Annotated in this window: 53 protein-coding genes (1 of these 53 cut by a window edge); 35 read left to right on the top strand and 18 right to left on the bottom strand. The window is 72.7% G+C overall.

Annotation, left to right across the window (positions count from 1 at the left end; translation table 11 throughout):
• Positions 1-181 precede the first annotated feature (181 nt).
• The gene (locus ACFVU9_RS02205) at positions 182-2,080 is read right to left on the bottom strand and encodes an ABC transporter ATP-binding protein (protein WP_380444826.1); all 1,899 of its coding nucleotides are present in this window, start codon (positions 2,078-2,080) and stop codon (positions 182-184) included.
• A gap of 134 nt (positions 2,081-2,214) precedes the next feature.
• A complete protein-coding gene (locus tag ACFVU9_RS02210) occupies positions 2,215-3,948 on the bottom strand; it encodes an ABC transporter ATP-binding protein (RefSeq protein ID WP_380444785.1) in 1,734 nt (577 codons plus the stop codon).
• A 346-nt stretch (positions 3,949-4,294) separates the two neighbouring features.
• Here ACFVU9_RS02210 and ACFVU9_RS02215 point away from each other — a divergent pair, with 346 nt between their 5' ends.
• From ACFVU9_RS02215 to ACFVU9_RS02225, 3 genes are read left to right on the top strand one after another with little or no spacing between them, the layout of a single operon-like run.
• Positions 4,295-6,217 (top strand): AMP-dependent synthetase/ligase, encoded by a 1,923-nt coding sequence (locus tag ACFVU9_RS02215; RefSeq protein ID WP_380500189.1) that lies wholly within the window; start codon positions 4,295-4,297, stop codon positions 6,215-6,217.
• A gap of 58 nt (positions 6,218-6,275) precedes the next feature.
• Entirely contained in the window at positions 6,276-7,505 is a 1,230-nt protein-coding gene (hemW, locus tag ACFVU9_RS02220; RefSeq protein WP_387589026.1) for a radical SAM family heme chaperone HemW, read from the top strand.
• Positions 7,506-7,526: 21 nt separating this feature from the next.
• On the top strand, positions 7,527-8,060 hold the full coding sequence (locus ACFVU9_RS02225) for a Uma2 family endonuclease (protein WP_387589029.1): 534 nt from the start codon (positions 7,527-7,529) through the stop codon (positions 8,058-8,060).
• Here ACFVU9_RS02225 and ACFVU9_RS02230 read toward each other — a convergent pair.
• The 3 genes from ACFVU9_RS02230 to htpX all read right to left on the bottom strand — a co-directional run bounded on the left by ACFVU9_RS02230 (position 8,051) and on the right by htpX (position 10,475).
• Positions 8,051-8,884: a DUF3097 domain-containing protein gene (locus ACFVU9_RS02230; RefSeq protein WP_380498169.1), complete on the bottom strand. Its 834-nt coding sequence runs from the start codon at positions 8,882-8,884 to the stop codon at positions 8,051-8,053. The two genes, ACFVU9_RS02225 and ACFVU9_RS02230, sit on opposite strands and share 10 nt — an antisense overlap.
• 24 nt (positions 8,885-8,908) lie before the next feature.
• The gene (locus ACFVU9_RS02235; RefSeq protein WP_380444792.1) at positions 8,909-9,493 is read right to left on the bottom strand and encodes a hypothetical protein; all 585 of its coding nucleotides are present in this window, start codon (positions 9,491-9,493) and stop codon (positions 8,909-8,911) included.
• 61 nt (positions 9,494-9,554) lie between these two features.
• The gene (gene htpX, locus ACFVU9_RS02240; protein ID WP_380444793.1) at positions 9,555-10,475 is read right to left on the bottom strand and encodes a zinc metalloprotease HtpX; all 921 of its coding nucleotides are present in this window, start codon (positions 10,473-10,475) and stop codon (positions 9,555-9,557) included.
• A 249-nt stretch (positions 10,476-10,724) separates the two neighbouring features.
• Between htpX and hrcA the strand changes: the two genes are divergently transcribed.
• From hrcA to era, 15 genes are all read left to right on the top strand, one after another.
• Positions 10,725-11,759 carry a heat-inducible transcriptional repressor HrcA gene (hrcA, locus tag ACFVU9_RS02245; protein WP_380444794.1) on the top strand — a complete coding sequence of 345 codons (1,035 nt, stop codon included), beginning with the start codon at positions 10,725-10,727 and terminating at the stop codon, positions 11,757-11,759.
• 77 nt (positions 11,760-11,836) lie between these two features.
• Complete coding sequence (gene dnaJ, locus ACFVU9_RS02250; protein ID WP_380498167.1) at positions 11,837-12,979, top strand: molecular chaperone DnaJ; 1,143 nt, start codon at positions 11,837-11,839, stop codon at positions 12,977-12,979.
• A 126-nt stretch (positions 12,980-13,105) separates the two neighbouring features.
• The gene (locus ACFVU9_RS02255) at positions 13,106-13,855 is read left to right on the top strand and encodes a 16S rRNA (uracil(1498)-N(3))-methyltransferase (protein WP_380498166.1); all 750 of its coding nucleotides are present in this window, start codon (positions 13,106-13,108) and stop codon (positions 13,853-13,855) included.
• 147 nt (positions 13,856-14,002) lie between these two features.
• Positions 14,003-17,251 (top strand): S41 family peptidase, encoded by a 3,249-nt coding sequence (locus ACFVU9_RS02260; RefSeq protein ID WP_387589035.1) that lies wholly within the window; start codon positions 14,003-14,005, stop codon positions 17,249-17,251.
• A gap of 100 nt (positions 17,252-17,351) precedes the next feature.
• Positions 17,352-18,107: an RDD family protein gene (locus tag ACFVU9_RS02265; protein ID WP_387589038.1), complete on the top strand. Its 756-nt coding sequence runs from the start codon at positions 17,352-17,354 to the stop codon at positions 18,105-18,107.
• Positions 18,108-18,172: 65 nt separating this feature from the next.
• Positions 18,173-18,526, top strand: coding sequence for a histidine triad nucleotide-binding protein (locus ACFVU9_RS02270; RefSeq protein WP_387589040.1), 354 nt, complete (start codon positions 18,173-18,175; stop codon positions 18,524-18,526).
• A gap of 5 nt (positions 18,527-18,531) precedes the next feature.
• On the top strand, positions 18,532-19,455 hold the full coding sequence (locus ACFVU9_RS02275; protein WP_380444803.1) for a ribonuclease Z: 924 nt from the start codon (positions 18,532-18,534) through the stop codon (positions 19,453-19,455).
• Positions 19,456-19,661: 206 nt separating this feature from the next.
• On the top strand, positions 19,662-20,798 hold the full coding sequence (locus tag ACFVU9_RS02280; protein ID WP_380444804.1) for a PhoH family protein: 1,137 nt from the start codon (positions 19,662-19,664) through the stop codon (positions 20,796-20,798).
• A gap of 14 nt (positions 20,799-20,812) precedes the next feature.
• Positions 20,813-21,307 (top strand): rRNA maturation RNase YbeY, encoded by a 495-nt coding sequence (gene ybeY, locus ACFVU9_RS02285; RefSeq protein WP_063347517.1) that lies wholly within the window; start codon positions 20,813-20,815, stop codon positions 21,305-21,307.
• A 19-nt stretch (positions 21,308-21,326) separates the two neighbouring features.
• Complete coding sequence (locus ACFVU9_RS02290; RefSeq protein ID WP_380444806.1) at positions 21,327-22,652, top strand: hemolysin family protein; 1,326 nt, start codon at positions 21,327-21,329, stop codon at positions 22,650-22,652.
• 43 nt (positions 22,653-22,695) lie between these two features.
• Positions 22,696-22,932 carry a hypothetical protein gene (locus tag ACFVU9_RS02295; RefSeq protein ID WP_380444808.1) on the top strand — a complete coding sequence of 79 codons (237 nt, stop codon included), beginning with the start codon at positions 22,696-22,698 and terminating at the stop codon, positions 22,930-22,932.
• Between the two features lie 38 nt (positions 22,933-22,970).
• Entirely contained in the window at positions 22,971-23,516 is a 546-nt protein-coding gene (locus ACFVU9_RS02300) for a DUF4383 domain-containing protein (RefSeq protein ID WP_380498162.1), read from the top strand.
• A gap of 46 nt (positions 23,517-23,562) precedes the next feature.
• Complete coding sequence (locus ACFVU9_RS02305) at positions 23,563-23,916, top strand: cytidine deaminase (RefSeq protein ID WP_380444811.1); 354 nt, start codon at positions 23,563-23,565, stop codon at positions 23,914-23,916.
• Positions 23,917-24,018: 102 nt separating this feature from the next.
• Complete coding sequence (locus ACFVU9_RS02310) at positions 24,019-24,180, top strand: hypothetical protein (RefSeq protein ID WP_380444812.1); 162 nt, start codon at positions 24,019-24,021, stop codon at positions 24,178-24,180.
• A 49-nt stretch (positions 24,181-24,229) separates the two neighbouring features.
• The gene (gene era / locus ACFVU9_RS02315; protein WP_359969813.1) at positions 24,230-25,159 is read left to right on the top strand and encodes a GTPase Era; all 930 of its coding nucleotides are present in this window, start codon (positions 24,230-24,232) and stop codon (positions 25,157-25,159) included.
• Positions 25,160-25,204: 45 nt separating this feature from the next.
• Here the strand turns inward: era and ACFVU9_RS02320 are convergent, their stop codons facing one another.
• Both ACFVU9_RS02320 and ACFVU9_RS02325 read right to left on the bottom strand, forming a co-directional pair.
• Complete coding sequence (locus ACFVU9_RS02320; RefSeq protein WP_329931097.1) at positions 25,205-25,471, bottom strand: protealysin inhibitor emfourin; 267 nt, start codon at positions 25,469-25,471, stop codon at positions 25,205-25,207.
• Between the two features lie 143 nt (positions 25,472-25,614).
• A complete protein-coding gene (locus ACFVU9_RS02325) occupies positions 25,615-26,673 on the bottom strand; it encodes a M4 family metallopeptidase (protein WP_387589049.1) in 1,059 nt (352 codons plus the stop codon).
• 349 nt (positions 26,674-27,022) lie between these two features.
• Between ACFVU9_RS02325 and leuA the strand changes: the two genes are divergently transcribed.
• The 4 genes from leuA (at position 27,023) to ACFVU9_RS02345 (ending at position 31,571) form a co-directional block, all read left to right on the top strand.
• Positions 27,023-28,819, top strand: coding sequence for a 2-isopropylmalate synthase (leuA, locus tag ACFVU9_RS02330; protein WP_387589050.1), 1,797 nt, complete (start codon positions 27,023-27,025; stop codon positions 28,817-28,819).
• A 240-nt stretch (positions 28,820-29,059) separates the two neighbouring features.
• Complete coding sequence (locus ACFVU9_RS02335) at positions 29,060-29,752, top strand: TerB family tellurite resistance protein (protein ID WP_380444816.1); 693 nt, start codon at positions 29,060-29,062, stop codon at positions 29,750-29,752.
• 231 nt (positions 29,753-29,983) lie between these two features.
• The gene (gene recO / locus ACFVU9_RS02340; RefSeq protein WP_359969802.1) at positions 29,984-30,730 is read left to right on the top strand and encodes a DNA repair protein RecO; all 747 of its coding nucleotides are present in this window, start codon (positions 29,984-29,986) and stop codon (positions 30,728-30,730) included.
• A gap of 4 nt (positions 30,731-30,734) precedes the next feature.
• Positions 30,735-31,571: an isoprenyl transferase gene (locus ACFVU9_RS02345; protein ID WP_380444817.1), complete on the top strand. Its 837-nt coding sequence runs from the start codon at positions 30,735-30,737 to the stop codon at positions 31,569-31,571.
• 72 nt (positions 31,572-31,643) lie between these two features.
• On the opposite strand, the gene ACFVU9_RS02350 is transcribed toward ACFVU9_RS02345, so the two are convergent.
• Genes ACFVU9_RS02350 through ACFVU9_RS02365 form a run of 4 tightly spaced genes read right to left on the bottom strand, consistent with a single transcriptional unit; the run spans position 31,644 to position 34,820 of the window.
• Positions 31,644-32,054 carry a Fur family transcriptional regulator gene (locus tag ACFVU9_RS02350; protein WP_329931091.1) on the bottom strand — a complete coding sequence of 137 codons (411 nt, stop codon included), beginning with the start codon at positions 32,052-32,054 and terminating at the stop codon, positions 31,644-31,646.
• A 35-nt stretch (positions 32,055-32,089) separates the two neighbouring features.
• Entirely contained in the window at positions 32,090-33,019 is a 930-nt protein-coding gene (locus ACFVU9_RS02355; RefSeq protein WP_380444818.1) for a metal ABC transporter permease, read from the bottom strand.
• Positions 33,016-33,780 carry a metal ABC transporter ATP-binding protein gene (locus ACFVU9_RS02360; RefSeq protein ID WP_380444819.1) on the bottom strand — a complete coding sequence of 255 codons (765 nt, stop codon included), beginning with the start codon at positions 33,778-33,780 and terminating at the stop codon, positions 33,016-33,018. The genes ACFVU9_RS02355 and ACFVU9_RS02360 overlap by 4 nt, the downstream gene beginning before the upstream one ends.
• An 11-nt stretch (positions 33,781-33,791) precedes the next feature.
• Entirely contained in the window at positions 33,792-34,820 is a 1,029-nt protein-coding gene (locus ACFVU9_RS02365) for a metal ABC transporter substrate-binding protein (RefSeq protein WP_387589056.1), read from the bottom strand.
• Between the two features lie 212 nt (positions 34,821-35,032).
• Between ACFVU9_RS02365 and ACFVU9_RS02370 the strand changes: the two genes are divergently transcribed.
• A complete protein-coding gene (locus ACFVU9_RS02370; protein WP_380444821.1) occupies positions 35,033-36,415 on the top strand; it encodes a glycine--tRNA ligase in 1,383 nt (460 codons plus the stop codon).
• A gap of 76 nt (positions 36,416-36,491) precedes the next feature.
• Here the strand turns inward: ACFVU9_RS02370 and ACFVU9_RS02375 are convergent, their stop codons facing one another.
• Positions 36,492-37,547 carry a hypothetical protein gene (locus ACFVU9_RS02375; protein ID WP_380444822.1) on the bottom strand — a complete coding sequence of 352 codons (1,056 nt, stop codon included), beginning with the start codon at positions 37,545-37,547 and terminating at the stop codon, positions 36,492-36,494.
• A 196-nt stretch (positions 37,548-37,743) separates the two neighbouring features.
• The gene (locus ACFVU9_RS02380; protein WP_387589060.1) at positions 37,744-38,322 is read right to left on the bottom strand and encodes an NADAR family protein; all 579 of its coding nucleotides are present in this window, start codon (positions 38,320-38,322) and stop codon (positions 37,744-37,746) included.
• 142 nt (positions 38,323-38,464) lie between these two features.
• Between ACFVU9_RS02380 and ACFVU9_RS02385 the strand changes: the two genes are divergently transcribed.
• Positions 38,465-38,974, top strand: coding sequence for a hypothetical protein (locus ACFVU9_RS02385; protein WP_380444824.1), 510 nt, complete (start codon positions 38,465-38,467; stop codon positions 38,972-38,974).
• Positions 38,975-39,111: 137 nt separating this feature from the next.
• Here ACFVU9_RS02385 and ACFVU9_RS02390 read toward each other — a convergent pair whose 3' ends face one another.
• A complete protein-coding gene (locus ACFVU9_RS02390; protein WP_387589064.1) occupies positions 39,112-40,572 on the bottom strand; it encodes an MFS transporter in 1,461 nt (486 codons plus the stop codon).
• Positions 40,573-40,674: 102 nt separating this feature from the next.
• Here ACFVU9_RS02390 and ACFVU9_RS02395 point away from each other — a divergent pair, with 102 nt between their 5' ends.
• Positions 40,675-41,595: a helix-turn-helix transcriptional regulator gene (locus ACFVU9_RS02395; protein ID WP_380445319.1), complete on the top strand. Its 921-nt coding sequence runs from the start codon at positions 40,675-40,677 to the stop codon at positions 41,593-41,595.
• Here the strand turns inward: ACFVU9_RS02395 and ACFVU9_RS02400 are convergent.
• Both ACFVU9_RS02400 and ACFVU9_RS02405 read right to left on the bottom strand, forming a co-directional pair.
• On the bottom strand, positions 41,592-42,023 hold the full coding sequence (locus ACFVU9_RS02400) for a hypothetical protein (protein WP_387589067.1): 432 nt from the start codon (positions 42,021-42,023) through the stop codon (positions 41,592-41,594). The two genes, ACFVU9_RS02395 and ACFVU9_RS02400, sit on opposite strands and share 4 nt — an antisense overlap.
• Positions 42,020-42,568, bottom strand: a complete 549-nt coding sequence (locus ACFVU9_RS02405) for a hypothetical protein (RefSeq protein ID WP_387589070.1) — start codon at positions 42,566-42,568, stop codon at positions 42,020-42,022. The genes ACFVU9_RS02400 and ACFVU9_RS02405 overlap by 4 nt, the downstream gene beginning before the upstream one ends.
• 135 nt (positions 42,569-42,703) lie before the next feature.
• Between ACFVU9_RS02405 and ACFVU9_RS02410 the strand changes: the two genes are divergently transcribed.
• The 8 genes from ACFVU9_RS02410 (at position 42,704) to ACFVU9_RS02445 (ending at position 51,521) form a co-directional block, all read left to right on the top strand.
• Complete coding sequence (locus ACFVU9_RS02410; protein ID WP_387589073.1) at positions 42,704-43,930, top strand: histidine kinase; 1,227 nt, start codon at positions 42,704-42,706, stop codon at positions 43,928-43,930.
• On the top strand, positions 43,918-44,562 hold the full coding sequence (locus ACFVU9_RS02415; protein WP_380445323.1) for a response regulator: 645 nt from the start codon (positions 43,918-43,920) through the stop codon (positions 44,560-44,562). Before ACFVU9_RS02410 ends, ACFVU9_RS02415 begins: the two co-directional genes overlap by 13 nt.
• A 2-nt stretch (positions 44,563-44,564) precedes the next feature.
• Positions 44,565-45,398, top strand: a complete 834-nt coding sequence (locus ACFVU9_RS02420) for a DUF4097 family beta strand repeat-containing protein (RefSeq protein ID WP_380445324.1) — start codon at positions 44,565-44,567, stop codon at positions 45,396-45,398.
• A gap of 54 nt (positions 45,399-45,452) precedes the next feature.
• Positions 45,453-46,622: a tRNA dihydrouridine synthase DusB gene (gene dusB, locus ACFVU9_RS02425; protein WP_380445325.1), complete on the top strand. Its 1,170-nt coding sequence runs from the start codon at positions 45,453-45,455 to the stop codon at positions 46,620-46,622.
• A 563-nt stretch (positions 46,623-47,185) separates the two neighbouring features.
• Complete coding sequence (gene ppdK, locus ACFVU9_RS02430) at positions 47,186-49,894, top strand: pyruvate, phosphate dikinase (protein WP_387589078.1); 2,709 nt, start codon at positions 47,186-47,188, stop codon at positions 49,892-49,894.
• Between the two features lie 212 nt (positions 49,895-50,106).
• Entirely contained in the window at positions 50,107-50,631 is a 525-nt protein-coding gene (locus ACFVU9_RS02435) for a ribonuclease (RefSeq protein ID WP_380445327.1), read from the top strand.
• 66 nt (positions 50,632-50,697) lie between these two features.
• Complete coding sequence (locus tag ACFVU9_RS02440; RefSeq protein ID WP_387589081.1) at positions 50,698-51,189, top strand: hypothetical protein; 492 nt, start codon at positions 50,698-50,700, stop codon at positions 51,187-51,189.
• Positions 51,189-51,521, top strand: coding sequence for a winged helix-turn-helix domain-containing protein (locus ACFVU9_RS02445; protein WP_387589084.1), 333 nt, complete (start codon positions 51,189-51,191; stop codon positions 51,519-51,521). The genes ACFVU9_RS02440 and ACFVU9_RS02445 overlap by 1 nt, the downstream gene beginning before the upstream one ends.
• Positions 51,522-51,526: 5 nt before the next feature.
• Here ACFVU9_RS02445 and ACFVU9_RS02450 read toward each other — a convergent pair whose 3' ends face one another.
• Positions 51,527-52,531: a hypothetical protein gene (locus ACFVU9_RS02450; RefSeq protein ID WP_380445330.1), complete on the bottom strand. Its 1,005-nt coding sequence runs from the start codon at positions 52,529-52,531 to the stop codon at positions 51,527-51,529.
• Between the two features lie 109 nt (positions 52,532-52,640).
• On the opposite strand from ACFVU9_RS02450, the gene ACFVU9_RS02455 reads away from it, so the two are divergent.
• Positions 52,641-53,858 carry an ADP-ribosylglycohydrolase family protein gene (locus tag ACFVU9_RS02455; RefSeq protein WP_387589087.1) on the top strand — a complete coding sequence of 406 codons (1,218 nt, stop codon included), beginning with the start codon at positions 52,641-52,643 and terminating at the stop codon, positions 53,856-53,858.
• Here ACFVU9_RS02455 and ACFVU9_RS02460 read toward each other — a convergent pair.
• Positions 53,848-54,594 carry a GNAT family protein gene (locus tag ACFVU9_RS02460; RefSeq protein WP_359969740.1) on the bottom strand — a complete coding sequence of 249 codons (747 nt, stop codon included), beginning with the start codon at positions 54,592-54,594 and terminating at the stop codon, positions 53,848-53,850. The two genes, ACFVU9_RS02455 and ACFVU9_RS02460, sit on opposite strands and share 11 nt — an antisense overlap.
• Before the next feature lie 667 nt (positions 54,595-55,261).
• On the opposite strand from ACFVU9_RS02460, the gene ACFVU9_RS02465 reads away from it, so the two are divergent.
• Positions 55,262-55,960, top strand: partial view of a PAC2 family protein gene (locus ACFVU9_RS02465; protein ID WP_380445332.1) — the 5' portion only. It continues 246 nt past the right edge of the window; the window shows 699 of its 945 coding nt (coding positions 1-699); the start codon lies at positions 55,262-55,264; its stop codon lies beyond the right edge, outside the window.

Here is a 55,960-nt window from a genome sequence, read left to right on the forward strand (position 1 = left end):
TTGTGGTTGACGATCTGCTTGTCGCTGCTGTTTTGGTTGTTGCGTGGGTCGTTGTTATTGTTCGTTGGGTAGGTCGGTGTGACCGCGGCGGGCCGTCCGAAGGGCCGGCGAACGCGAAGGGCCCGGGAACGCGGAGGGCCGGAGCGGGAGAGTCCCGCCCCGGCCCGAACGCGACCTCCGGTCAGTCCACCTCGGCCACGGCCTCCGCGAACTGCGCCTGGTACAGCCGCGCGTACGCGCCGCCGGCGGAGATCAGTTCGTCGTGCGAGCCCTGCTCGACGATCGAGCCGTTCTCCATCACGAGGATCACGTCGGCGTCCCGGATGGTGGAGAGCCGGTGCGCGATGACGAAGCTGGTGCGCCCGGTGCGCAGCCGGGCCATGGCCCGCTGGATGAGCACCTCGGTGCGGGTGTCGACGGAGCTGGTCGCCTCGTCGAGGACGAGGATGGAGGGCTGCGCGAGGAAGGCCCGGGCGATGGTGATGAGCTGCTTCTCGCCCGCGCTGACGCCGGCGCCGTCGTCGTCGATGACGGTGTCGTAGCCGTCCGGCAGGGTGCGCACGAAGCGGTCGACGTGGGCGGCCTTGGCGGCCTCGACGACCTGCTCGCGGGTGGCGCCCTGGGCGCCGTAGGCGATGTTGTCGGCGATGCTGCCGCCGAACAGCCAGGTGTCCTGGAGCACCATGCCGATGCCGGAGCGCAGGTCCTCGCGGGACATCGCGGAGACGTCGACCCCGTCGAGGGTGATCCGCCCGCCGCTGACCTCGTAGAAGCGCATCAGCAGGTTGACGAGGGTGGTCTTGCCGGCGCCGGTGGGGCCGACGATGGCGACGGTCTGGCCGGGTTCGACCTTGAGCGAGAGGTCCTCGATGAGGGGCTTGTCGGGCTCGTAGCGGAAGGAGACGTCCTGGAAGGCGACCCGGCCGTGGATCACGTCGGGCTTCTCGGGCATGGCCGGTTCGGGGGTCTGCTCGGGCGCGTCGAGGAGTTCGAAGACGCGCTCGGCGGAGGCGACGCCGGACTGCACCAGGTTGGCCATGCTGGCGACCTGGGTGAGCGGCTGGCTGAACTGCCGCGAGTACTGGATGAACGCCTGCACGTCGCCGATGGACAGCGCGCCGCTGGCGACCCGCAGTCCGCCGACGACGGCGACGAGCACGTACTGCAGGTTGCCGATGAGCATCATCGCGGGCTGGATGATGCCGGAGATGAACTGGGCGCGGAAGCTGGAGGCGAACAGTGCCTCGTTGTGCTCGCGGAAGGTCTCGGCGGACTCGCGCTGCCGGCCGAAGACCTTGACCAGGGCGTGCCCGGTGTACATCTCCTCGATGTGGGCGTTCAGCCTGCCGGTGGAGGCCCACTGCTGGACGAACTGCGGCTGCGCCCGCTTGCCGACCTTGGCGGCGACGACCACCGACAGCGGTACGGACACCAGGGCGATCGTCGCGAGCAGCGGGGAGATCCAGAACATCATCGCGAGCACGCCGACGACGGTGAGCAGCGAGTTGACGACCTGTCCGAGCGTCTGCTGCATCGACTGGCTGATGTTGTCGATGTCGTTGGTGACCCGGCTGAGGACCTCGCCGCGCGGCTGCTTGTCGAAGTAGCTCAGCGGCAGGCGGGCGAGTTTGGCCTCGACGTCCTGGCGCAGCCGGTAGCCGGCCCGCTGGATGGCCTTGGTGGCGAGGCGGCCCTGGACGATGCCGAACAGGGCGGAGGCGACGTAGATCGCGAGCACCCAGAGCAGGACGGTGCCGATGGCGCCGAAGTCCATGCCCTGGCCGGGGGTGAAGTCGACGGAGGAGAGCAGGTCGGCGATGCCGCCCTGGCCGTGGGCGCGCAGCCCCTCGACGGCCTGCGCCTTGGAGGTGCCGGGCTCGAAGCGGGCACCGACGACGCCGGCGAAGATCAGGTCGGTGGCGTTGCCGAGGACCTTGGGGCCGGTGACGGCGCAGCCGATGCTGAGCACGCCGAGGCCGAGGACGGCGGCGAGCAGGGGGCGTTCGGGGCGCAGCAGGCCGAGCAGGCGCTTGCCGGAGCCCTTGAAGTCCATGGACTTCTCGGTGCCCTGGCCGCCCATGAAGCGGCCGGGGCCGGCCGGTCCGCGGCGGGCGGCGGCGGCCTGGGAATCGCTGGGGAGCTCGTCGGCCGTCGCCCGGTCCGACGGCTGATGCCCGGCGGGCTGCTGGGGGGCGCTGGGCTTGCGGGGGGTGGTCACGCCGCCTCCTGCTCGGTGAGCTGGGAGAGGACGATCTCCCGGTAGGTCGGGTTGCCGGCCATGAGCTCGTGGTGGGTGCCGCTGCCGACGACGGCGCCTTCGTCGAGGACGATGATGCGGTCGGCGTCGCGGATGGTGGAGACGCGCTGGGCGACGATCAGGACGGTGGCGTCGGAGGTCTCGTGGGAGAGGGCCTTGCGCAGCCGGGCGTCGGTGGCGTAGTCGAGCGCGGAGAAGGAGTCGTCGAAGAGGTAGACGTCGGGCTTGCGCACGAGGGCGCGGGCGATGGCGAGGCGTTGGCGCTGGCCGCCGGAGACGTTGCTGCCGCCCTGGGCGATGGGGGCGTCGAGGCCTTCGGGGAGCTTCTCGACGAAGTCCTTGGCCTGGGCGACGTCGAGGGCGTGCCAGAGTTCCTCGTCGGTGGCGTCGGGCCGGCCGTAGCGGAGGTTGCTGGCGACGGTGCCGGTGAACAGGTAGGGCTTCTGGGGGACGAGGCCGACGCTCTCGGCGATCGCCTCGGGGGCGAGTTCGCGGACGTCGACGCCGTCGAGCAGGACCTGTCCGGTGGTGGCGTCGAAGAGCCGGGGGACGAGGCCGAGGAGGGTGGACTTGCCGCTGCCGGTGGAGCCGATGACGGCGGTGGTCTCGCCGGGGCGGGCGGTGATGGCGATGCCGCGCAGCACGGGGGCCTCGGCGCCGGGGTAGCGGAAGTCGACGTCGCGCAGTTCGAGGTTGCCGCGGCGCAGGACCTCGGTGACGGGCGCGGCGGGCGGCACGACGCTGGAGGAGGTGCCGAGGACCTCCTGGACGCGTTCGGCGCAGACCTCGGCGCGCGGCACCATCATGAACATGAAGGTGGCCATCATGACGCTCATGAGGATCTGCATGAGGTAGGAGAGGAACGCGGTCAGGGCGCCGATCTCCATGCCGCCGCTGTCGATGCGGTGGGCGCCGAACCACAGGACGGCGACGCTGGAGACGTTCACGACGAGCATGACGGCCGGGAACATGAACGACATCAGCCGGCCGACCTGGAGCGCGACGTCGGTGAGGTCGCCGTTGGCCTCGCCGAAGCGGGCCTGCTCGTGGTCGTCCTTGACGAAGGCGCGGATGACGCGGATGCCGGTGATCTGCTCGCGCAGGACGCGGTTCACCGTGTCGATCTTCTCCTGCATGCTGCGGAACTTGGGGCGCAGCGCGCGGACGAGCAGGAGGACGACGGTGCCGAGGAGGGGGATGACGGCGAGCAGCAGGCCGGACAGCGGGACGTCCTGGTTGAGGGCCATGATGATGCCGCCGACGCACATGATCGGTGCGGCGACCATGAGGGTGAAGCTCATCAGGGCCAGCATCTGGACCTGCTGGACGTCGTTGGTGGTGCGGGTGATCAGGGAGGGGGCGCCGAACTGGCCGACCTCGCGGGCGGAGAAGCTCTGGACGCGGTCGAAGACGGCCGCGCGGACGTCGCGTCCGAAGGCCATGGCGGTGTGCGCGCCGTAGTAGACGGCGCCGATCGAGCACAGGGCCTGGACGAGGGTGACGCCGATCATGACGGCGCCGACCCTGAGGATGTAGCCGGTGTCGCCCTTGACGACGCCGCTGTCGATGATGTCGGCGTTGAGAGTGGGCAGGTAGAGCGCGGCGAGGGTCGATACGAGCTGGAGGACGACCAGCAGGGCGATCGGTCGGGAGTACGGGCGCAGGTACGCCCTGAGCAGTCTGATCAGCACTTGCACACTCTTGTCGTCGACGGGTGGATTCGCATCCCAATTCTCGTTCCTTCGTGCACTCGTACAGACGATTCCCCCGGCCGGGACATGAGGTTTGTCCAGTCCTTTGCCGAACCGCCGGGCGGGCCGGGTTGCGGGGTTCACGCGGGTGCCGTCCGCGGGGCACCGGGGTGGTGGCGGGGTGCCTGGCGGGTAGACCCCCTTACGGAATGACCGGTTTCCCCCTAGGCTGCTGATTGCCCCCTTGTTACTCGCCGGTACCGCACGCGTAACGGGGGACCGGCGACCGCCCCCACGGGAGCCGCGACAAATCCCTCAGACGGCCACCCGCCCCCGGAGGTCCTCGTTGAGTTCCGCGCAGTCCCTGATCGACTCCGGCAGCGCCGACATCGTCGCCGGGCGTCCCGCCTCCGTCGCCCACCTGTTCCTGGAGCGGGTCGCCGCGACCCCCAACGCCGAGGCCTACCGCTACCCCGCCCCGGTCGACGAGCAGGCCGCGGACAGCGCCCCCGGCGCCGAGCAGTGGCGTTCGCTCACCTGGGCGCAGACCGCGGCCCGGGTCAAGGCGGTGGCCGCCGGCCTGATGGCGCTCGGCATCCAGCCCGAGGACCGGGTCGCCCTGGCCTCCTCCACCCGCCTGGAGTGGATCGTCGCCGACCTCGGCAACATGTGCGCGGGCGCGGCCACCACGACCGTCTACCCGAGCACCAACGCCGACGAGACGGCCTTCATCCTCTCCGACTCCGGCTGCCGGGCGATGTTCGCGGAGAACGCCGCGCAGCTCGCCAAGGCCGTCGAGCAGATCGGGGAACTGCCCGAACTGCGCACCGTCATCCTGTTCGACGCCCCCGCCGGGGCGCCCGAGACGGCCGGGCTCGACCTCATCACCCTGGCCGAGCTGGAGGAGCGCGGCGCCGCGTACCTCGAGGAGCACCCGGACGCCGTCGAGAAGGCCGTCGCCGCGCTCGACAAGGAGCAGCTGGCCACCCTGATCTACACCTCGGGCACCACCGGTCGCCCCAAGGGCGTGCGCCTGGTGCACGACTGCTGGGCGTACGAGGCGCGCGCCCAGGAGGCGAGCGGGCTGCTCGGCCCGGACGACGTCCAGTTCATGTGGCTGCCGCTGTCGCATGTGTTCGGCAAGACGCTGATCTCGGGCCAGATCGCCACCGGCCATGTGATGGCGGTGGACGGCCGGGTCGACCGGATCATCCACAACCTGCCGGCCATCCGGCCGACCGTCATGGCGTCCGCGCCGCGCATCTTCGAGAAGGTCTACAACGGCATCGCCGGGCGGGCCCGGGCCGAGGGCGGCGCGAAGTACAAGATCTTCCGCTGGGCCGCCGGGGTGGCCCGCGAGTACGCCCGGGTCGTCCAGGAGAACCGGATCGCCACCGGGGTGGACGGCGCGCCGTTCGCCCTGCGGGCGCAGCACGCGGTCGCCGACAAGCTGGTGTACGCGAAGATCCGCGCCGCGTTCGGCGGGCGCCTGCGCGGCGCGGTCTCCGGCAGCGCGGCGCTGGCCCCCGAGATCGGCTACTTCTTCCTCGGCGCCGGCGTGCCGATCCTGGAGGGCTACGGCCTGAGCGAGACCAGCGCCGGCTCCTGCGTCAACCGCAAGGAGGACGTGCGGATCGGCACGGTCGGCCGCGCCCTGCCGGGCACCGAGGTGCGGATCGCCGAGGACGGCGAGATCCTGCTGCGCGGCCCGGGCGTCATGCGCGGCTACCACAACCTGCCGGAGAAGACCGCCGAGGTGCTGGAGCCGGACGGCTGGTTCCACACCGAGGACATCGGCGAGCTCACCGCCGACGGCTTCCTACGGATCACCGACCGCAAGAAGGACCTGTTCAAGACCTCCGGCGGCAAGTACGTCGCGCCGAGCGAGGTCGAGGGCAAGTTCAAGGCGGTGTGCCCGTTCGTCAGCAACATCCTGGTGATCGGCAACGGCCGCAACTTCTGCACCGCGCTGATCGGCCTGGACGAGGCCGTGATCATGCCGTGGGCCGCCGAGCACGGCCTGGCCGGCAAGTCCTACGCCGAGGTGACCGCCGACCCGCAGGTCCACGAGCTGATCGAGGGCTTCGTGAAGAAGCTCAACGGCGACCTCCAGCGCTGGCAGACGATCAAGAAGTTCCACCTGCTGCCGCGCGACCTCGACATCGAGCACGGCGAGCTCACCCCGAGCCTGAAGATCAAGCGCCCGGTGGTCGAGCGGACCTACGCGGACGCCGTGACCGCGATGTACGCGGGGGCCAACGAGGCCTGAGCCGCCCCCGTCCCGTACGGCCCGCGGGTTCGCCCCGGCCGTACGGGACAATGGGGTCATGCCCTCCGCACTCCCCGACGGCGATCCGGTGCCGTCCGACGGTTCCCTGCCCGCGCACGCCCTCGACGGGCTCGGCACCCGGCCGTTCGGCTTCTACCTGCACGTGCCGTACTGCGCCAGCCGCTGCGGCTACTGCGACTTCAACACGTACACCGCCACCGAGCTCCGCTCCTCGGGCGCGGTCGCCTCGCAGGAGACGTACGCCGACAACGTGATCGCGGAGATCCGGCTCGCCCGTCGCGTCCTGGGCGACACGGACCTCCCGGTGGAGACGGTCTTCCTCGGCGGCGGCACCCCGACGCTGCTGCCCGCCCGCGACCTGGTGCGGATGCTCGCCGCGATCCGCGACGAGTTCGGGCTCGCCGACGGCGCCGAGGTGACCACCGAGGCCAACCCGGAGTCCGTCGGCCCGGCCTACCTCGCCGAGCTGCGCGAGGGCGGCTACAACCGGATCTCCTTCGGCATGCAGAGCGCCCGCCCGCACGTGCTGCAGCTGCTCGACCGCCACCACACCCCGGGCCGCCCCGAGGCCTGCGTGGCCGAGGCCCGCGCGGCCGGCTTCGAGCACGTCAACCTCGACCTCATCTACGGCACCCCCGGCGAGTCCGACGACGACTGGCGGGCCTCCCTGGACGCCGCCATCGGCGCCGGGCCCGACCACGTGTCCGCCTACTCGCTGATCGTCGAGGAGGGCACCCGCCTCGCCGCCCGCGTCAAGCGCGGCGAGCTCCCGATGATCGACGACGACGTCCACGCCGACCGCTACCTGATCGCCGAGCGGGCGCTCGCCGCCGCCGGCTACCACTGGTACGAGGTCTCCAACTGGGCCACCACCCCCGAGGGCCGCTGCCGCCACAACGAGCTGTACTGGACCGGCGCCGACTGGTGGGGCGCCGGCCCCGGCGCCCACAGCCACGTCGGCGGCGTCCGCTGGTGGAACGCCAAGCACCCCGCCGCCTACGCCCGGGCGCTGGCCGAAGGCCGCACCCCCGCCCTGGCCCGCGAGGTGCTGACGGACGAGGACCGCCGCGTCGAGCGCATCCTCCTCGAACTGCGCCTCGCCGAGGGCATCCCGCTCACGCTCCTCACCGACACGGCCCGCGAGGCGGCCGCCGAGGCGCTCGCGAGCGGCCTCCTCGCCCCCGACACCTACGCCGGGGGCCGCGCCACCCTCACCCTCCAGGGCCGTCTCCTGGCGGACGCGGTCGTGCGTGACCTGGTGGACTGAGCCGACCTCTAGGGTGTTCGCGTGACTACTCCAAGTGCGCGAGTGTGGGGGGTTCTGGAGAGCCTTGAGATCCCGGAAGGTGTTCGCGCCGAGCTCATCTTCGGGGAGATCTTGCTGTCCTTGAGCTCCGACCTGACGACCAATCTCATCGTCGAGTCCCTGATCCATCAGATCCCCGCCGAGAGGTGGCATCGCTGGACCAGGCAGGATGTCTCCTGTGGTGGTGGCAGTCGATTGCAGCCGGATCTCGTGGTGTTCGAGAGAGGGGCTGCCGAAGCGACTGTGCCGGTGGCGACGGTGGAGGTGGTCTCGAAGACCAGTGCGCTCCGCGATTACCGGACCAAGCGCGAGCTCTACGCCGAGGGCACGATCCCCGTCTACCTGATCGTCGACCCGATCAAGGCCGTCTGTGTGCTGCTCACCGAACCCACCCGGGCGAGCGCCTCGGGTCTGCCGGATTACGTCTCCGAGCGGACCACCAAGTTCGGCGAGCCCATTCCGGTGCATCTGCTGGGCGTCACGCTCGACACCTCGGAGTTCCAGACCTACGCCTGACCCGGGAGGGTCGCGAAGTCGATCAACTCTTCCACCCTGCCCAGGAGTTCGGGCTCCAGGTCCTTGTAGGAGTTCACCTTCGACAGGATGTGCTTCCACGCCGCCGGGGTGTCGACGGGCCAGCCCAGGCGGCGGCAGACGCCTTCCTTCCACACCTCGCCGCGGGGGACCGTCGGCCAGGCCGGGATGCCGACCGAAGACGGCTTCACCGCCTGCCAGATGTCGATGTAGGGGTGGCCGACGACCAGCACGTCCTCGCCGGTGACCCGGGCGGCGATGCGGTGCTCCTTGGTGCCCGGCAGCAGGTGGTCGACCAGGACGCCGAGGCGGCGGCCGGGGCCCGGGGCGAAGTCGGCGACGATCGCGGGCAGGTCGTCCACGCCCTCCAGGTACTCGACCACGACGCCCTCGATCCGCAGGTCGTCGCCCCAGACCCGCTCGACCAGTTCGGCGTCGTGCCGGCCCTCGACGTAGATGCGGGACTCGCGCGCCACCCGGGCGCGGGCGCCGGGGACGGCGACCGAACCGGAGGCGGTGCGGGCCGGGGCGCGGACGGGGGCCGGGCCGGACGGCCGGACCAGGGTGACGACCCTGCCCTCCAGCAGGAAGCCGCGCGGCACCATCGGGAACACCCGGTGCTTGCCGAAACGGTCCTCCAGGGTGACGGTGAACCCCTCCGCCGTCTTCTCGCAGCGCACCACCGCCCCGCAGAAGCCGGTCGCCGCCTCCTCGACCACGAGGTCCCGCTCGGCGGGCACCTCCGGGGCGGGTGCCTGCTTCTTCCACGGCGGGGTCAGGTCGGGTCCGTACTGGCGGCTGCGCATGCCGGCGAGTCTACGGACGGCCCGTCAGAGCCCGGGCGCGCCCCACACCGGGAACCAGCGGCCGAGGTCCTTCTCCAGCCGCAGGTCGTTCGCCAGCATCGCGTTGATCTGCAGCTCCAGCGGGCTGTTGCGCCGCTCCCCGCCGCCGGGCATCGGCGCGAACGGGTAGAACGTGCCGCGCTTGTACAGGTAGACCAGCGCCAGCGACTGCCCCTCCCCGTTCCGGAAGCCCACCAGCGAGCAGAGCAGCTGCGGCCCGAAGCCGTTCGCCTCCAGCTCGCTGTTGACCGCGTGCAGGTCGTTCACCAGCTCCGGCAGTTCCTCCGCGGTGTGCCGGGCGAGCAGCCACGAGTAGCCGTAGCCGTCCTTGGAGGCCTCCACCGGGACGCCGCCGCGCTCGGTGTCGGCGTCGAGCAGCGCCCGCACCTGCTGCTCGACCTGGACGAACGCGGCGCCCTCGACGGCCGCGAAGCACACCGAGCCGAGCCCGGTGGGCAGGAACCCGGCGCCGGCCTCCAGGGTGAGCGCGGCCGAGGGGACGCCGAACAGCTGGTCGAGGTCGGGCTTGACGGGCTTGGTGCGGCCGAACAGGGCGTCCAGGATTCCCACGGCGGTCCCTTCAGGCGGGTCGGCGGGTCGGCGGGTCGGCGGGTCGGCGGGTCGGCGGGGCTCAGCGGCCCAGCTGGGCGGAGATCTTCGCCAGCTGCTCCAGCCGCTTCTCCAGCGTCGGGTGGGTGGAGAGCAGCTGGGAGGCCGTCTCCTTGGCGCTCAGCGCCGGGGCGAAGTAGAAGGCGTTGTAGGGCTGGGCCTGGCGCAGGTCCTTGGACGGGATCGCGGCGATCTGCCCGGTGACCTTGGTGAGCGCCGACGCGAGCGCGCTGGGCCGGCCGGTGAGCTGGGCGGCGGCGCGGTCGGCGGCGAGCTCGCGGTAGCGCGACAGCAGCCGCGTGAGCAGGAAGCTGATCGCGTAGACGACGATGGACACCAGCGGGATGATCAGCGCCGCGATCGCCGCGTTCTGGTCGTTGTTGTTGCGCCCGCCGCCGATGAACCCGCCGTACATGGCGATCCTGGTCATCGCCCCGGCGAGGACGCCGAGGAACCCGGCGATCGTCATCACGGCGACGTCCCGGTGGGCGACGTGCGAGAGCTCGTGCGCGAGGACGCCCTCCAGCTCCTCGGGCTCCAGCCGGCGCAGCAGGCCGGTGGTGACGCACACGACGGCGTTCTGCGGGTTGCGGCCGGTGGCGAAGGCGTTCGGCATGTCGCTGTCGGCGACCGCCACCCTGGGCTTGGGCATGTCGGCGAGCGCGCAGAGCCGGTCGACGGTGCCGTGCAACTGCGGGTACTGCTCGGGGGACACCGGGCGGGCGCCCATGGCCCGTTCGGTGATCTTGTCGCTGAACCAGAACTGGGCCACGAACAGCCCGCCGGAGATCAGCACGATCAGGGGCCAGGCGCCGCGCAGCAGCACGATCAGCAGGCCGGTGAATCCGACGTACAACAGCCCGATCACGAACATGGTCCCGACCATCCGGCCGGTCAGGCCGCGGTCGGGCGCGAATCGGGTGTGCTGGGCCGAGCTCGACATCGCTTGCTCCTCCGTTCGCCGTCCGCTATCGATGCTGCCACCCGGACGGCCGCGGGGCACCACCCCCGCGCCGGGAACTGCGGGCAGGATCACCCCCGCTGCGCCGTTCCTGCCGTCGGACCCGGGCCGTACACTGGCAGGTAGGGTTCTGGCACTCGTGCGCTCAGAGTGCCAAACCCGGGCCTTCCAGGCCCGCATCAGCTCGATACGTCACAACGGACAACGTGCGAAGACGGAGGTGCGTGCCCCATGGCCGGTGAGGTCCGCCAGCTCGACGACCGCAAGCTCGCCGTGCTGCGCGCGATCGTCCAGGACTACGTGGGCACCGAGGAGCCGGTCGGCTCGAAGGCCCTGGTGGAGCGGCACAACCTCGGGGTCTCCCCGGCCACCGTCCGCAACGACATGGCGGCGCTGGAGGAGGAGGGGTACATCCACCAGCCGCACACCAGCGCCGGGCGCATCCCCACCGACAAGGGGTACCGGCTGTTCGTCGACCGGCTCGCCGAGGTCAAGCCGATGAGCGCGCCCGAGCGGCGCGCGATCCGGCACTTCCTGGAGGGCGCGGTCGACCTGGACGACACCGTCGCACGCACCGTGCGGCTGCTCGCCCAGCTCACCCGGCAGGTCGCCGTCGTGCAGTACCCCTCGCTGAGCCGCTCCACCGTGCGGCACATCGAACTCGTCGCGCTCGCCCCGGCCAAGGTGATGCTGGTCCTGATCACCAACACCGGCCGGGTCGAGCAGCGGATGGTGGACTGCCCGGGCACCGTCGGCGAGACGGCCTTGTCGGACCTGCGGGCCCGGATCAACGCGCGGGCCGTCGGCCAGCGCCTGCCGGACGTCCCGGCGGCGCTGGAGGAGCTGCCCGCGATGTTCGAACAGGTCGACCGGCCGACCGTCACCACGGTCCTGGCGACGCTGTTCGAGGCGCTCGCCGAGCAGAACGAGGAGCGGATCATGCTGGCCGGCACGGCCAACCTGACCCGCTTCGGCCACGACTTCCCGCTCACCATCCAGCCGGTCCTGGAGGCCCTGGAGGAGCAGGTCGTCCTGCTCCGCCTCCTGGGTGAGACCACGGACGCGGCGATGACGGTCCGGATCGGCCGGGAGAACGCCTACGAGGGGCTGAATTCCACCTCGGTGGTGTCCGTCGGCTACGGTTCGGGCGACGAGAGCGTGGCCAAACTGGGTGTGATCGGTCCGACCCGGATGGACTATCCGGGCACAATGGGGGCGGTGCGAGCGGTGGCGCGGTACGTGGGTCAGATCCTGGCCGAGTCGTAGCAATCAGCCACCGCTGGACAGACCAGCGGTGGTGCCCTGTCGCAGCACTACTACAGGCGGAACAAGCGGAGCATTAGGTGGCCACGGACTACTACGCGGTACTCGGCGTCCGACGGGATGCGGGGCAGGACGAGATCAAGAAGGCGTTCCGGCGCCTGGCACGCGAACTGCACCCGGACGTCAACCCGGACCCGAAGACGCAGGAGCGGTTCAAGGAGATCAACGCCGCCTACGAGGTGCTCTCCGACCCGCAGAAGCGGCAGGTCTACGACCTCGGCGGCGACCCGCTCTCGCCGGGCGGCGGCGGTGGCGCGGGCGGCTTCGGCGCCGGCGCGGCCGGTTTCGGCTTCTCCGACATCATGGACGCCTTCTTCGGCGCCGCGGCCGGCCAGCGGGGCCCGCGCTCGCGCACCCGCCGCGGGCAGGACGCCATGATCCGGCTGGAGATCACCCTGGAGGAGGCCGCGTTCGGCACCACCAAGGAGCTCCAGGTCGACACGGCCGTCACCTGCACCACGTGCAGCGGGGAGGGCGCCGCGCCCGGCACCTCCGCGCAGACCTGTGACATGTGTCGCGGCAAGGGCGAGGTCTCCCAGGTCACCCGGTCCTTCCTGGGCCAGGTCATGACCTCCCGCCCCTGCCCGCAGTGCCAGGGCTTCGGCACCGTCGTGCCGACCCCGTGCCCGGAGTGCGCCGGCGACGGCCGGGTCCGCGCCCGCCGCACCCTGACCGTCAAGATCCCGGCCGGTGTCGACAACGGCACCCGGATCCAGCTGGCCGGCGAGGGCGAGGTCGGCCCCGGCGGCGGCCCGGCCGGCGACCTGTACGTCGAGATCGCCGAGACCACGCACACCGTCTTCCAGCGGCGCGGGGACGACCTGCACTGCACCGTCACCATCCCGATGACGGCCGCCTCGCTCGGCACCCAGGTGCCGCTGCAGACCCTGGACGGGCTGGAGGAGGTCGACATCCGGCCCGGCACCCAGTCCGGCCAGTCGATCCCGCTGCACGGCCGCGGCATCACCCACCTGCGCGGGGGCGGCCGGGGCGACCTGATAGTGCACGTCGAGGTGCAGACGCCCACCAAGCTCGACGCCGAGCAGGAGGAGCTGCTGCGCCGTCTCGCGGTGCTGCGCGGCGAGGAGCGCCCGTCCGGCCAGTTCGCGCCGGGCCAGCAGGGCCTGTTCTCGCGTCTGAAGGACGCGTTCAACGGCCGCTAGCCGTCCGCGGAGGGGTGCCGGGGCCTCGCCCCGGCACCCCTTTCGCGTTCCGTCCCCCCTGGTCGCGGGCCCTGGCCGTGGTTGCCGGCCCGGGCCGCAGGTCCCACCCCGGAAAGGTTCCCCCTCATGACCGCCCCCGTGTTCGTCGTAGAGACCGAGCGGATCGCCGCCGCCGCGCCCGGGGCCGTGGTGCGGCTGGACGGGCCGGAGGGGCGCCACGCGGCCGCGGTGAAGCGGCTGACGGCGGGCGAGGCGGTCACCCTGGCCGACGGGCTGGGGCTCGGCGTGGACGGGACGGTCGCCGAGGTGCTCGGCAAGGACGCGATCGACGTCACGGTGGCCGCCGTGCGCCGCGAGCCGGAGCCGGCGCCGCGGATCGTCGTCGTCCAGGCGCTGCCCAAGGGCGACCGCGGCGAGCTGGCCGTGGAGACCATGACCGAGGTCGGCGTGGACGTCGTGATCCCGTGGGCCGCCTCGCGCTGCATCACCCAGTGGAAGGGCGAGCGCGGCGCCAAGGCGCTCGCCAAGTGGCGCGCCACCGCCCGGGAGGCGGGCAAGCAGTCCCGCCGGCTGCGCTTCCCCGAGGTGCGGGACCTGATGACGACCCGCCAGCTGACCCCCGTCCTGGCCGGCGCCGCGTTCGCCGCGGTGCTGCACGAGGAGGGCTCCGAGCCGCTGGCCGCCGCCGCGCTGCCGGCCGCCGGGGACGTCGTCCTGGTGGTCGGCCCCGAGGGCGGCGTCTCCCCGGAGGAGCTGGCCGCCTTCGCCGAGGCGGGCGCGAAGCCGCACCGGCTCGGCCCGTCGGTGCTGCGCACCTCGACGGCCGGCGTGGCCGCCGGGGCGCTGCTGCTCGGGCGCACGGGGCGCTGGGCCTGACGGCCCCTGCGTTCGGGGGCCGCCCGGATCCCGCCCGGTTTTCGCCCGGTTCCCACTCGGATTCCGTCCGGATCCCGCCCGGTCTCACCCGGGTGGAGTCGGGTAAAAGCGGCCCGCCCCGTCCGCGTACGTGCCTACGCTGGCGGCGTGACGGAACCCCTCAGCAACCCTGTCGGCGCATACCTGCGCCACCCGCATCTGCACGGTGACCTGGTCACCTTCGTCGCCGAGAACGACGTCTGGCTCGCCCCTCTGGACGGTGGCCGGGCCTGGCGGCTGACGGCCGATCACCTGCCCGTCCACCACCCGCGGTTCTCCCCGGACGGGCGGCACATCGCCTACACCTCCGCCCGGGACGGCGCGCCCGAGGTGCACGTCGTGCCGGTGGACGGCGGCCCGTCGCGGCGTCTGACCCACTGGGGCAGCGGCCAGACCCAGCTACAGGGGTGGACCGCCGACGGCCGTCCGATCGCCACCACCACCGCCGGGCAGGCCACCCTGCGCCGCACCTGGGCGCACGCGGTGCCGCTGGACGGCGGCGAGCCGGTGCGGCTGCCGTACGGGCCGGTCGGCGGGCTGGCCTTCGAGCCGGACGGCGACCGGGTGCTGCTGGGCACCGTCAACAACCGCGAACCGGCCTGGTGGAAGCGCTACCGGGGCGGCCGGGCGGGCAAGCTGTGGATCGGCCGGGACGAGTTCGTCCGGATCCACGAGGACCTCGACGGGCAGCTCTCCTCGCCGCTGTGGGTGGCCGGCGCGGACGGCTCGCGGATCGCGTTCCTGTCCGACCACGAGGGCGTCGGCGAGCTCTACTCCAGCCTTCCGGACGGCACCGGCCTGCGCCGCCACACCACCTCCCCGGACGGCTTCTACGCCCGCAACGCCGCGACCGACGGCACCCGGGTGGTCTGGCACCGGGCCGGCGACCTGTGGCTCCTGGAGGACCTGGCCGAGGGCGCCGAGCCGCGCCGCCTGGACGTCCGGCTGGCCGGGCCGCGCACCGGCCGCCGCCCGCGCCCGGTGCACGCCGCGCACTGGCTGGAGACCGTCGCCCCGGACCGCACCGGCCGGGCCAGCGCCGTCGTGGTGCGCGGGAGCGTGCACTGGCTGACCCACCGCGAGGGCCCGGCCCGGGTGCTGGACGAGACGCCGGGCGTGCGCGGCCGGCTGGCCCGCGTGGTGCCGGGCGAGGACGGCGCGCAGGGCGTGCTGTGGGTGTCGGACGCCGGGGGCGAGGACGGGCTGGAGTTCGCCCCCGCCGTCCACGGCGCCGAGCGCCGCCGGCTGGCCGCCGGACAGCTCGGCCGGGTCAACTCGCTGATGGTCTCCCCGGACGGCAAGCAGGCGGCGCTCGGCGTGCACGACGGCCGGGTGCTGCTGGTGACGCTCGCCGACGGCGCCGTGCACGAGCTGGCCCGCAGCACCGACGGCGAGGTCAGCGGCCTGGTGTTCAGCCCGGACTCCGCGTGGCTGGCCTGGTCGCGCCCGGTGCCGGGCAGCGGGGCGTGGTCGCTGCGCCAGATCGTGCTGGCGAACCTGGCCACCCGGACGGTCGGCGAGGTCACCCAGCAGCGCTTCGTCGACACCGCGCCGGCCTTCACCGCGGACGGCCGCTACCTGGCCTTCCTGTCGGTGCGCAACTTCGACCCGGTCTACGACTCGCACGTCTTCGACCTGTCCTTCCCCAACGGCTGCCGCCCGTACCTGATCACGCTGGCCGCCGACACGCCGTCCCCGTTCGGCCCGCAGCGGGCCGGGCGCCCGCTCGGCGGGGAGGACGAGGAGCCGCGCGGCAAGAAGGGCGACGGCGAGGAGGGCGGCGCCGACGCCGCGCCGGTGACCAGGGTCGACCTGGACGGCATCGCCGACCGGATCGTCCCCTTCCCGGTGGAGGGCGGCCGCTTCGGCGCGCTCAAGGCGGGCAAGGACGGCGTGCTGTGGACGCGCCTGCCGCTGCTCGGCGAACTCGGCGACGAGGCGGCCTCGCTGGAGGACGAACGGCCCCGGGCCACGCTGGAGCGCTTCGACCTCAAGAAGCGCCGGGCCGAGCCGCTCGTGCACGGCCTGGACTGGTTCGCGGTCAGCGGGGACGGCAGCCGGCTGGCGGTCGTGGACGAGGGCGAGCTGCGGATCCTCCCGGCCGACCACAAGGCGGGCGACGAGGACGAGACGGCCGTCGACCTCGCCCGGCTGCGGGTGACGGTCGACCCGGCCGCCGAGTGGCGCCAGATGTACGCCGAGAACGGCCGGCTGATGCGCGACAATTTCTGGCGCCCGGACCTCTCCGGCGTCGACTGGGACGGCGTCCTGGAGCGCTACCGCCCGCTGGTCGAACGGGTCGGCTCGCACGACGACCTGGTCGACCTGCTCTGGGAGGTGCACGGCGAACTCGCCACCTCGCACGCCTACGTCATGCCCTACGGCCTGCACACCGAGCCCGCGCGGCGCCAGGGCCTGCTCGGCGCCGACCTGGTCAAGGACGGGGACCTCTGGCGGATCGCCCGGATCCTGCCCGGCGAGTCCTCCGACCCCCGGGCCCGCTCGCCGCTCGCCGCGCCCGGCGCCGCGATCCGCCCCGGGGACGCCGTCCTCGCCGTCAACGGCCGCCCGGTGGACCCGGTCACCGGCCCGGCGCCGCTGCTGGCCGGGACCGCCGGGCAGCCCGTCGAGCTCACCGTGGCCGGCAAGGACGGCACCGACCAGCGCCACCCGGTGGTCGTCCCGCTCGCCGACGAGGAGGCGCTGCGCTACCACGACTGGGTGGCCGGGCGCCGGGCCGAGACCCGCGAGCTGTCCGGCGGGCGGCTCGGCTACCTGCACATCCCGGACATGCAGAGCGCCGGCTGGGCCCAGCTCCACCGCGACCTGCGCTCCGAGATGGCCAAGGAGGGCGTGATCGTCGACATCCGGGAGAACCGGGGTGGCCACACCTCCCAGCTGGTGATCGAGAAGCTGGCCCGCCGGATCGTCGGCTGGAACGTCGCCCGGGACATCACCAGCTCGCAGCCCTACCCCGGGGACGCCCCGCGCGGACCGGTCGTCGCGCTCGCCGACGAGTACTCCGGTTCGGACGGCGACATCGTCAACGCCGCGATCCAGGCGCTGGGGCTCGGCCCGGTGGTCGGCACCCGGACGTGGGGCGGGGTGATCGGCATCGACAGCCGCTACCACCTGGTCGACGGCACCCTGGTCACCCAGCCCAAGTACTCGTTCTGGCTGGAGAACTACGGCTGGGGCGTGGAGAACCACGGCGTCGACCCGGACGTCGAGGTGCCGATCGCGCCGCACGAGTGGGCCGCGGGCGAGGACCCGCAGCTGGCCGCCGGCGTGCGCATCGCGCTGGCCGCGCTCGCCGAGGCGCCGGCCCGGACGGCGCCGCCGCTGCCCTGGCAGTAGGGGCGGGTCCGGAGCGGGAAGTCGGGTGGGCCGACTTCCCGCTCCGGGCGGTGAGTAGGATGCGGGGCTGATCTTGCTCGACAGCTCTACGGGGGAGCACATGGCACAGGGCTATCCATCACCGCAGCAGTACGGCCAGAACCCTTACGCACAGCCGCAGCCGCCGCAGCAGGCGTACCCGGCGCAGGGGTACCCGCCGAATCCGTACGGGCAGCAGCAGCCGCCGCCGCAGCAGTACCAGCAGCCGCAGCAGTACCAGCAGCCCCAGCCGCAGTACGGTCAGAATCCGTACCCGCCGCACGGGCAGAACCCGTACCCGGCGCACGGCCAGCCGTACCAGCCGCAGCCGGCCCAACAGCCGCAGCCCGCGCAGCCGTACGCGGCCCACGGGCAGGGGTTCGACGCCGCCACCGCGGCGCCCACGCCGCCGGAGACCAGCAACTACCGGCGCTTTCCGGCCATCCTGATCGACTTCCTGGTCGCCGTCGGCCCGGCCTTCGCCGTCGCGAACAAGGCCGGCCACGCGGGCAAGCACGGCGCGGTCGCCGGCGTGCCGTGGATCGTCGGCCTGCTGGCCACCGGCCTCGTCCTGTCGTTCGTCAACCAGGTGCTGCTCGCCCGCCTCACCGGCTTCAGCGTCGGCAAGGGCGTCATGGCGCTGCGGGTGATCCGCCGCAAGCGCGTCATGCACCCCAACACCTGGCGGCTCACCCGGCGTTGGCTGATCGGCTTCGTCGTCCTGCTGGTCAGCTGGCTCAGCGAGGAGTTCGAGGGCGAGGGCGACATCGTCGGCGTGCGGATCGTGCGCTGGAAGCACCTGCGGGAGTACGAGCAGGCCACCGGGCGGCTCGGCTAGGCTGCGGCCGTACGGCCCCAGCGCAGACGAAGCACGACCCCGAACGCGATCCCGAGGAGAATCCGATGGCCGGCGAGCCGCAGCCCGACTGCCTGTTCTGCAAGATCGTGGCGGGCGAAATCCCGGCCACGGTGGTGCGCAAGACCGAGCGCGTCCTCGCCTTCCGCGACATCGCCCCGAAGGCGCCGGTGCACGTCCTCGTCATCCCGCACGTCCACTACCCGAACGCCGCCGCGCTGGCCGCCGCCGAGCCGGAGATCGCCGGCGAACTCCTCGCCGAGGCGGGCCTGGTGGCCAGGGACGAGGGCGTCGAGGACTACCGGCTGATCTTCAACACCGGCGCCGGCGCGGGGCAGACCGTCTTCCACGCGCACGTGCACGTGCTCGGCGGCAAGCCGATGACCGAGAGCATGGTCTGACCTACGTGTCGCAGCGCGAACTCGTCGTCCTCGGCACCGCCAGCCAGGTGCCCACCCGGCACCGCAACCACAACGGCTACCTCCTGCGCTGGGACGGCGAGGGACTGCTGTTCGACCCCGGCGAGGGCACCCAGCGGCAGATGCTGCACGCCGGGGTCTCGGCCACCCAGATCACCCGGATCGCCGTGACCCACTTCCACGGCGACCACTGCCTGGGCCTCGCCGGGGTGATCCAGCGGATCAACCTGGACCGCGTCCCGCACCCGGTCGACGTCTACTTCCCCGCCTCCGGCGAGGTCTACTTCGAGCGGCTGCGGCACGCCACCGCCTACCACGAGACGGCGGTGCTGCGCCCGCGCCCGATCGACGAGCCGGGACCGCTGCCCGCGCCCGGCGCGCGCTTCGCGCTGGACGCGGTGCGCCTCTCGCACCCGGTGGAGTCCTTCGGCTACCGGCTGTCCGAGCCGGACGGCCGCCGCCTGGTGCCCGAACGGCTCGCCGCCCTCGGCATCCGGGGCCCGGCGGTCGGCCGGCTGCAGCACGATGGCGCGATCGAGGCGGACGGCCGGACGGTCACCCTGGACGAGGTCAGCGAGCCCAGGCTCGGCCAGAAGTTCGCGTTCGTGATGGACACCCGGCTCTGCGAGGGCGTCCACGAACTGGCCGAGGGTGCCGACCTGCTGGTCGTCGAGTCCACCTTCACCGACGCCGACGCCCACCTCGCCGAGGACCACGGCCACCTCACCGCCGGGCAGGCCGCCAAGGCCGCCGCCGAGGCCGGTGTGCGCACCCTCGTGCTGACCCACTTCTCCCAGCGCTACCCCGACCTCGGCCAGCACCTGGCCGACGCCCGCAAGCACTTCGACGGCGAACTGGTGCTCGCCGGCGACCTCGCCCGGGTGCCCGTCCCGCCGCGGCGGCTGCCCTGAGCGTCCGCCTTCGCGCTCGCGGAACCCGTGGTGAGGCCGGGAGCGCCGAAAAGGGCTCGCGCCGTCCCCCGATCTGCCGCAGCATCGTCGGGTGCGGCCCCGCCGCCCGCCGCGGCGATCACGCTCGCGGCGTACCCTGGTGCCCCGGAGACACCGAGCGGCACACGACACCACGGATGGGATGAGGCAGGCCCCAGCGCCGACCTATGAGTGACACATCGCAGACCCGTACCAATGGTCAGTCGCGCCCCGAACCGGCCGACGACGGCCGCGTCAGCGCCCGGATCGTCATCCCCGAGAAGCACCCGATGGTCACCCTGCTCGGCACGGCGGACTCGCTGCTGCGCGTGATCGAGCAGGGCTTCCCCGCCGCCGACATCCACGTCCGCGGCAACGAGGTGACCGCCACCGGGGCGCCCGCCGAGGTCGGCCTCGTGCAGAAGCTCTTCAACGAGATGATGCTGGTGCTGCGCACCGGCCAGCCCCTCACGGAGGACTCCGTGGAGCGTTCCATCGCCATGCTCCGCAGCCAGGAGGAGGACCCGGACAGCCCGGCGCCGTCCCAGGTGTTCACCGCGAACATCCTGTCCAACCGCGGCCGCACGATCCGCCCCAAGACCCTCAACCAGCAGCGCTACGTCGACGCGATCGACCGGCACACGATCGTCTTCGGCCTCGGCCCGGCCGGCACCGGCAAGACCTACCTCGCGATGGCCAAGGCCGTCCAGGCCCTGCAGGCCAAGGAGGTCAACCGGATCATCCTGACCCGCCCGGCCGTCGAGGCGGGGGAGCGGCTGGGCTTCCTGCCCGGCACCCTCTACGAGAAGATCGACCCGTACCTGCGCCCGCTGTACGACGCGCTGCACGACATGATGGACCCGGACTCCATCCCGCGCCTGATGGCGGCCGGCACCATCGAGGTCGCCCCGCTCGCCTACATGCGCGGCCGGACCCTCAACGACGCCTTCATCATCCTGGACGAGGCCCAGAACACCTCGCCCGAGCAGATGAAGATGTTCCTCACCCGCCTCGGTTTCAACTCCCGGGTGGTGGTCACCGGCGACACCAGCCAGATCGACCTCCCGGGCGGCACCCGCAGCGGTCTCAAGGTCGTCCAGGAGATCCTGGCCGACGTGCCCGACATCCACTTCTCCGTCCTCACCAGCACCGACGTGGTCCGCCACAAGCTGGTCGGCCGGATCGTGGACGCGTACGAACGCTGGGACGCCCGGCAGGAGGCCGAGGACAACGCCCCGGCCGCCCGCAAGCCCGCCCAGCGGCGCGCGGCGAGCAAGGCCACGGCGCCCCGCGCACCCCGACAGTCCCATCGCACCGAAAGCTGAGCGAACAGCCCGTCATGTCGATCGACATCGCCAACGAGTCCGGTTGGGACGCCGACGAGGAAGCCATCCTCGACGTCGCCCGCTTCGCCCTGGACAAGATGCGGATCCACCCGCAGTCCGAACTGTCCGTGATCCTGGTGGACGGCGCGGCGATGGAGGAGCTGCACATCCAGTGGATGGACCTCCCCGGACCCACCGACGTGATGTCCTTCCCCATGGACGAGCTGCGCCCCGGCAAGGAGGGCGAGGAGCTGCCGCAGGGCCTGCTCGGCGACATCGTGCTCTGCCCCGAGGTCGCCGAGCAGCAGGGCAAGGCGGCCCCGTCCAAGCACTCGATGGACGAGGAGCTCCAGCTGCTCACCGTCCACGGCGTGCTGCACGTGCTCGGCTACGACCACGAGGAGCCCGAGGAGGAGGAAGAGATGTTCGCCCTCCAGAAGCGGATCCTCGACGACTGGCGGGCCGGTCGCGGGCTCGGCGGCCTCTCGCCGGCCCCCACCACCCACTGAGCGCGGAGCCCGAACTCCTGTGAGTGGTGAGAGTACGAGCTTCATCCTCGGTGCCGTGCTGCTCGTCGTGCTCGGCTGGCTGGCCGCGTGCGCCGAGGCGGGCATCTCCCGGGTGTCCCGGTTCCGGGCCGAGGAGGCCGTCCGCTCCGGGCGGCGCGGCTCGGCCCGGCTGCTGACCGTCGCCTCCGACCCGATCCGCTACCTCAACCTGGCCACCCTGATCCGGGTGGCCAGCGAGATGGCGGCGGCCGTCCTGGTCACCGTGGTGTGCGTGCGCAACGTGGCCCCGACCTGGCAGGCCGTGCTGCTCGCCTTCGGCGTGATGGTGCTGGTGTCGTTCGTCGCGGTGGGCGTCTCGCCGCGCACGATCGGGCGCCAGCACCCGCTGACCACGGCGACTGCGGCCTCCTTCGTGCTGCTGCCGCTGGCCGCCGTGCTCGGCCCGATCCCGCGGCTGCTGATCCTGCTCGGCAACGCGCTGACCCCGGGCAAGGGCTACCGCGAGGGGCCGTTCGCCTCCGAGGCGGAGCTGCGCGCCCTCGTCGACCTCGCCGAGAAGGACGACCTGATCGAGGACGAGGAGCGCCGCATGGTGCACTCGGTCTTCGAGCTGGGCGACACCATCGTCCGCGAGGTCATGGTGCCGCGCACCGACCTGGTGATGATCGAGCGGCACAAGACCGTCCGGCAGGCGCTGACGCTGGCGCTGCGCTCGGGCTTCTCGCGCATCCCGGTGGTCGGCGACAACGAGGACGACGTCGTCGGCATCGTCTATCTGAAGGACCTCGTCCGGCGCACCCACATCAACCGGGAGGCCGAGTCGGAGGAGGTCGGCGCGGTGATGCGCCCGGCCGTCTTCGTCCCGGACTCCAAGCCGGCCGGCGACCTGCTGCGCGAGATGCAGCAGCGCCGCTCGCACGTGGCGATCGTGATCGACGAGTACGGCGGCACGGCCGGCCTGGTCACCATCGAGGACGTCCTGGAGGAGATCGTCGGCGAGATCACCGACGAGTACGACCGGGAGATCGCGCCCGTGGAGGACCTCGGCGACGGCTCCTACCGGATCACCGCCCGCCTCCTGGTCGAGGACCTCGGCGAACTCTTCGGCATCGAGCTGGAGGACGAGGACGTCGAGACCGTCGGCGGCCTGCTCGCCAAACACCTCGGCCGCGTCCCGATCCCCGGCTCCGCCTGCGAGATCCCGCTGCCCGAACCCGCCGACACCGGCCTGACCGGCATCCTGCTGACCGCCGAGTCCTCCGCCGGCCGCCGCAACCGCATCGGCTCGATGGTCGCCACCCCCGTCCGCCGGGCCGACGACCCCTCGGACGACCAGGGCGAGTAGCCGCGAGTAGCGGCGGCGGGGCGGCGGAGCGACCATGGAGGGCATGACGCATCAACTTCGCGCGGAGTACGGCCCGCAAGGGGCGGCGGGCGGGGTCAAGGTCTGGCACGTGGTCCGGGACGGCGACCTCGCGATGGCGCTGTGCGGCCGGACCATGGCGGACGAGGCCGAGACCCGGCCCGAGCAGGAATGGGGCACCGGGTTGCGCTGCTGTCAGCAGTGCGGCTCGCTCTACATGCACGAGGTCCCGCACATGCAGGGGAGCCATCCCTACAGCTAGGCCGGGTGCCGCCCGGCCGGCCCATGGTGGAGGTCGCCATGAAGCTGCAAGACGAACTGCCCGTCGACTCGAAGCTCGCCACCGTGTGGCGGGCCGGGGCGGGGCTCGGGGGGATCTTCCTGATCGTGTTCGGGTGCCTCGGCCTGGCCGACCACCCGGGGTTCCTCGCGACGCACGGTGACCGCGTCGCCGGGCTGTCGACCAACGGGGCGCTGAGCATCCTGTCCATCGTGGTGGGCGCGATCCTGGTGGTGGGGGCGGTGATCGGCGGGAACTTCGCGTCGAACCTGAACATGGTGGTCGGCGTGCTGTTCGTCCTGTCCGGGTTCTACGGGCTGACGGTGCTCGGCCGGCCGGACGCCAACATCCTCAACTTCCGGATGTCGAACGTGCTGTTCGCCTTCGTGTTCGGGACCGTCGTGACGACGTTCGGGATGTACGGACGGGTGAGCAGCCACCTGCCGCACGACAACCCGTTCTGGCGCGGGCGCATCGAGCGGGAGACGCCGCTGCCGTCCGGTCCGAAGACCTTCGTCAAGGTCCTCAACCCGAACCCGGGACCGACCCAGCCGGTCGGCCACTGAGGGCCGCCCCGGGCCCCGCGGGCCGGTCGGCGCCTATGCTCGGCGCATGAGTGACAACGTCGAGCTCGACCCCGAAGACAAGAAGATCATCACCCTGGCCCGCTCGGCCCGCGCCCGCAACGGCGTCCCCGAGGGGGCCGCGGTGCGTGACGAGACCGGGCGGACGTACGTGGCCGGGACGGTCGCGCTGGAGTCGCTGCGGCTGAGCGCGCTGCAGACGGCCGTCGCGATGGCGGTGGCCAGCGGGGCGAAGTCGCTGGAGGCGGCGGCCGTGGTGAGCGAGGCGGAGCGGCCGGCCGAGGCCGACCTGGCGGCCGTGCGGGACCTCGGCGGGGCCGGGACGCCACTGCTGCTGGCCGGTCCGGACGGGACGCTCCGGGTGGCGGTCAAGGCCTCCTGAGGGGCGTTCTCGCGCGTTCCCGACGCGTCGGTGGCCCGGCGGAACGTTCCTGCGTTCAGCAGATAATCTCACCGGAGGGGAATCGGTGAGGGGGCTGGGGACATGGGCACGGTGGCGTTCTTCGCCGGGCTGCTGCTGTTCGTGATGGGGATGGGCAAGTGGCAGGAGACCGGCTCGCCCTGGTGGCTCGGGGGCTCGCTGGCCTTCCTCCTGCTGCTGATCGTCGCCGCGCTGACCTCGCGCGGCGGCGGTTCCAAGGGCTGACCGCGCGGCCGGGTCGGCCGGCTCCCGGTGATCAGGGAGAATGGAGCGCATGAGTGCCCCTTCCTCCCCGTACCGATCCGGATTCGCGTGCTTCGTCGGCCGGCCCAACGCGGGCAAGTCGACCCTGACCAACGCCCTGGTGGGGACGAAGGTCGCGATCACCTCCGACCGTCCGCAGACCACCCGGCACACCGTGCGCGGCATCGTCCACCGCCCGGACGCCCAGCTCGTCCTGGTGGACACCCCCGGTCTGCACAAGCCCCGCACCCTGCTCGGCGAGCGCCTCAACGACCTGGTCCGCTCCACCTGGGCCGAGGTCGACGTGATCGGCTTCTGCCTGCCCGCCGACCAGAAGCTCGGCCCCGGCGACAAGTTCATCGCCAAGGAGCTCGCCGAGATCAAGAAGACCCCCAAGGTCGCCATCGTCACCAAGACTGACCTGGTCGACTCCAAGCGGCTGGCCGAGCAGCTGATCGCCGTCCACCAGCTCGGCGTCGAGCTGGGCATCGAGTGGGCCGAGATCATTCCGGTCTCGGCGGTGGGCGACAAGCAGGTGGAGCTGGTCGCCGACCTGATCACCAAGCTGCTGCCGGAGGGCATGCCGCTGTACCCGGACGGCGACCTCACCGACGAGCCCGAGCAGATCATGGTCGCCGAGCTGATCCGTGAGGCCGCCCTGGAGGGCGTGCGGGACGAGCTGCCGCACTCGCTGGCCGTCGTGGTCGAGGAGATGCTGCCGCGCGAGGGCCGCCCGGCGGACCGTCCGCTGCTGGACATCCACGCGAACGTCTACATCGAGCGGCAGAGCCAGAAGGCGATCGTCATCGGCGCCAAGGGCGCGCGGCTCAAGCACGTCGGCACGACGGCCCGCAAGCACATCGAGGCGCTGCTCGGCACGCCGGTCTTCCTCGACCTGCACGTCAAGGTGGCCAAGGACTGGCAGCGCGACCCGAAGCAGCTGCGCAAGCTCGGGTTCTGACCGGCCGCGGGGCCGGGTGCAGCGCGGGGGTGCCCGGGGAACGTCCTACGCGCCCTCGCGCAGCACCAGCGACACCAGCTCGCGCTGCGAGTCGGTGAGCTTCGGGTCGGCGCAGTGGACCGTGCGGCCGTCGACGGTGATCTCGTAGTGGAAGCCGTCCGGCACCCCGTACGACGGGGCCCGCAGCCCGCCCGCGACGGCCTCGCGGGCGAGCGCGTGGACGTGCGGGGCGTCCGTACGGTCGGTGGTGTCGAGCTCCGCGCGGCGGACGATTCCCGCGAGGCCGCCGGTCCGGGTCACCTGGATACGCATGGTGGCCATGGTGCTACGTAGGGATGGGTTTTTGCCGGGCTTTTCCCGGACCGTGACCTTAAGCCCGGCTCAACCTGGTCTCGGCCGGTCCCGAACTCCCGCTCCCCGGCCCGGGGAACGGGAGTTCGGGGGCCGGGGTGCCGTCAGCCGGGGCTGACGCCGACCTGCGCCCACGCGGCCGTCACGGTGTCCGCGATCGAACTCCGGTCGGGGTAACGGGCCTTGGCGGCGGCCACGGTGGCCCGGGCGAAGGCGGTGAAGTCGGCGTCGGCGGGCAGTCGGCGGCCGGTCAGCGCGTCGTACCAGATCCGTCCGGCGCACTCCCAGGCCGAGCCGCCGAGCGCGGTGGCCAGCAGGTAGAACGCGTGGTTGGGGATGCCGGAGTTGATGTGCACGCCGCCGTTGTCCCCGGCGGTCTGCACGTAGTCCCGCATGTGCGCCGGCTGCGGGTCCTTGCCGAGGCGCGGGTCGTCGTAGGCGGTGCCGGGCGCCTTCATCGAGCGCAGCGCGACGCCCTGCACGCCGGGGGCGAGCAGGCCGGCGCCGATCAGCCAGTCGGCGTCGGCCGCGCCCTGGCGCAGCGCGTACTGCTTGACCAGCGAGCCGAAGACGTCGGAGACCGACTCGTTGAGCGCCCCCGGTTGGTCCCGGTACTCCAGGCCGGCGGTGAACTGGGTGACGCCGTGGGTGAGTTCGTGGCCGATGACGTCGATGCAGGCGGTGAAGTCGCCGAACACCTCGCCGTCGCCGTCGCCGAAGACCATCCGCTTGCCGTTCCAGAACGCGTTGTCGTAGTCCTGGCCGTAGTGCACCGTCGCGTCCAGCCGCAGCCCGCGGCCGTCGACGGAGCGGCGGCCGAAGGCGTCGGCGTACAGCGCGAAGGTCGCGCCGAGGCCGTCGTAGGCCTGGTCGGCGGACCGGTCGGCGACCGGGGCCTGGCCCTCGGTGCGGACGGTCCGTCCGGGCAGCCGCTCGCTGTGGCCGGTGTCGGCGATCACCCGGCTGAGCCCGGTGGCACCCGGGGTGCCCGGGGTGCCCGGGGCGGCGGGGGCGGCGGGGGCGGCCGGGAGAGCGGCGTGGCGGGTCGAGCGGTGGGCGGCGTCGAGGAGCAGGGAGCGGGCGGCGGGCTCGTGACCGGCCTCGGCGAGGTGGTCCAGGACGTACGGCGGAACGATGGTGCACAGCGGCGGCGCGGCAGTCATGTGGCCCAGAGTGAGGCTTCGATGACCGGTTGTCACCGGCGCGCGCGCAAGCGGAGGCGCCGGTGCCGCCGTCTCAAGGAGTGGGAAGGTTGCCCGGATCACTTCGGGGGCGCACGTGCCTCGGTTACGCTGGGGATCATCATGCGCAACGGGCTGCTTCTTCTTAGCTGCCGCGTCGAGGGCCTGTAGTCCACTGGGGCCGGCTCCCTCGCCGCGGGGATCGAGCTGTGCGCGTCATCCGGCGGTCCAACGGCGGATCGTGAGCGGCAGCAGGCCGGCCAGTCGGTGTTTTCCCCCCTTTCACAGGACCCGACCAGCCCCGCACCCACAGGAAGCCGAGAGCCGTTCCATGACCGAGCAGACCTCCGCCGCGCCCATCCCCGCCGGCCGGGCCTTCGTCGACCGTCCCACCTCGATCACCGCCGCGAGCGTGCGCCAGCAGCCGTCCGGCATGCGCCACGGGCGCTACCTGCCGTTCGGCACGGTCGACCTGCCCGACCGCACCTGGCCGGACAAGGTGATCACCAAGGCGCCGCGCTGGCTGTCCACCGACCTGCGGGACGGCAACCAGGCGCTGATCGACCCGATGTCGCCGGCCCGCAAGCGCAAGATGTTCGACCTGCTGGTCTCGATGGGCTACAAGGAGATCGAGGTCGGCTTCCCGTCCTCCGGGGCCACCGACCACGCCTTCGTACGGTCGCTGATCGAGGAGGGGGCGATCCCCGAGGACGTCACCATCTCGGTGCTGACGCAGGCCCGCGAGGAGCTGATCGAGAAGACCGTCGAGTCGCTGGTCGGCGCCCCGCGCGCGACCGTCCACCTGTACAACGCGACCGCGCCGCTCTTCCGCCGGGTGGTGTTCCGCAACGACATGGCGGCCACCAAGGCGATCGCCACCGACGGCACCCGGCTGGTGATGGAGTACGCGGAGAAGCTGCTGGGCGAGGACACCGTCTTCGGCTACCAGTACTCGCCGGAGATCTTCGTCGACACCGAGCTGGACTTCGCGCTGGAGGTCTGCGAGGCGGTCATGGACGTCTGGCAGCCGGGCGAGGGCCGCGAGATCATCCTGAACCTGCCGGCCACCATCGAGCGGGCCACCCCGAACGTCCAGGCCGACCAGTTCGAGTGGATGTCGCGCAACCTGTCGCGCCGCGAGTTCGTCTGTCTGTCGGTGCACCCGCACAACGACCGTGGCACCGCCGTCGCCTCCGCCGAACTGGCCTACATGGCCGGTGCGGACCGCATCGAGGGCTGCCTGTTCGGCCAGGGCGAGCGGACCGGCAACGTCGACCTGGTGACCCTGGGCATGAACCTGTTCTCGCAGGGCGTCGACCCGCAGATCGACTTCTCCGACATCGACGAGGTGCGCCGCACCGCCGAGTACTGCAACCAGATGGAGGTGCACCCGCGCCACCCGTACGCCGGTGACCTGGTCTACACCTCCTTCTCGGGCTCGCACCAGGACGCCATCAAGAAGGGCTTCGACGCCCTGGAGGCGGACGCGAAGGCGGCGGGCGTGCCGGTGGCGGAGCACACCTGGGGCGTGCCGTACCTGCCGATCGACCCGAAGGACGTCGGCCGCACCTACGAGGCGGTCATCCGGGTCAACAGCCAGTCCGGCAAGGGCGGTGTCGCGTACGTCCTGAAGAACGACCACAAGCTGGACCTGCCGCGCCGCATGCAGATCGAGTTCTCCCGGATCATCCAGGCCAAGACCGACGCCGAGGGCGGCGAGGTCACCCCGGCCGAGATCTGGCGGGTCTTCGAGGACGAGTACCTGCCGACCACGGACAACCCGTGGGGCCGGATCACGCTGAGCGGTTCGCGCACCCTGACCACCGAGGACGGCCGGGACGCGCTGATCGCCGGGGCCGTGGTGGACGGCGTGCCGGTCACCCTGACCGGTGTCGGCAACGGCCCGGTCTCCGCGTTCGCCGACGCGCTGGGCCGGATCGACGTGGACGTGCGCGTCCTGGACTACTCCGAGCACGCGCTGAGCGAGGGCGGCGACGCCCAGGCCGCCGCGTACGTCGAGTGCGCGGTGGACGGCAAGGTGCTGTGGGGCGTGGGCATCGACGCCAACACCGTGCTGGCGTCCCTGAAGGCGATGATCAGCGCCGTCAACCGGGCGCAGCGCGGGTAGTTCGTACGAGTGGCACGCACGGAGGGCCGTCCTGCGGGGCGGCCCTCGGCGTTGCCCGCCCCGACTGTGTCCTGGGCCACATTTTTTCGCTCCGGAAGGCGTTCGGGGTACTGACACCCGCCTCCGGGCGTGGCAACATCGATCCACCGGAAAGCCGGGTCGGTGGGACGGCCTCGGTGTCCGGTCGCGTGACCTGCCCATAGTTGTGCAGGCCGCCTGCCATGTCTGGGGAGTGGCGCCGTGACCAGCTTGTGGGGTGTTCGCCCGAGGTGGCGGACCGACGTTCTCGGTGACTTCTTCTGCCCGGGCTGCGGCGGGGACCGCAACTACCGCCGGCAGCACGGCCGGCGGTGGCTGCGGCTGCTGGGCACCCCGGTGCTCCCGCTCGGACCGGTGATCGGCAGCGTGCAGTGCACCGGCTGCGACGGCCGGTACGGGGTCGAGAGCCTCGAACAGCCCACCTGCGTCCGGCTCGGCGGCATGCTGCGGGACGCCCAGTACACGATCGCGCTGGCCCTGCTCGCGGCCGGCGGCACCGCCCATCGCGCGGCCCGCGAGGCCGCCTGCGCGGCGGTGCGCGAGGCCGGGTTCGAGGACTGCGGCGAGGCCCAGGTGCTGGCCGCGCTCGCCGCCCTGTCCGGGCTCGGCGGCGAACTCTACGACGCCCAGGACCTGGGGGCACCTCCCGGCCGGAGGCTGGGGGAGGCCGGCGGCCTCGCCGTGGAACTGCACGCGGTGCTCGAACCGCTCGCCCCGCACCTGGCCCACCAGGGCCGCGAGCGGCTGCTGCTCCAGGGCGCGGCGATCGCGCTCGCCGACGGGCGCTACCTGCCGCAGGAGCGGGAGGCGCTGGCCGCGGTCGGGCGCTGCCTGGACCTGCCCCAGACCCGGGTCTCGGCGCTGCTGGAGGCGGCCACCCGGGCGCCGTACTAGACCTGCTCTCTCCACACACTGCCGCAGAGCCATCACCAACCCCCACAAACGGGCCCGTCTCCCCCCTCCGGGCCCGCCGTGACCCGCACCGCACAGGTCCTCCCCCACGGCCTGGGTGCGGGCACACGGCTGCGCCCGGGTGGGCGACAATGGTGGGCATGGCGGAGCGAGCGAGTCATTGAACAGGTGCGAGTGGGCGAATGCCCCTGCCGAGCGTAGCGAGGCGGGCGCATGAGCTTGTTCCGGGACGACGGCGTGGTGCTGCGGGCGCAGAAGCTCGGCGAGGCCGACCGGATCATCACCCTGCTGACCCGCCAGCACGGCAAGGTGCGCGCGGTGGCGCGCGGGGTGCGCAAGACCAAGTCCAAGTTCGGCGCCCGGCTGGAGCCGTTCTCGCACGTGGACGTGCAGTTCTTCAGCCGGGGGAGTGAGCTGATCGGCCGCGGGTTGCCGCTGTGCACCCAGGTCGAGACGATCGCGCCGTACGGCGGTTCGATCGTCACCGACTACGGCCGGTACACCGCCGGGACGGCGATGCTGGAGACGGCCGAGCGCTTCGCCGAGAACGAGGGCGAGCCGGCCGTCCAGCAGTACCTGCTGCTCGTGGGGGGTCTGCGCACGCTCGCGGCCGGGCTGCACGAGTCGCACCTGGTGCTGGACGCCTTCCTGCTGCGCTCGCTCGCGGTGAACGGGTACGGCGCGAGCTTCACCGACTGCGCCAAGTGCGGGCTGGACGGGCCGAACCGTTTCTTCTCGCTCCCGGCGGGCGGGGTGCTGTGCGCGGACTGCCGAGTGCCCGGATGTGCCGTACCCTCCCCTGAGACACTGGTACTGCTCGGGGCGCTGCTGTCGGGCGACTGGCAGACGGCGGATTCCTGCGAGCCGCGGTACTGGCGGGAGGGCAGCGGCCTCGTCGCGGCCTATCTGCAGTGGCACCTGGAGCGGGGAATCCGCTCGATGAGATACGTGGAGAAGTGAGCACATGGCAGCGCGACGGCTCTTCGGCGGCGGCAAGCAGCGGGAGTACCTCCCCCCGACCCCGCACCCCAGCGGCGCCCGGCCCCCGAAGATCCCCGGCGAGCTGGTGCCGAACCACGTCGCCATCGTGATGGACGGCAACGGCCGCTGGGCCAAGGAGCGCGGGCTGCCGCGCACCGAGGGCCACAAGGTCGGCGAGGCGGTCGTGCTGGACGTGCTCAAGGGCGCGATCGAGCTCGGCGTGAAGAACATCTCGCTGTACGCGTTCTCCACCGAGAACTGGAAGCGCTCGCCCGACGAGGTGAAGTTCCTGATGAACTTCAACCGGGACGTCATCCACCGCCGCCGCGACGAGATGGACGCGATGGGCGTGCGGGTGCGCTGGGCCGGCCGGATGCCCAAGCTGTGGAAGAGCGTCGTCCAGGAGCTCAAGGTCGCCGAGGAGCAGACCAAGGACAACGACGCCGTCACGCTCTACATGTGCGTCAACTACGGCGGCCGGGCCGAACTGGCGGACGCGGCGCAGGCCATCGCGGCCGACGTCGCGTCCGGCAAGCTCGACCCGAAGAAGGTCGGCGAGAAGACCATCGCCAAGTACCTGTACCACCCGGACATGCCGGACGTGGACCTGTTCCTGCGCCCCAGCGGCGAGCAGCGCACCTCCAACTTCCTGCTCTGGCAGTCCGCTTACGCCGAGTTCGTGTTCCAGGACGTGCTCTGGCCGGACTTCGACCGCCGCGACCTGTGGCGTGCCTGCGAGCAGTACGCGATGCGCGACCGGCGCTTCGGCGGGGCCATCCCGAACGAGGTGCCCGCGCAGGGAGTCCCCGCGCAGCGCTGAGGACACGACGAAGGGCCCGTGGGATCCGTTCCCACGGGCCTTTCCGTCGTTCCGTCAGGCGTGTGCGGCCCGTCAGGCCTTCTTGGCGCACTCCGCGCAGGTGCCGAAGATCTCCAGCGTGTGCGCGATGTCGCTGAACCCGTGCTCCGAGGCGACGGAGTTGGCCCACCGCTCCACCGCCGGGCCCTCGACCTCGACGGTCGCGCCGCAGTGCCGGCAGACCAGGTGGTGGTGGTGACCGCTGCTGCAGCGCCGGTACACCGCCTCGCCGTCGGCGGTGCGCAGCACGTCGACCTCGCCGGCGTCGGCGAGGGACTGGAGCGTGCGGTAGACCGTGGTCAGCCCGACGGAGTCTCCGCGGTGCTTGAGCATGTCGTGGAGCTCCTGCGCGCTGCGGAAGTCCTCGATCTCGTCCAGGGCCGCCGAGACGGCGGCACGCTGCCGGGTCGATCGGGCACGCGGCGACGGGCCGGCGGTGGTCACCGTGGGTCCTCCTGGGGTGGTGGGCGTCTCGCACCTCATTGTGCCAGCCCCGCCCGCCCCTCCGGCGTGCCCGCGTCAGAGGTGTTCGAAGAAGCCCGTCCGGGCAGTTGGACGTCGCACTCGCGCGGCCCCGGGTCGGCGCCCGCCCGGTGGCGGCGTCGGGCCAGCGGCGCGGCGATCGCGCTGAACACCGCGAAGACCGCGATGGCGAGCAGCACGATGGCCGGGCCGGAGGGCACGTCGAGCTGGTAGGAGCCGGTGACGCCGGCCAGCGAGACGACCACGCCGAGCGCGATCGAGGCCGCCTGGGTGGCGGCGAAGGAGCGGGTGAGCTGCTGGGCGGCCACCACCGGGACCACCATCAGGGCGCTGACCAGCAGCAGGCCGACGACCCGCATGGCGACGGTGACGGTGACCGCGGCCATGACCGCGAGCAGCAGGTTGAGCGTGCGCACCGGCAGGCCGGTGACCCGGGCGAAGTCCTCGTCCTGGCAGATCGCGAAGAGCTGGCGGCGCAGGCCGACGGTGACGGCGATGACCACCGCGCCGAGTGCGGCGATCGCGGCGAGGTCCGCGGGGGCGACGGTGAGGATGGAGCCCCACAGGTAGCTCTCCAGCGAGCCGGCCCCGGCCTGGGCGGAGAGCGAGACGAGGAGCTTGCCGCAGGCCATGCCGCCGTAGAAGAGCATCGCGAGGGCGATGTCCCCGCGCTGGTTGCCGCGAGAGCGGACGAGCTCCATGGTGACGGCGCCGAGCACGCAGACCAGGACGGCCATCCAGACCGGGCTGGTCTGGAAGATGAAGCCGAGTCCGACGCCGGTCATCGCGACGTGGCCCATGCCGTCGCCCATCAGGGCCTGGCGGCGCTGCACCAGGTAGATGCCGACGGCTGGGGCGGTGATCCCGACCAGTACGGCGGCGAGCAGGGCGCGCTGCATGAAGTCGTAGGAGAGCATCTCGGTCATGCGAGCAGCCTCGGCGGGGTGTGGTCGGCGTGCGGGTGGACGTGGTCGTGGCCGGGCAGGGCGTGCAGGCCGGTGTTTGGCACGGGCGGGCCGTCGTGTGCGACGCAGCCGTCCCGGAGCACCACGGCGCGGTCGATCAGCGGCTCCAGCGGCCCGAGTTCGTGCAGGACGAGGAGCACGGAGGCGCCGCGGGCGACCTCGGCGCGCAGGGTGTCGGCGAGCACCTGCTGGCTGGCGGCGTCGACGCCGGCCATCGGCTCGTCCATGATCAGCAGGTCGGGGGAGCCGACCAGGGCGCGGGCGATGAGCACGCGCTGCTGCTGGCCGCCGGAGAGGTCGCCGACGCCGTCCCCGGCCCGGTCGAGCATGCCGACGGCGGCGAGCGCGCGGTCCACGGCGTCCCGGTCCCTGCGGCGGAACGGCAGCAGGCGGTGCTGCGGGAGCCGTCCGGTGGAGACGACCTCGCGCACCGTCGCCGGGACGCCGGAGGCGGCGGTGGTGCGCTGCGGGACGTACCCGATCCGGTGCCAGGCGCGGAACTTGGCGAAGGGGATGCCGAACAGCTCCAGCGCGCCCTGCTCCAGCGGGACGGAGCCGATCACGGTCTTGACGGTGGTCGACTTGCCGGAGCCGTTCGCGCCGAGCAGGGCGACGACCTCGCCGGGCTCGACCGTGAGGTCGATCCCGCGCAGCACCGGCCGGCCGCCGCGCGAGGCGACGGCGCTGTGGAGGCGGACGGCCGGGGGTATCGGGTGGTTCATCGGGGGTCCCGTCAGCTGGCGGTGGGCGCGGGGGTCGGGGCGGTGGTGGCCGGGGCGTCCGTCGTCGGGGCAGTGCCGGTCGGGGCGGCGGCAGGAGCTGCGCCCAGGGCGGCCTGGAGGTTGGCCAGGTTCTGCCGCATCACGCTCAGGTAGTCGTCCTTGGCCGGGTCCTTGACGCCCTCCAGCGGGTCCAGGACCGCGGTCTTGAGACCGAGGTCCTTGGCGACGGTGTTGGCGAGCTTGGGGTCGACGAGGGCCTCGAAGAAGATCGTGGTGACGCCGTTGTCCTTGGCGGCCTTCTGCACCGCGGCGAGGCGGGCCGGGGTGGGCTCGGACTCCGGGTCGACGCCGTTGATGGCGACCTGGGTGAGGCCGTAGTGGTCGGCGAGGTAGCCGAAGGCGGCGTGGCTGGTGACGAAGGTCCTGGTCCTGGTGTCCTTCAGCCCGGTCTGGAACTCCTTGTCCAGGGCGCCGAGCCGGTTGACGAGGTCGTCGGTGTTCTTCCGGTAGTCGTCCGCATGGGCCGGGTCGGCCTTGGCGAAGGAGTCGCCGACGCTCTTGGCGATCGTCGTGTAGCGGGCCGGGTCGAGCCAGATGTGCGGGTCGCCGGCCGGGCCGTCGTGCTTGTGGCCGTCGCCCGCGGCGGTGTCCTCGTCGAGGTGGTGGTCGACCAGCGGGCTGGCGGCGGTGGCGTCGATCTTCGCCTTCGCGGAGGACTGGCCGACGGCCTGGTCGACGGTCGGCTGCAGGCCCTTGAGGTAGAGGATCGCGTCGGCCTTCTGGACGCTCGCGACCTGCTTGGCGGTGAGCTCCAGGTCGTGCGGCTCGACGCCAGGGGCGGTGAGGTCGGTGACCGCGACGTGGTCCTTGCCGATCTGCTGGGCGAGGAACTCCATCGGGTAGAAGGAGGCGACGACGTTCAGCTTGCCGTCCGCGTCCTTGGCGCTGCTGCTGCCGCCGCACGCGGTGAGCGTGAGCGCGGCGGCGATCGTGGTGGCGGCCAAGGCTATGGAGGTGCGAGCGTGTCGTCGGATCATCATGACAATCATTCTCATCTTGATTGGAAACGATTGTCAAATCACTCGGGTGGGTGAACGGCGGGTGACCGGCTCGGGTGGTGCGATGGGAATCAGTGGGGCCGGTCCGACGATACCGATTTGAACCCCGTACCCATGGGGCCGGTAATCTGAGGTATTCGGGTACGAGCAACCAGCCGTGCCCTGACCGTGCCTTACGTACTGAAGAGAGCACTGTGGCCGCCGACAAGATCGACACGATCGTCAGCCTGAGCAAGCGCCGTGGCTTCGTCTACCCCTGCAGCGAGATCTACGGCGGTACGCGTGCCGCCTGGGACTACGGGCCGCTGGGCGTCGAGCTCAAGGAGAACATCAAGCGCCAGTGGTGGCGCACGATGGTGCAGGCCCGTGAGGACGTCGTCGGACTGGACTCGTCGGTGATCCTCGCCCGCGAGGTGTGGGAGGCCTCCGGCCACGTCGCCACCTTCAACGACCCGCTGACCGAGTGCCTTTCCTGCCACAAGCGCCACCGCGCCGACCACCTTGAGGAGAAGTACGAGGCCAAGCACGGCTTCCCGCCGCCGAATGGCCTCAAGGACGTCAACTGCCCCGACTGCGGCACCAAGGGCCAGTTCACCGAGCCCAAGGACTTCTCGGGCATGCTGAAGACCCACCTCGGCGTCACCGAGGAGGCCGGCGGCCTGGCCTTCCTGCGCCCCGAGACCGCCCAGGGCATCTTCACCAACTTCAAGGCAGTCCAGACCACTTCGCGCAAGAAGCCGCCGTTCGGCATCGCCCAGACCGGCAAGAGCTTCCGCAACGAGATCACCCCCGGCAACTTCATCTTCCGCACCCGCGAGTTCGAGCAGATGGAGATGGAGTTCTTCGTCAAGCCGGGCGAGGACGAGCAGTGGCACGAGTACTGGCTCCAGCAGCGCTGGGACTGGTACGTCGGCCTCGGCCTGCGCACCGAGAACATGCGCTTCTTCGAGCACCCGAAGGAGAAGCTCTCCCACTACGCCAAGCGCACGGTGGACATCGAGTACCGCTTCAACTTCGGCGGTAGCGAGTTCTCCGAGCTCGAGGGCGTCGCCAACCGCACCGACTACGACCTGCGGGTGCACAGCGAGGCTTCCGGCCAGGACCTCAAGTACTTCGACCAGGAGAGCGGCGAGCGGTACTTCCCGTACGTCATCGAGCCGGCGGCCGGCCTCAACCGCGCCATGCTGGCCTTCCTGATCGACGCCTACTTCGAGGACGAGGCGCCCAACGCCAAGGGCGTCCTGGAGAAGCGCGTCGGCATGCGGCTCGACCCGCGCCTGGCCCCGGTCAAGGTCGCCGTCCTGCCGCTGTCGCGCAACGCCGAGCTGTCCCCGAAGGCCCGCGGCCTCGCCGCCGACCTGCGCACCGCGTGGAACGTCGAGTTCGACGACGCCGGCGCCATCGGCAAGCGCTACCGCCGCCAGGACGAGATCGGCACGCCGTTCTGCGTCACCGTCGACTTCGACACCCTTGAGGACAACGCGGTGACCGTGCGCGAGCGCGACACCATGGCGCAGGAGCGCGTCTCGCTCGACCAGGTCAAGTCGTACCTGGCCGCGCGCCTGATCGGCTGCTGAGGCCGCTCGCTCTCCGGGGAGCCCCCGTTCGTCCTGCGGGACGGGCGGGGGCTTCCTCGCGTTCGGGCTCGGCGCCCTACCGCCGGCCCCAGCGGGAGCGGGCGGGCACGGCGGGTTCGGTCGGCAGGCCGGCCGCGCGGAGGGCGGCCAGGGTCGCGCGGTGCCTGGCCGGGTCGGCGTGCAGGGCGGCGAGGAGCAGGTCGTAGAGGCCGCGGTGGTGGTCCAGCGAGGCCGCCAGCCGGACGAGTTCGACGGGCGGGCGGAGCGCGGCGAGCTCGTGCAGCAGCACGGCGGGCAGGGGCGCCGGGAGGTCCGTCGCGAGGGCCGCGAGGTCGGCCGTCGGGCGGCCTGCGGCCTGGCGCAGCAGCGTCCGGACGTCGTTGTGGCGGCCCGCCTGCCGGAGGCCGGCGGCGAGGACGGTCAGCTCGGGCGTCGGGGCGGAGCCCCACTCCCACAGGAGCGTGGCCCCGTCGGCGAGTTGGCCGGCGTGCTCCAGGGCCGCGAGGAGGGCGGGCAGGGCGGTGGCCGGGTAGCCCCAGAAGGCGTGGAACAATTCGGCCGCCTCGTCGGCGAGCCCCGCCTCGCGCAGTTCGGCGAGCACCGCGACGGCGTGCTCGGGGGCCGTGTGCGCGGCGCTGCGGGCGAGTTGCCGGGAGGCCTCGCCCGGGCCTCTTCGGGCCAGGAGGCCGGCGAGCTGGGCGGTCTCGTCCGGGGTGAGCCGGACGGCGGCCTGGGTCAGCAGGTCGGCCACCTCGGTGAGGGCACCGCTGCGGTGGAGCGTGGTCACCCGCCCCGCCAGCGCCCCGATGTCCGGGCGCGGCGGTGGCGGCTCCGGGGTGGCGAATTGCGGCGCCTGCGCCGGGTGCTGGCGCAGGTCGAACTCCAACTGCTGTAGCTGGTCGCTCAGTTGGATGCACCGGGCGCCCAGGCCCTCGCGCAGCGTGCGCGCCTGGGCGAGCTGCCGCATGAGCTCCCCGTCCGGCCACTGCCGGTCCGGGGAGGCCTGTATCGCCTCGGTGAGCCGTCGCTCGCGCTGCCCGGCGTACCGGCTGGCGCGGAGTAACTCGTCCAGCTCCGCGCGCAGTTCGTGAGCCTGCAGTTCGCTTTCTTGCGCGCTCGACCGCATGCGCATGATCGCCCCACCCTGTCCATCTGGTCCCTGACTGCGAGACATCCTGGTGTCGGAATGTGGCGGGGCGGTTACGGGGGCACGTCCAGCCGTCTCCGGCTGGTGTCAAGGAGCGCGCGGACGGCGGTCGTTGCGAGAAGTGCGCCGGTCGCGCTCCGGGGGAGGCGACCGGCCTCAGGCGGTGAGGCGGGCGCGGGCCTCAGGCGGTGAGGCGGGCGCGGGCCTCCATGAGGGCGAAGCCGAGGAGGTTCTCCCCGCGCCACTCGGCCGGGCGTTCCGCGCGTTCGTCGTCGGCGGCGAGGCCGATGCCCCAGACGCGGTCGACCGGGCTGGCCTCGACGAGGACGCGGTTCGCGGTGCCGAGCAGGTAGCTGTGCAGGGTCTCGTCCTGGCCGAACTTCGCGACGTTGCCCGCCACGACGAGCTCGAAGCGCCCGGCCGTCCAGGTGGCCTCGTCGAAGTCCGCGACCAGTCGGCCGAGCTTCTTGGCCTCGGCGGGCGTGCGGGCCGCCAGGACGCGCCGCTCGATCGCGGCGTCCCCGAACATGCGGGCCTTGCCGGCCATCATCCAGTGCTCGGCGCTCGCGTACTCCACGCCGTCCACGGTGAACCGGCACGGCCACCACTGGCTCAGCGCGCCCTGCCCGATCGCGCCGTCCTGCCGGGCCCGGTGCCCCCAGAACATCAGCCACTTCGGCCGGGCGCCGGCGTCCACGAGCGCCGCCAGCTCCGTCCGGTCGCGGGTGTCGACCGGGTCCCCCATGTGCTCGTTGCTCATATCGTCATTCTGACACGAAGTCCCGGAGGCGGCGCAACCGTATTTCGATCGGACCCGGAGCAGCCTGGCGGGACAAGGCTGACCGGACGTCACCAAGGGGGCGCCGCCCGGCCTGTTGAGAGCTCCCACTAGCATGCGCCGCATGGGACCACTGCAGCCAGATCCAGCTGAACTCGTCGTCGGCCTCTTCTGCTTCTTCCTGATATTCGGCGTTCTCGGTGCGGTGCTGCTGCCGCGCATCGAGAAGAACCTCGCCGCCCGTGCGGACGCCATCGAGGGCGGGGCCGAGCGGGCGGAGGCCGCGCAGGCGGAGGCGCGGGCCGTCCACGACCAGCTCCAGGCCGAGCTCAGCGCGGCCCGGCACGAGGCCGCGGAGATCCGCCAGAACGCCGCCGAGGAGGGCGCGGCCCTGATCGCGGCGGTGCGCGCCGAGGGCCAGGCGCAGCGCGACGGCATCGTCGCGGCGGCCAAGGTGCAGCTGGAGGCCGACCGCGTGCTCGCGGAGGCCGCGCTCAAGGAGGACGTCATCGCCGTCGCCGTCGACCTGGCGGGCCGCGTGGTGGGCGAGCCGCTGGGCGACCTGCCGCGCACGCGCGCGATCGCCGACGAGTTCTTCGCCGAACTGGACGCCGAGCCGGCCGCCACCGCCTGAGCCCGCACTCGACTCCCCGAGGGCCCGGATCCCCGCGATCCGGGCCCTCGGCCGTTCTCCGGCGAGGAAACGGCGCGGGCCCCGCCACCGGTGCGTACCGGTTGCGGGGCCCGCGCCGACGGGCGTGACCCGGGGGCTCAGCCGATGGAGCGGGGGAGCCGGGTGGTCAGGTACAGGATGGTGAACGAGCCCAGGAGCTGGATCCCGAGGCACAGGGCGAGCGCCCGGTCCATGCCCAGGGAGGGCGCGAGGGACAGGTAGAGCGTGCCGAGGGTCGCGACGCCGAGGGCGAGGCTGGACTGCTGGCCGGTGGCGAGGACGCCGCTGCCGACGCCGGCCCGGGCGGCGGGCACCTTGGAGAGGACGACCCGGAAGAGCGGGGTGCCGATCAGGCCCTGGCCGATTCCGGCGAGCGCGACCCCGGGGGCCATCCGCAGCGGCGAGAAGCCGGCCCAGTCGGCGAGGACGGTGACGGCCAGGGTGGTGAGGCCGACGGCCTGGATGACGGCCCCGGCGGTGAGCACCCGGCTGCCGAACCGGCCGATCAGGCGCGGACCGGAGAGCGAGGCGGTGAAGTAGCCGACGGCCATCGGGACGAGCGCCCAGCCGGACGCGACCGGGCCGAGCGCCAGCCCCTGCTGCAGGGCGACGGCGATGACGAACATGAAGCCGCCGAAGCCCGCGAAGTAGGGCAGCGCGATGCCGAGGCCGCGGCGCATCTCGGGGATGCGCAGCAGGGTCGGCGGCACGAGCGGGGTGTCCCCGCGGCGCTCGGCGCGGATCTCGACCAGGGCGAACGCGACGGCGAAGACCGGGAACAGGCCCAGCAGGACCCAGGACCACACCGGCCAGCCGGCCGCCCGGCCCTCCATCAGCGGGACGAGCAGGGACAGCAGGGTCGCGGTGAGCAGGACAGTGCCGGGCACGTCGACCCGGGCGGCCCGGGTGGCGCGGCTCTCCGGGACGTAGCGGACGGCGAGGACCAGCGCGAGCAGCGCGAACGGCACGTTCAGCAGGAAGACGGAGCGCCAGCCGGTGCCGAAGACGTCCGCCGCGATCAGCATGCCGCCGAGCACCTGCCCGATGACGACCGAGATGCCGCCGACGGCGCCGTAGACGCTGAGCGCCCGCCCGCGCCGGGCGCCGTCGGTCGCGGCGGTGATGGTGCCGAGGACCTGCGGGATCAGCAGCGCGGCCGAGGCGCCCTGGGCGGCGCGGGCGGCGACCAGGGACCACGCGCCCGGGGCGAGGCCGCAGGCGAGCGAGGTGAGGGCGAAGGCGGCGGCGCCCACGACGAACAGCCGGCGGCGGCCGAAGATGTCGCCGAGCCGTCCGCCGAGCACCAGCAGGACGGCGAAGGCGATGCCGTAGCCGGCGGCGACGAGCTCCAGGACGGCGGGCCCGGCGGCGAGGTCGTGGTCGATGGTGGGCAGGGCCACGTTGACGATGAAGAAGTCCAGCATCGGCAGGAAGGCGCCGAGCAGGACGGTGATCAGGCCGGCGGTGCCGAGGGACGGGGTGCGGGGAGCGGTCGCCGCGGTGCCGGGGGTGGTGGCGGTGCGGACGGGGGCGGGAGCGACGGCGAGTTGTTGGGTCACGGGTCATACGATCCGCCCGGCCGTAGCCTGGTACCAGAGTGTGCTTATCCAGGTATAAGAAGTACCTGGCAACAGGATCCGCGGTGTCGCATCCTAGAACACATGAGCCTGACGACCGCCGCCGCGCACGCGCCCACCGCGGGGGGCTCCTCCGCGCACACCCGGACGGTGGCGCCCGCTGCAGCTCCCGCCGCGACGCCCGCAGACGCCCGCCGCCACGACCTCGCCGCCTTCCTCCGCAGCCGCCGCGAACGCCTCTCGCCCGAGCAGGTCGGCCTTCCGCCCACCGGCCGCCGCCGCACGCCGGGGCTGCGCCGCGAGGAGGTCGCGCAGCTCGCCGCCGTCGGCGTCACCTGGTACACGTGGCTGGAGCAGGGCCGGGACATCCAGGTCTCCACCCAGGTGCTGGACGCCGTCTCCCGCGCGCTGCTCCTGGACCCGAGCGAGCGCGCGCACCTGTTCACGCTGGCCGGCGCGGAGGACCCGGCGCCGGTGCTGGAGTGCCCGACGGTCACCCCGGGCGTGCGCCTGGTGCTGGAGCAGATGTCGCCCCACCCGGCGGCGGTGTTCAACACCCGCTACGACATCCTCGCGTACAACGCCCAGTACACCGCCATCGTCGGCGACCTCGACGCGCTGCCGCCCGAGGACCGCAACCTCATGTGGCTGGCGTTCACGCCCTCGCGCTTCCGCGAGGTGCTCGTCGACTACGAGACCGAACGCGACGTGATCGTGGCCCGCTTCCGCGCGGCGATGGCCGACCACGGTTCGGATCCGAGCTGGAAGTCGCTGGTCACCCGGCTGCAGAAGGCCTCGCCCGACTTCGAGGCCGCCTGGCGGCGGCACGACGTGGCCAGGCCGGGCAACGGCGTCAAGCGGTTCCTGGTGCCCGGCGTCGGGATGCTCTACTGCGAGTACACCAACTTCTGGCTGGGCCCCCGGATGGGATCGCGCATGATCACCTACACCCCGCGCGACGAGCGGACCCGCGAGCTGATGAACCTCCTGCCGAACAAGCTCTAGCGGGCCGCGGCGCGCCGCCCGAGCAGCAGGCACACGGCGGCGAGCGGCAGTTCGACGCAGCCCGCCATGACCAGCGCCGCGAGCACCGCGTGGCCGGGCCCGGCGAAGGCGACGTCCACCAGCGCGTCCCCGGCGAGCAGCAGCGCGACCGCCCCGCCCGCCCAGCGGGCGCCGGCGCTGCGCCGCCGCACGGCCGCATCGAGCGTGAGCAGGGCGGCGAACTCCAGCAGGTCCAGGACGACCCACGGCGTCTCGTGGCAGACCGCGAGCACCGCGAGCCACGGCAGCAGCGCGACGGCGGCCAGCGCGGGCAGCCGCTCGAAGCGGCCCGGCCGCACCAGGCGGTCGAGCCGGTCCAGCGCGCCGGGACGGATGGACGGGACGAACGGACCGGCGGCCGGACGCCCGGTCAGCACCGCGGTGCTCACTTCGCACCCCCGGCGGCCGCCCGGACCCGCACCCGCTCCAGCCCCAGCCGCTCGACCCGGCCCGCCGACGCGCCCGCGGCCGGAGCCGTGACCGCGACCCCGGTGAACGGCCCCTCGGCCCAGGCGAGCCAGAACTGTCCGCCCACCGCGACGACTTCACCCGCCACGGCGGCCCGCGGCCCGCGCAGCCACCCGCCGCCGGTGAACACCACCGCCGGAGCTGCGCCGCCAGCCGCCAGCCGCCCCCACGCGAGCACGCGGGACACCCGGCCGCCGTCCGCCGTCCGCCGCGCCCCGCGCAGCAGCTGCGGCGTGAGCCGGGCGGCGACCAGGACGTCGGCCAGCTCGCCGTGCTCGTACACCTCCAGCGCGGCCCGGCCGCGGCCGGCGCGCACGCTGCGCACCGACCACGGCCCGGGCCCGGCCGGCAGCGTCCCGTCCGGCTCCGGCGCGCGGCGGAGCGCGTCCCCGGGAACACCCCCGTGATTCCCGGGGACGGGCCGCCCGTGCGGCGGAGTGGCTTCGTCCGATGCGGTGCTCGTCATGTCCCCAAGCCTTCCGCCGAGGCCACCCCGCTGTCGGTAGTGCCCCACCCCGAACCGGGGGTGTACCTAGCTACACCCCGGTTCTGCACACCCCTTCATGGCGCCCGGCGATCATGGGCCTCTACGCTGTCGGCCATGCCCTCCACCACGCTGCGCCGAGCGCTCGTCAGGAGCCTGCGGCGGCCTCCGTGGTCGGCGGCGGCCTGGCGGGACACCCGCCTCATAGCCGCCGGGATCCCGCTGGCCGCACCGGTCTGGCTGGCCGTCACCGAGCCGACGCTGCTGTTCCCGGTCACGGCCCTGGTCGTGGTCCTCGCCCGCCCGCTCACCGCCGCCCAGCGCGGCCGGCTGCGCGCCCTCGCCGGGGTGGACGTGCCGCCCCCGCCCGGCGCGACCCGCCGGGGCCGCCCGCTGACCTACCTGAGCACCGGGGTGAACTGGCGTCAGATCGGCTACCACCTGCTCGTCGGCCCGCTCCTGGCGCTCGCCTCGCTGTGCGTCGTCTGGTGCTGGGGCGCCGGCCTGGTGCTGGCCACCCTGTACGGCTGGGTGTGGATGATGCCGGTCGACACCCCGCTGCGCTGGGAACTGGCCGGCACGGACGTGGCGCTCACCGCCGCCGGCGTGCTGCTGCTGGCCGCGTCACCCTGGCTGGCCGCGCTGGCCGCCTGGCTGGAGACCGGCGCCGCGCAGAAGCTGCTCGGCCCGAACCGGGCCGAGGCGCTGGAGCGCCGGGTCGAGGAGATCGCCGAGAGCCGGGCCGGCCTGGTCGACGCGGTCGACGCCGAGCGCCGCCGGATCGAGCGCGACCTGCACGACGGCGCCCAGCAGCGCCTCACCTCCCTCGCGATGAACCTCGGCCTGGCCCGCCGCACCCTCAAGGACGTCCCGCCGGACGCCATGGCGGTCATCGTCGCCGCGCACGAGGAGGCGCAGGCGGCCATCGACGAGCTGCGCGACCTGGTCCGCGGCCTGCACCCGGCAGTCCTGGAGGACCGCGGCCTGGACGCGGCGCTGTCCGGGATCGCCGCCCGGGCCCCGCTGCCGGTGCGCCTGGACGTCGAACTGGCCGAGCGGATCGCCCCGACGGTCGAGGCGGTCGCCTACTTCACCGTCTCCGAGGCGCTCACCAACGTGGCCAAGCACGCCCGCGCCACGAGCGTCGACGTGTCGGTGCGGACGGTCGGGGGCAGGCTGCGCCTGGTCGTCAGCGACGACGGCGTCGGCGGCGCCGATCCGACGCGCGGCAGCGGGCTCACCGGTCTGCGCCAGCGCGCTGCCTCCGTCGACGGCACGCTGTCCGTTCTGAGCCCCCTCGGGGGCCCCACCACACTCACCGTGGAGTTGCCGTGCGCGCTGTGATCGCCGAGGACTCGGTCCTGCTGAGGGTCGGGCTGGTCAAGCTGCTGGAGGCGGTGAGCTTCGAGGTCGTGGCCGAGGTCGGCGACGCCGAAGCCCTGCTGATCGCCGTCGAGGAGCACCGTCCCGACGTGGTGGTCGCGGACGTCCGGATGCCGCCGGGCTTCCACGACGAGGGCGTGAAGGCCGCGATGGTCATCCGCCGGCAGTGGCCGGAGGTGGCCGTCCTGCTGCTCTCCCAGTTCGTCGAGGAGCGCTACGCCGCCGACCTGCTGTCCACCAACACCAGCGGCGTCGGCTACCTGCTCAAGCAGCGGGTGGCCAACGTGGACGACTTCCTCGACGCGCTCCAGCGGGTCGCCGCGGGCGGCACCGCGCTGGACCCGGAGGTCGTCGCCCAGCTGCTGGTGCGCCGCCACCGGGACCCGCTGGAGAAGCTGACCCCGCGCGAGCGGGACGTCCTCGCCCTGATGGCGGAGGGCCGCTCCAACGCCGCGATCGCCGCGTCCCTGGTGGTCAGCGACAGCGCGGTGGCCAAGCACATCAACTCGATCTTCACCAAGCTCGACCTCCCGCCGGCCGACGACAGCCACCGCCGGGTGATGGCCGTGCTGCGCTTCCTGGAGGTCGGGTAGCCATGGCGGACGCTACGGGGGAGGCCCGGCCCGCCGGGCCGCGCGGGGTGCCGGGGCGGGCGGCGACGTGGCGGATCATCGGCTCGCTCAGCCTCGCGTTCCTGCTGGTCACGGCCGTGTCGCAGACCCTCGGCCTGGTGGCGCGCCAGCAGAAGACCGAGCAGAAGACGTACGACCACGTCGTCGTCCGCAAGCTCCAGCTGGCCACGGGCAGTGCGTCCGTGCAGGTCAGGGCGGGCAAGGACGACCGGGTCGTGGTCCGCAGGAACCTGAACTACACGTTCCGCGCGCCGCAGGTCTCGACCGTGATCGAGGGCGACGTCCTGGTCGTCGGCGTGTCCTGCCGGCAGCCGCTGCCGTTCCTCAGCTGCGGCGCCGAGATCGAGCTGGAAGTGCCGCAGGGCACCGGGGTGACCGGCTCGGTGGACTCGGGCAGCGTCGACGTGGCCGACCTGAGCGGCGAGGTCAGGCTGGACGCGACCTCCGGGGCGCTGTACCTGCGCCGCCTCTCCGGCGAGGTCCACACCCGGACCACCTCGGGCATGGTGCAGGGCACGGAGCTCGGCTCGGGCCGGGTGGAGGCGAGCAGCACCTCGGGCTCCGTGGAACTGGACTTCGTCAGGGCCCCGCACGCGGTGGACGTGAGCACCACCTCCGGCTCGGCGACGATGACGCTCCCGAAGGGCAGCCGGTACGCCTTCAGCGGGCAGGTCGGCTCGGGCAGCCGCAGCGTCGACCCGAACCTGTCCGACGCCTCCAGCCCGGACAGCCTCCGGGCCTCGGTCGCGTCGGGCTCGCTGCGGATCGGCTACCGGGAGGACGGCCGAAGCGGGTGAGCCGGGTGGGGGACAATGGAGAGTCCCGTCCCCTGCTCCCGAGGTCAGCCGCGCATGACAGCCACGCCCGCACCCACCGCGACCAGCACCGACTTCGCGCCGCTGGACATCGGCCCGATCCAGGTGTGGCCGCCCGTCGTGCTGGCGCCGATGGCCGGCATCACCAACGCGCCGTTCCGCACCCTGTGCCGGGAGCAGAGCGGCGGCAAGGGCCTGTACGTCTCGGAGATGATCACCACCCGGGCGCTGGTCGAGCGCAACGCCAAGACCATGCAGCTGATCAAGTTCGACCCGAGCGAGAAGCCGCGCTCGATCCAGCTGTACGGCGTGGACCCGGTGACGGTCGGCAAGGCCGCCCGGATGATCTCGGACGAGGGCCTGGCCGACCACATCGACCTCAACTTCGGCTGCCCCGTCCCCAAGGTGACCCGCAAGGGCGGCGGCTCGGCGCTGCCGTACAAGCGCAACCTGCTGCGCGAGATCCTGCGCGAGGCCGTCGCCAACGCGGGCGCCCTGCCGGTGACCATGAAGATGCGCAAGGGCATCGACGACGACCACCTCACGTACCTGGACGCCGGCCGGATCGGCGCCGAGGAGGGCGTGGCGGCGATCGCCCTGCACGGGCGCACCGCCGCCCAGCACTACGGCGGGACGGCCGACTGGTCGGCGATCGCCCGGCTGCGCGAGTCCGTGCCGGCGCACGTCCCGGTGCTGGGCAACGGCGACATCTGGTCGGCGGACGACGCGCTGCGGATGATGCGCGAGACCGGCTGCGACGGCGTCGTGGTGGGCCGCGGCTGCCTCGGCCGTCCGTGGCTGTTCCGCGACCTCGTCTCGATCTTCGAGGGCGACGTCGACTACGCCCGCCCGGACTTCGGCTACGTCGCCGCGGCGATGGTCCGGCACGCGCAGCTGCTCGGCGAGTGGCTGGGCGACGAGGCGCGCGGAGTGATCGACTTCCGTAAGCACGTCGCCTGGTACACCAAGGGCTTCTCGGTCGGTTCCGAGCTGCGGGTGCGGCTGGCCAACTCGTCGTCGCTGGCCGAACTGGCCGAAACCCTGGCCCTGGTGGAGCAGTCCCAGCCGTGGCCGGCCGGTGCCGACGGCCCGCGCGGACGGACCGCCGGCAACAACCGCGTGGTCCTGCCCGAGGGCTGGTTGGACGATCCGTACGACTGCGCCCGGCCGGGCGCGGACGCCGAATCGGACACCTCTGGCGGATGATCTGTACGGAGCGTCGAAATGGCCCCTCATGAGGGGTCGGACGCCCTGGCCCAGCCCTCTTGTCCAATCTGGACAGGAGGGCTCCCTTTTGGCAGTGGATCATGACTCAGCGAGCACGATTCTGGACGGAGTGCGACGATCGTCGGAGCCGGACTACGTTCGGCCGGCGCGACGCGCTGGTGACACTTGCCACACGCGGCCGGGACTGACACGGGGTCAGTGGACGAAATGGCCAGATCGGCCGTGGATCGCTTCCCGAAGCCGCCCGGCCACGGACGGCCGATCCGGGTGCAGGAAATCAAGCCGGGGCAACGCGGTCGACCACCACCCGCTACCGTGCGTCCGGATCGTGTGATCTTCACGTTTCCATGCCTTCAAGACTTGAATGCTGGCTCGCGTCAGCCGGACGATTTCGGCTCCAGAGGTGAACGCCGTTACGCGCATTCGATCTAGCGGGTTACCCCTGGGTACCGGCCTCGTACGGCCTATTGGGGGCAGAGAAAGACCTTCGAAATGGGTATGTTCTCCGGCGTCAGGGCAACCGCGTACGAGGAGACCGACCCGTGCCGTCCCAGCAGAAGTTTGTTTACTCCTTCACCGAAGGAAACAAGGACCTCAAGGATCTTCTTGGCGGCAAGGGCGCGAACCTGGCCGAGATGACCAACCTGGGTCTCCCCGTCCCTCCGGGGTTCACCATCACCACCGAGGCCTGCAAGGTCTTCCTGGAGACCGGCAGTGAGCCCTCCTCCCTGCATGAGGAGATCAGCGCCCACCTGGCCGCCCTCGAGGAGGAGATGGGCAAGAAGCTCGGCCAGGCCGACAACCCGCTGCTGGTCTCCGTCCGTTCGGGTGCCAAGTTCTCCATGCCCGGCATGATGGACACCGTCCTGAACATCGGCCTGTCCGACACCTCGGTGGTCGGCCTCGTCGCCCAGTCCGGCAACGAGCGCTTCGCCTGGGACTCCTACCGCCGCCTGGTCCAGATGTTCGGCAAGACCGTGCTGGGCGTCGACGGCGAGCTGTTCGAGGAGGCCCTGGACGAGGCCAAGCACGCCAAGGGCACCGTCAACGACCTGGACCTGGACGCTTCCGACCTCCGGGAACTCGTCGAGGTGTTCAAGGGCATCGTCGAGCGCGAGACCGGCCGGGCCTTCCCGCAGGACCCGCGCGAGCAGATGGACCTCGCCGTCCACGCCGTCTTCCACTCCTGGAACGGCGACCGCGCCCGGCTGTACCGCCGCCAGGAGCGCATCCCGAACGACCTCGGCACGGCGGTCAACGTCTGCACCATGGTCTTCGGCAACCTCGGCGAGGACTCCGGCACCGGCGTCGCCTTCACCCGCGACCCCTCCACGGGTGCGCAGGGCGTCTACGGCGACTACCTCTCCAACGCCCAGGGCGAGGACGTCGTCGCCGGCATCCGCAACACCCTGCAGCTGTCCGAGCTGGAGAAGCTCGACAAGAAGTCGTACGACGAGCTCATGGCGATCATGCAGAAGCTCGAGAACCACTACCGCGACCTCTGCGACATCGAGTTCACCATCGAGCGCGGCAAGCTCTGGATGCTGCAGACCCGCGTCGGCAAGCGCACCGCCGCCGCGGCCTTCCGGATCGCCGTCCAGCTCGTCGACCAGGGCCTGATCGACCTGGACGAGGCGCTGATGCGCGTCACCGGCGGCCAGCTGGCCCAGCTGATGTTCCCGCGCTTCGCCCCGACCCCCGAGTCCAAGCAGATCGGCTGGGGCCTCGCCGCCTCGCCGGGCGCCGCGATCGGCAAGGTCGTCTTCGACTCCTACACCGCCGTCAAGTGGTCCCGCTCGGGCGAGAAGGTCATCCTGGTCCGCCGGGAGACCAACCCGGACGACCTGGACGGCATGATCGCCGCCGAGGGCATCCTCACCTCGCGCGGCGGCAAGACCTCGCACGCCGCCGTCGTCGCCCGCGGCATGGGCAAGACCTGTGTCTGCGGCGCCGAGGAGCTGGAGGTCGACACCAAGGCCCGCAAGTTCACCACCGCCGACGGCCTGGTGGTCCACGAGGGCGACGTCGTCTCCATCGACGGCGCCAGCGGCAAGGTCTACCTCGGCGAGGTACCGGTCCTGCCGTCCCCCGTGGTCGAGTACTTCGAGGGCACCCTGCACGCCGGCGCCGACGTCCAGGGCGGGCTGGTCCAGGCCGTCCACCGGCTGATGTCGCACGCCGACGGCCGCCGCCGCCTGGCCGTGCGCGCCAACGCCGACAACGCCGAGGACGGCGGGCGCGCCCGCCGCTACGGCGCCCAGGGCATCGGCCTGTGCCGCACCGAGCACATGTTCCTCGGCGAGGAGCGCCGCAAGGAGGTCGAGCACCTGATCCTCGCGGACAACGACAAGGACCGCGAGCAGGCCCTCTCCACCCTGCTGCCGCTGCAGAAGAGCGACTTCCTGGAGCTGTTCCAGGCGATGGACGGACTGCCCGTCACCGTCCGCCTGCTCGACCCGCCGCTGCACGAGTTCCTGCCGAACATCACCGAGCTGTCGGTGCGCGTCGCCCTCGCCGAGGCCCGCAAGGACCCGAACGAGAACGACCTGCGCCTGCTGCAGGCGGTGCACAAGCTGCACGAGCAGAACCCGATGCTCGGCCTGCGCGGCGTGCGCCTCGGCCTGGTCATCCCCGGCCTGTTCGGCATGCAGGTGCGCGCCATCGCCGAGGCGGCCGCCGAGCGCAAGCTGGCCGGCGGGGACCCGCGTCCCGAGGTGATGATCCCGCTGGTCGGCACCGTCCAGGAGCTGGAGCTGGTCCGCGACGAGTGCGAGCGCGTGCTCGCCGAGGTCGCCCAGTCCACCGGCGTGAGCCTGGACATCAAGCTCGGCACCATGATCGAGCTGCCGCGCGCCGCGGTGACCGCCGGTCAGATCGCCGAGGCCGCCGAGTTCTTCTCCTTCGGCACCAACGACCTGACCCAGACGGTGTGGGGCTTCTCCCGCGACGACGTCGAGGCCTCGTTCTTCACCGCCTACCTGGAGAAGGGCATCTTCGGGGTCTCCCCGTTCGAGACCATCGACCGCGACGGCGTCGGCTCGCTCGTCAAGCACGCCGTCGAGGCCGGCCGGGCCACCCGCCCCGACCTCAAGCTCGGCGTCTGCGGCGAGCACGGCGGCGACCCGGAGTCGGTCCACTTCTTCCACGAGGTGGGGCTGGACTACGTGTCCTGCTCCCCCTTCCGGATCCCGGTGGCGCGCCTGGAGGCAGGCCGCGCCGCCATCGAGACGGCGGGCAGCGACTCGCGCTGAGGCAGGGAGGCATCCCCTCCTCAAGCGCGTGGTCGACTGACCGCTCTCCCTCCCGCCGGGAGGGCGTGCACCGGAGCTCGGCGCAGGAGAACCGGCGTACGTAACACGGCCGGGCGGGGACGGACAATGGCGTCCGTCCCCGCCCGGCCGTACGTGTGTTGCGGCGGCCACCCACCCGTGGGCCTTCCCCCGGTGCTGGCAAGCTGGTGCGCATGACCAGACGCAAAAGCCCGCTCGTAGTCGTGGCCGTCCTGATCCTGGCCGTCCTCGGCGCGGTCGGGTACCTGCTCGCCGGCAAGGGCGGCAGCAGCCACTCCAAGGCCTCCGGCTCCTCCACCGCGGCCGCCGCGAACTCCGCGGGCTCCCCGGGCGCCAAGTCCCAGGCCCCGAAGCCGTCCCCGCCCGCCGGCCGCACCCCCGCCCCGAGCGGCACCTGGGTGCCCGCCGACCCCGCGCTGGCCGACGTCTGCCGCACCAAGCTCCCCAGCCAGGCCCAGGACACCCTCGGCCTGATCGACAAGGGCGGCCCCTACCCGTACAACCGCGACGGCATCGTCTTCGAGAACCGCGAGAGCCGCCTGCCCAAGAAGTCCGACGGCTACTACCACGAGTTCACCGTCGTCACCCCGGGCTCCAACGACCGCGGCACCCGACGCGTCGTCACCGGCGGCGCCGGCGAGCAGTACTGGTCCCCCGACCACTACGCGACCTTCCAGGAGATCGACCCGCGCTGCTGAAAGTACTTTCCAGTCAGGAAAGTAGATGCCATAGTGGAATCACTGTCGCCGTCCGAGGGGGATTCCATGAGCGACTCCGTTTCCACACCCGTTTCCACACCCGCCGACCTGCCCGCCGCCGAGGCGCTGCGCCTGGCCGACCGCGCCAGGGCGGCCGCCCGGCTGCCCGTGCCGACGCCCCGCTGGTACGGGCCGGCGTTCGCGGCCGGCTTCACCGCCCTCGGTGTAGGGTGCGGTTGGGCCGTCGACACACAACGGACCTGGGTGATCGGCGTGTTGTGCGGCATCTGGAGCATCTGCAGCGCCGCTGCCGCCCAGCACGCCATGCGCGGCAGCGGCATCATGCCGCGGGGAATCGATGCCCACATCGGCGGCGCCGTCCTCCTGGCCGTCCTGCTGGTCACGGTGGCCGGGCTGGCCGTCGTGGCTCTCGCCGTCTGGGCGGGTGCGGGTCCGCAGTGGGTCGGCGTCGCGGGCGGCGTGGCCGCGGGCGCCGCCTTCTGGGCTGCGACCGAGCGGCTCAACGACCGTGCCCGGCATCTGCGGGAGGCCCGCTGATGCCCCCCTCCCTCGACCCACTGCTCCAGCACCCCACCCGGCTTGCCGCGCTCGCCTTCCTCAGCGCCTGCCGCGAGGCCGAGTTCGGCGCCGTCCGCGACCACTGCGAGGTCTCCGACTCCGCCCTGAGCAAGGCCGCGACCGCTCTCGAAGAGGCCGGCTACGTGGCCGTGAAGAAGGGGTACGTCGGCAAGCGCCCCCGCACTTGGCTCACCGCCACCCGCGCCGGCCACGCCGCCCTTGCCCACCACCTTGCCGAACTCCGGCGACTCGTCGCGGCGGCCGAGGCCGCCGGAGCCCAGCACGCGGCCCGGGCGCAGCAAGGGAGTTGACGCCCTCAACGCGCCCGCCGCCAGGTGATCCTGGCGTGCGGGCCGTGGGGGCCGGTGGTCAGCAGGGCGGTCAGCTCGTGGAGGACCGGGGTCGGGTCGCGGCGCAGCTGGACCGGGGTGGTGCGGACGACCGGGAGGCCCGCGGTGGTGAGGCGGTTGGCCCGGACCAGGCTGCGCTCGTGGTCGGCCGGGCGCAGGTGCCAGGCCCGTGAGTCGATCTCCAGCGCCACGCACGCGTGCGGCCAGTAGGCGTCGGGCACGGCGAGGAAGCGGCCGTCCAGGAACAGCACCGGGTTCCACAGTGGCTCCGACAGTCCCGAGCCCCGCAGGAGGTCGCGCGCCTCGCCCTCGACCACCGACCGCACCCCGGACGTCAGGTCCTCGACCACCTGGGCGACCTGCGGCAGCCCGAGCGCACCCGGCCGGGCGAGCAAGTGGTCCAGCAGCTCGCCGAGTTCGCAGTGCCGCCGCTGGACCGCCTCCGCGCACAGCGCCCGGAAGCGCCGCAGGCCCGGCTCGCGCGGGGCGAGGTCCGCCAGTGCCCGCGCGACGGTGGTGCTCCACAGCCCGTCGTCCCGCTGGTACCCGCTCGGCATCGGCCCGGCCGCCCGGTGGATCCGGACGAACTCGCGGTCGCCGACCCGGCGTTGCCCCGGGATCAGCACGTCGACGCCGATGAGGTCGGCCGGGTGCCCGGCGCTCGGCAGACCCGCGTCCGCGAGCACCGCGAACCCGGTCAGCAGGACTTCCCCGGTCTGCGGCGAGCGCCCCTTCGGCGCCGCGTACGCCAGTGCGGCGCGCAGTCGTTGATGTGCGGTCAGCCGCCCCGTCTGCAGGCAGATCACCCGGGGCAGCACCTGCTGCCACGGCCCGCCCGGCCGCAGCCGGTGGGCGATCGTGCCGGACGGCACCCCGAGGCGGCGCAACTGCGCCCGGGTGACGACGTGCTGCTGGTCGGCGCCGAGCAGGGCGACGGGGTCGAGGGAGTCGAGGGGAATGGCGCAGGTCATGTCACGGTGCTTCCCACCAGGATCGGATGTATGCGAAACATCGCCCGTGGGAGGGGCCCGGCAAAACAGGTTGACGCGGCCTCGGCCGGGCCGGTGAGCTGGGGGGCATATGACGACTCCCCACCAAGGCCCCGCGTTCGACGCGCTCGTCGGCCTCTCCGTGGCCGACGCCCTCGGCGCCCAGTTCTTCGTCCCCGAGGTCGCCGCCGCGCACCTCGCCGCCCGCACGACTCCGCCCGCGCCCTGGCCGTGGACCGACGACACCGAGATGGCCTGCTCGGTGTACGCCGCCCACACCGAGCGCGGCACCGTCGACACCTTCGACCTGACCTACGCCTTCGCCCTCCGCCACGACTTCGACCGCGGCTACGGCCCGGCCGCCAACCGGATGCTCCGGCTGATCCGCGAGGGCGGGGACGCCGCGGCGCTGGCCGCCGGACTCTTCGACGGCCAGGGTTCGTACGGCAACGGCGCCGCGATGCGGGTCGCCCCGCTCGGCGCCGCGCTCGCCGACGACCCGGACGCGTGCGTCCGGCTGGCCGCGCGCACCGCGGTGATCACGCACACCCACCCGCAGGCCGTCGACGGCGCCGTCGCCGTCGCGGTGGCCGCCGCGTACGCCGTGCGGGCCCGGCGCGAGCCGCTGACGCCGGACGGCCTGCTGCGGAAGGTCCTGCACCACACCCCGGACGGCGCCGTGCGGGACGGGCTCGCCGAGGCGCGCCACCTGCTCGCGGAGCCGGACTTCCGCGTCGCCGCGAAGGTGCTCGGCAACGGCAGCCGGACGTCCGCCGCCGACACCGTCCCGTACGCGCTGTGGTGCGCCGCCCGCCGGCTCGGCGACTATCCGGCGGCCGTGTGGGAGGCGATCGCGGCCGGGGGCGACGTGGACACCGTCGCCGCCATCACCGGGGGAGTGGTCGCCGCGCACACCGGCACCGCCGGCGTCCCGGAGGCCTGGCGGTCCGCCCGCGAGCCGCTGCCCGCCTGGGCGTTCCCGGTGCCGGGGTCCGTCCCGGCCGCCCGCGCCCGCGCAGAGCTGCTCGTGCCGCGGCCGCACCCCGTCCCCGACGTGGTGTGGAGCGACGAGCAGTGGCAGCGCCTGCGGACCGGGCTCGACGGCTGGGCCGTCCACACCGGGGAGGGCGTGCTGGTGATCTCCGACGCCGTGAGCGGCCACCCCGTGTGGGAGGTGGCGGTCACGCGCGTGCGCGGCGGCTGGCGTCCGGCCTCGGCGGTCGTCGAGGCCGGGCGGCGCGGGCCGTGGGACCCGGGCGTCCTCGCCCGGGTCCTGGGGTCCGCCGACGGTGGGCCGCTCAGGCCGTGACGCTCAGGCCGTAGCTCAGATGGCCGGAGCCGCTGCCGCCGTGTCTAAGGCACTCCTGGTTGATCTCCGGATCCGGGGCGCTCGGCGACGTGGCGTTGGCGATCCGCAGCTCGATGATGTCCCGGACGGCCGGCCATTCGGCGTCCAGGATCGAGTAGAACGCGGTGGACCTGACCACTCCGTCCAGGCCGCGCGAGTGCGCCCGGCGGACGCCCTCGGAGGTCGCGCCCAGCCGCTCGATCGCCGTGCGCGAGCGCAGGTTGCGGGCGTCGGCGCGCAGCGAGATCCGCTGCACCCCCCAGGTCTCGAAGGCGTGGCGCAGCATCAGCAGCTTGGCCTCGGTGTTGATGCCGGTGCCCTGGGCCCGCGGCGAGAGCCAGGTGTTGCCGATCTCCGCGGCGTCCGGCACGGCGGTGGCCGGGTCGCCGTGCGGCACGCCCGGGACCGGCGGCCACACCAGCGGGCCCTGCCAGTAGTCGAGTTCCAGGAAGCGGGTGGATCCGACCACCCGGCCGTCGGCGGCGTTCACCGTCGCGAACGGCAGCGACCGGCCCGCGGCCTGGTCCGCGAGGGCGCGCGCGACGTAGTCGCGGGCCGCTTCGAGGCCGTGCGGGACGGGGGTGAAGGCGTAGGTCGTACGGTCCTCGGCGCCGGCCTCGGCGATGGCCTCGGCGTGGTGCGCGGCGAGGGGCTCCAGCCGCACGGTGCGGCCGGTGAGGGTGACAGGTACGGGCACGGAACCTTCTGTCCTTCATCGGTCGTAGGGGGCATCTCGCGCCGGGGTGCGGCACGGGCTGCGGTGGACTGGTTCGCCCCGGCCCGGTGACCGGTCGCCGGGTACCCCGGTGCGCGCCGGAGGTCCGGTCGGGCGGGGCGGGGGCGGCGGCCCGGAGCGGGCGGCGCGGGTGCCGGAATGGTCACGGGTCCACGGACCGGTCCGGCGGGATGTGCGAGGGGACAGTATGCGTCCGCGAAATGGCCGAGGAGGAACGAGAGCGCGAAAGGAAGCGGGCGGCCAGATGAAGGCAAGATGCGTCGTGGGTTCTGCCGGCACCGATCCGGGACGTGATCGACGGCGTTACGGACGACGTGATGACGACGCGACGATGCGAGGCAGCGAGAGGACGATACCCGCCAGAAGGCGGTGCGTCACTTCGCGGCGCGCGTTTGGGGGCTCGGGTCGTCGCGGCGCGCTCCGGATCTTGCTGCCGGGACCCCTTGGCGACCCCCCTGACCAGCGGCTTTTCGATCGGGTGCGATCATGGTTCGCGGCGGTCGGGCGCGGCCGCGGCGACGTCGTCCGGGTGGGCGGGAATTCCGGCGGCGCGCCGCACGCTGGAGACGACGAGAAGGGCGAACAGCCGGGTCCGCCGGGACGAGCAGAGAACGGGGTTGGGTGCGCGGTGCGTGATTTCCAGGCGCTGTACGAGCTGGATCAGCAGGGCGTGGCCGCCGTGGCCGCGGCGAACGCCGAGCTGAGCGACACCGGTGCGGGCCTCGTGCTGCTCCACCACTTCGAGGGCTTCATGGACGCCGGCGAGGCCGGCGGGCAGGTGGTGGACCACCTGCTGGAGTCGGGGTCGCCGCAGGTCGTCGCCCGCTTCGACCACGACCGCCTGGTGGACTACCGGGCCCGCCGCCCCTCGATGGTCTTCGACCGCGACCACTGGACGTCGTACGACCCGCCGGAGATCCTGCTCCAGCTGGTTCGCGACGCCGCCGGCGCGCCGTTCCTGCTGCTCAGCGGCCCCGAGCCGGACGTCGAGTGGGAGCGCTTCGCGGGCGCCGTCCGCGAACTGGTGGAGCGCTTCGAGGTCCGGCTGAGCCTGGACTTCCACGGCATCCCGATGGGCGTGCCGCACACCCGCCCGGTCGGCCTGACGCCGCACGGCAACCGGCTCGACCTGGCCGCCGACCACCCGCAGTGGTTCGAGCAGGCGCAGGTCCCCGGCAGCGCGCAGGCGCTGCTGGAGTACCGGCTCGCCGAGTCCGGCCACGACGTCCTGGGCTTCGCCGTGCACGTGCCGCACTACGTGGCGCGCTCGGCCTACCCGGCGGCCGCGGTGCTGATCCTGGAGGCCGTGCAGTCGGCCACCGGCCTG

Source organism: Kitasatospora sp. NPDC057936 (genome assembly GCF_042887525.1).
Taxonomy (GTDB): Bacteria; Actinomycetota; Actinomycetes; order Streptomycetales; family Streptomycetaceae; genus Kitasatospora.

Excerpts from the sequence above, each read along its gene's own strand:
- ACFVU9_RS02205 (WP_380444826.1), bottom strand. The coding sequence starts at position 2,080 with ATGGGCGGCCAGGGCACCGAGAAGTCCATGGACTTCAAGGGCTCCGGC.
- hemW (WP_387589026.1), top strand. The coding sequence starts at position 6,276 with ATGCCCTCCGCACTCCCCGACGGCGATCCGGTGCCGTCCGACGGTTCC.
- ACFVU9_RS02230 (WP_380498169.1), bottom strand. The coding sequence starts at position 8,884 with ATGCGCAGCCGCCAGTACGGACCCGACCTGACCCCGCCGTGGAAGAAG.
- htpX (WP_380444793.1), bottom strand. The coding sequence starts at position 10,475 with ATGTCGAGCTCGGCCCAGCACACCCGATTCGCGCCCGACCGCGGCCTG.
- hrcA (WP_380444794.1), top strand. The coding sequence starts at position 10,725 with ATGGCCGGTGAGGTCCGCCAGCTCGACGACCGCAAGCTCGCCGTGCTG.
- ACFVU9_RS02255 (WP_380498166.1), top strand. The coding sequence starts at position 13,106 with ATGACCGCCCCCGTGTTCGTCGTAGAGACCGAGCGGATCGCCGCCGCC.
- ACFVU9_RS02265 (WP_387589038.1), top strand. The coding sequence starts at position 17,352 with ATGGCACAGGGCTATCCATCACCGCAGCAGTACGGCCAGAACCCTTAC.
- ACFVU9_RS02270 (WP_387589040.1), top strand. The coding sequence starts at position 18,173 with ATGGCCGGCGAGCCGCAGCCCGACTGCCTGTTCTGCAAGATCGTGGCG.
- ACFVU9_RS02280 (WP_380444804.1), top strand. The coding sequence starts at position 19,662 with ATGAGTGACACATCGCAGACCCGTACCAATGGTCAGTCGCGCCCCGAA.
- ybeY (WP_063347517.1), top strand. The coding sequence starts at position 20,813 with ATGTCGATCGACATCGCCAACGAGTCCGGTTGGGACGCCGACGAGGAA.
- ACFVU9_RS02295 (WP_380444808.1), top strand. The coding sequence starts at position 22,696 with ATGACGCATCAACTTCGCGCGGAGTACGGCCCGCAAGGGGCGGCGGGC.
- ACFVU9_RS02300 (WP_380498162.1), top strand. The coding sequence starts at position 22,971 with ATGAAGCTGCAAGACGAACTGCCCGTCGACTCGAAGCTCGCCACCGTG.
- ACFVU9_RS02305 (WP_380444811.1), top strand. The coding sequence starts at position 23,563 with ATGAGTGACAACGTCGAGCTCGACCCCGAAGACAAGAAGATCATCACC.
- ACFVU9_RS02310 (WP_380444812.1), top strand. The coding sequence starts at position 24,019 with ATGGGCACGGTGGCGTTCTTCGCCGGGCTGCTGCTGTTCGTGATGGGG.
- era (WP_359969813.1), top strand. The coding sequence starts at position 24,230 with ATGAGTGCCCCTTCCTCCCCGTACCGATCCGGATTCGCGTGCTTCGTC.
- ACFVU9_RS02320 (WP_329931097.1), bottom strand. The coding sequence starts at position 25,471 with ATGCGTATCCAGGTGACCCGGACCGGCGGCCTCGCGGGAATCGTCCGC.
- ACFVU9_RS02325 (WP_387589049.1), bottom strand. The coding sequence starts at position 26,673 with ATGACTGCCGCGCCGCCGCTGTGCACCATCGTTCCGCCGTACGTCCTG.
- leuA (WP_387589050.1), top strand. The coding sequence starts at position 27,023 with ATGACCGAGCAGACCTCCGCCGCGCCCATCCCCGCCGGCCGGGCCTTC.
- recO (WP_359969802.1), top strand. The coding sequence starts at position 29,984 with ATGAGCTTGTTCCGGGACGACGGCGTGGTGCTGCGGGCGCAGAAGCTC.
- ACFVU9_RS02345 (WP_380444817.1), top strand. The coding sequence starts at position 30,735 with ATGGCAGCGCGACGGCTCTTCGGCGGCGGCAAGCAGCGGGAGTACCTC.
- ACFVU9_RS02355 (WP_380444818.1), bottom strand. The coding sequence starts at position 33,019 with ATGACCGAGATGCTCTCCTACGACTTCATGCAGCGCGCCCTGCTCGCC.
- ACFVU9_RS02360 (WP_380444819.1), bottom strand. The coding sequence starts at position 33,780 with ATGAACCACCCGATACCCCCGGCCGTCCGCCTCCACAGCGCCGTCGCC.
- ACFVU9_RS02365 (WP_387589056.1), bottom strand. The coding sequence starts at position 34,820 with ATGATGATCCGACGACACGCTCGCACCTCCATAGCCTTGGCCGCCACC.
- ACFVU9_RS02375 (WP_380444822.1), bottom strand. The coding sequence starts at position 37,547 with ATGCGCATGCGGTCGAGCGCGCAAGAAAGCGAACTGCAGGCTCACGAA.
- ACFVU9_RS02380 (WP_387589060.1), bottom strand. The coding sequence starts at position 38,322 with ATGAGCAACGAGCACATGGGGGACCCGGTCGACACCCGCGACCGGACG.
- ACFVU9_RS02385 (WP_380444824.1), top strand. The coding sequence starts at position 38,465 with ATGGGACCACTGCAGCCAGATCCAGCTGAACTCGTCGTCGGCCTCTTC.
- ACFVU9_RS02395 (WP_380445319.1), top strand. The coding sequence starts at position 40,675 with ATGAGCCTGACGACCGCCGCCGCGCACGCGCCCACCGCGGGGGGCTCC.
- ACFVU9_RS02405 (WP_387589070.1), bottom strand. The coding sequence starts at position 42,568 with ATGACGAGCACCGCATCGGACGAAGCCACTCCGCCGCACGGGCGGCCC.
- ACFVU9_RS02410 (WP_387589073.1), top strand. The coding sequence starts at position 42,704 with ATGCCCTCCACCACGCTGCGCCGAGCGCTCGTCAGGAGCCTGCGGCGG.
- ACFVU9_RS02420 (WP_380445324.1), top strand. The coding sequence starts at position 44,565 with ATGGCGGACGCTACGGGGGAGGCCCGGCCCGCCGGGCCGCGCGGGGTG.
- dusB (WP_380445325.1), top strand. The coding sequence starts at position 45,453 with ATGACAGCCACGCCCGCACCCACCGCGACCAGCACCGACTTCGCGCCG.
- ACFVU9_RS02435 (WP_380445327.1), top strand. The coding sequence starts at position 50,107 with ATGACCAGACGCAAAAGCCCGCTCGTAGTCGTGGCCGTCCTGATCCTG.
- ACFVU9_RS02440 (WP_387589081.1), top strand. The coding sequence starts at position 50,698 with ATGAGCGACTCCGTTTCCACACCCGTTTCCACACCCGCCGACCTGCCC.
- ACFVU9_RS02445 (WP_387589084.1), top strand. The coding sequence starts at position 51,189 with ATGCCCCCCTCCCTCGACCCACTGCTCCAGCACCCCACCCGGCTTGCC.
- ACFVU9_RS02450 (WP_380445330.1), bottom strand. The coding sequence starts at position 52,531 with ATGACCTGCGCCATTCCCCTCGACTCCCTCGACCCCGTCGCCCTGCTC.
- ACFVU9_RS02455 (WP_387589087.1), top strand. The coding sequence starts at position 52,641 with ATGACGACTCCCCACCAAGGCCCCGCGTTCGACGCGCTCGTCGGCCTC.